This is a genomic window from Pasteuria penetrans, assembly GCF_900538055.1.
Lineage (GTDB): Bacteria > Bacillota > Bacilli > Thermoactinomycetales > Thermoactinomycetaceae > Pasteuria > Pasteuria penetrans.
In genome coordinates this window covers 1,672,466-1,730,136 of the sequence record NZ_UZAC03000001.1, presented here as the reverse complement: position 1 = coordinate 1,730,136, position 57,671 = coordinate 1,672,466, and the positions used below count along the sequence as shown (strand labels likewise).

General features: G+C 45.2%; 44 protein-coding genes, 2 tRNA genes, 3 rRNA genes and 3 pseudogenes (1 of these 52 cut by a window edge). 29 read left to right on the top strand and 23 right to left on the bottom strand.

What is annotated here, in order from left to right; translation table 11 throughout:
- From PPRES148_RS07040 to PPRES148_RS12575, 3 genes and pseudogenes are all read right to left on the bottom strand, one after another.
- Positions 1-318 carry the 5' portion of a histidine triad nucleotide-binding protein gene (locus PPRES148_RS07040; protein ID WP_149453832.1) on the bottom strand. Its footprint begins 27 nt before the window's first position, so 318 of the gene's 345 nt are visible here — the first part of the coding sequence; it begins with the start codon at positions 316-318; the stop codon falls past the left edge of the window.
- Between the two features lie 4 nt (positions 319-322).
- Positions 323-997: a deoxyribose-phosphate aldolase gene (deoC, locus tag PPRES148_RS12580; protein ID WP_246142963.1), complete on the bottom strand. Its 675-nt coding sequence runs from the start codon at positions 995-997 to the stop codon at positions 323-325.
- A 72-nt stretch (positions 998-1,069) separates the two neighbouring features.
- Positions 1,070-1,417, bottom strand: a pseudogene (locus PPRES148_RS12575) (NUDIX domain-containing protein); the annotation flags it as partial.
- Positions 1,418-1,862: 445 nt separating this feature from the next.
- On the opposite strand from PPRES148_RS12575, the gene PPRES148_RS07030 reads away from it, so the two are divergent.
- From PPRES148_RS07030 to PPRES148_RS13340, 3 genes and pseudogenes are all read left to right on the top strand, one after another.
- On the top strand, positions 1,863-2,225 hold the full coding sequence (locus tag PPRES148_RS07030; RefSeq protein ID WP_149453830.1) for a transposase: 363 nt from the start codon (positions 1,863-1,865) through the stop codon (positions 2,223-2,225).
- A gap of 871 nt (positions 2,226-3,096) precedes the next feature.
- The gene (locus PPRES148_RS07025) at positions 3,097-3,930 is read left to right on the top strand and encodes a hypothetical protein (protein WP_149453829.1); all 834 of its coding nucleotides are present in this window, start codon (positions 3,097-3,099) and stop codon (positions 3,928-3,930) included.
- A 30-nt stretch (positions 3,931-3,960) separates the two neighbouring features.
- A pseudogene (locus PPRES148_RS13340) lies at positions 3,961-4,131 on the top strand (IS256 family transposase); the annotation flags it as partial.
- Positions 4,132-4,242: 111 nt separating this feature from the next.
- Here PPRES148_RS13340 and PPRES148_RS12985 read toward each other — a convergent pair.
- The 3 genes and pseudogenes from PPRES148_RS12985 to PPRES148_RS12570 form a co-directional block, all read right to left on the bottom strand.
- Entirely contained in the window at positions 4,243-4,365 is a 123-nt protein-coding gene (locus PPRES148_RS12985) for a hypothetical protein (RefSeq protein WP_281289946.1), read from the bottom strand.
- A gap of 657 nt (positions 4,366-5,022) precedes the next feature.
- On the bottom strand, positions 5,023-6,360 hold the full coding sequence (locus PPRES148_RS07020; RefSeq protein WP_149453828.1) for an IS256 family transposase: 1,338 nt from the start codon (positions 6,358-6,360) through the stop codon (positions 5,023-5,025).
- A 1,593-nt stretch (positions 6,361-7,953) separates the two neighbouring features.
- Positions 7,954-8,847, bottom strand: a pseudogene (locus tag PPRES148_RS12570) (transposase).
- Between the two features lie 2,056 nt (positions 8,848-10,903).
- On the opposite strand from PPRES148_RS12570, the gene PPRES148_RS12980 reads away from it, so the two are divergent.
- A complete protein-coding gene (locus PPRES148_RS12980) occupies positions 10,904-11,032 on the top strand; it encodes a hypothetical protein (RefSeq protein ID WP_281289945.1) in 129 nt (42 codons plus the stop codon).
- 581 nt (positions 11,033-11,613) lie between these two features.
- On the opposite strand, the gene PPRES148_RS07000 is transcribed toward PPRES148_RS12980, so the two are convergent.
- The gene (locus tag PPRES148_RS07000) at positions 11,614-11,988 is read right to left on the bottom strand and encodes a hypothetical protein (protein WP_187820785.1); all 375 of its coding nucleotides are present in this window, start codon (positions 11,986-11,988) and stop codon (positions 11,614-11,616) included.
- 327 nt (positions 11,989-12,315) lie between these two features.
- Between PPRES148_RS07000 and PPRES148_RS11620 the strand changes: the two genes are divergently transcribed.
- Positions 12,316-12,465: a hypothetical protein gene (locus tag PPRES148_RS11620; RefSeq protein WP_187820252.1), complete on the top strand. Its 150-nt coding sequence runs from the start codon at positions 12,316-12,318 to the stop codon at positions 12,463-12,465.
- On the opposite strand, the gene PPRES148_RS06995 is transcribed toward PPRES148_RS11620, so the two are convergent.
- From PPRES148_RS06995 to PPRES148_RS06970, 6 genes are all read right to left on the bottom strand, one after another.
- Complete coding sequence (locus PPRES148_RS06995; RefSeq protein WP_149453187.1) at positions 12,462-14,537, bottom strand: IS256 family transposase; 2,076 nt, start codon at positions 14,535-14,537, stop codon at positions 12,462-12,464. The genes PPRES148_RS11620 and PPRES148_RS06995 overlap by 4 nt on opposite strands.
- Positions 14,538-15,389: 852 nt before the next feature.
- The gene (locus PPRES148_RS06990) at positions 15,390-15,911 is read right to left on the bottom strand and encodes a hypothetical protein (protein WP_149453188.1); all 522 of its coding nucleotides are present in this window, start codon (positions 15,909-15,911) and stop codon (positions 15,390-15,392) included.
- Positions 15,912-16,600: 689 nt separating this feature from the next.
- Complete coding sequence (locus PPRES148_RS06985; protein WP_149453189.1) at positions 16,601-17,620, bottom strand: single stranded DNA-binding domain-containing protein; 1,020 nt, start codon at positions 17,618-17,620, stop codon at positions 16,601-16,603.
- A gap of 515 nt (positions 17,621-18,135) precedes the next feature.
- Positions 18,136-18,489, bottom strand: a complete 354-nt coding sequence (locus PPRES148_RS13335; protein WP_149454211.1) for a transposase — start codon at positions 18,487-18,489, stop codon at positions 18,136-18,138.
- A gap of 285 nt (positions 18,490-18,774) precedes the next feature.
- On the bottom strand, positions 18,775-20,343 hold the full coding sequence (locus tag PPRES148_RS06975; RefSeq protein ID WP_149453190.1) for a transposase: 1,569 nt from the start codon (positions 20,341-20,343) through the stop codon (positions 18,775-18,777).
- A gap of 582 nt (positions 20,344-20,925) precedes the next feature.
- On the bottom strand, positions 20,926-21,282 hold the full coding sequence (locus PPRES148_RS06970; RefSeq protein WP_149453191.1) for a transposase: 357 nt from the start codon (positions 21,280-21,282) through the stop codon (positions 20,926-20,928).
- A 249-nt stretch (positions 21,283-21,531) separates the two neighbouring features.
- Here PPRES148_RS06970 and PPRES148_RS06965 point away from each other — a divergent pair, with 249 nt between their 5' ends.
- Entirely contained in the window at positions 21,532-21,729 is a 198-nt protein-coding gene (locus tag PPRES148_RS06965; protein ID WP_149452698.1) for a hypothetical protein, read from the top strand.
- Here PPRES148_RS06965 and PPRES148_RS06960 read toward each other — a convergent pair.
- Entirely contained in the window at positions 21,726-23,801 is a 2,076-nt protein-coding gene (locus PPRES148_RS06960) for an IS256 family transposase (RefSeq protein WP_149453823.1), read from the bottom strand. The two genes, PPRES148_RS06965 and PPRES148_RS06960, sit on opposite strands and share 4 nt — an antisense overlap.
- A gap of 1,313 nt (positions 23,802-25,114) precedes the next feature.
- Positions 25,115-26,470: a glycosyltransferase gene (locus PPRES148_RS06955; protein WP_187820784.1), complete on the bottom strand. Its 1,356-nt coding sequence runs from the start codon at positions 26,468-26,470 to the stop codon at positions 25,115-25,117.
- A gap of 175 nt (positions 26,471-26,645) precedes the next feature.
- Here PPRES148_RS06955 and PPRES148_RS06950 point away from each other — a divergent pair, with 175 nt between their 5' ends.
- From PPRES148_RS06950 to PPRES148_RS06940, 6 genes are all read left to right on the top strand, one after another.
- A complete protein-coding gene (locus PPRES148_RS06950; protein WP_149453821.1) occupies positions 26,646-27,434 on the top strand; it encodes a DUF4397 domain-containing protein in 789 nt (262 codons plus the stop codon).
- A 414-nt stretch (positions 27,435-27,848) separates the two neighbouring features.
- Entirely contained in the window at positions 27,849-29,225 is a 1,377-nt protein-coding gene (locus tag PPRES148_RS06945) for a helix-turn-helix domain-containing protein (RefSeq protein ID WP_149453820.1), read from the top strand.
- Between the two features lie 469 nt (positions 29,226-29,694).
- Positions 29,695-29,823, top strand: coding sequence for a hypothetical protein (locus PPRES148_RS12975; protein WP_281289944.1), 129 nt, complete (start codon positions 29,695-29,697; stop codon positions 29,821-29,823).
- Between the two features lie 505 nt (positions 29,824-30,328).
- Positions 30,329-30,463, top strand: coding sequence for a hypothetical protein (locus PPRES148_RS12970; RefSeq protein ID WP_281289943.1), 135 nt, complete (start codon positions 30,329-30,331; stop codon positions 30,461-30,463).
- A 152-nt stretch (positions 30,464-30,615) separates the two neighbouring features.
- A complete protein-coding gene (locus PPRES148_RS11610; RefSeq protein ID WP_187820783.1) occupies positions 30,616-30,792 on the top strand; it encodes a hypothetical protein in 177 nt (58 codons plus the stop codon).
- Between the two features lie 289 nt (positions 30,793-31,081).
- Positions 31,082-32,032 carry a 4-hydroxy-3-methylbut-2-enyl diphosphate reductase gene (locus tag PPRES148_RS06940; RefSeq protein WP_149453819.1) on the top strand — a complete coding sequence of 317 codons (951 nt, stop codon included), beginning with the start codon at positions 31,082-31,084 and terminating at the stop codon, positions 32,030-32,032.
- Between the two features lie 89 nt (positions 32,033-32,121).
- On the opposite strand, the gene PPRES148_RS06935 is transcribed toward PPRES148_RS06940, so the two are convergent.
- Entirely contained in the window at positions 32,122-32,325 is a 204-nt protein-coding gene (locus PPRES148_RS06935) for a hypothetical protein (RefSeq protein WP_149453818.1), read from the bottom strand.
- Between the two features lie 365 nt (positions 32,326-32,690).
- Between PPRES148_RS06935 and speD the strand changes: the two genes are divergently transcribed.
- From speD to PPRES148_RS06925, 3 genes are all read left to right on the top strand, one after another.
- Entirely contained in the window at positions 32,691-33,107 is a 417-nt protein-coding gene (gene speD, locus PPRES148_RS06930; protein ID WP_149453817.1) for an adenosylmethionine decarboxylase, read from the top strand.
- A 499-nt stretch (positions 33,108-33,606) separates the two neighbouring features.
- Complete coding sequence (locus PPRES148_RS11605; protein WP_187820782.1) at positions 33,607-33,777, top strand: hypothetical protein; 171 nt, start codon at positions 33,607-33,609, stop codon at positions 33,775-33,777.
- A gap of 173 nt (positions 33,778-33,950) precedes the next feature.
- Positions 33,951-34,024 (top strand) — tRNA-Ile (locus PPRES148_RS06925).
- Between the two features lie 1,228 nt (positions 34,025-35,252).
- Here the strand turns inward: PPRES148_RS06925 and PPRES148_RS06920 are convergent.
- The 5 genes from PPRES148_RS06920 to PPRES148_RS12965 all read right to left on the bottom strand — a co-directional run bounded on the left by PPRES148_RS06920 (position 35,253) and on the right by PPRES148_RS12965 (position 40,192).
- Positions 35,253-35,630, bottom strand: coding sequence for a transposase (locus PPRES148_RS06920; RefSeq protein ID WP_149453816.1), 378 nt, complete (start codon positions 35,628-35,630; stop codon positions 35,253-35,255).
- A 169-nt stretch (positions 35,631-35,799) separates the two neighbouring features.
- Positions 35,800-36,399: a transposase gene (locus tag PPRES148_RS06915; protein ID WP_149453815.1), complete on the bottom strand. Its 600-nt coding sequence runs from the start codon at positions 36,397-36,399 to the stop codon at positions 35,800-35,802.
- A 200-nt stretch (positions 36,400-36,599) separates the two neighbouring features.
- Complete coding sequence (locus PPRES148_RS06910; protein WP_149453814.1) at positions 36,600-37,379, bottom strand: hypothetical protein; 780 nt, start codon at positions 37,377-37,379, stop codon at positions 36,600-36,602.
- Between the two features lie 95 nt (positions 37,380-37,474).
- Complete coding sequence (locus PPRES148_RS06905) at positions 37,475-37,720, bottom strand: hypothetical protein (protein WP_149453813.1); 246 nt, start codon at positions 37,718-37,720, stop codon at positions 37,475-37,477.
- Positions 37,721-39,193: 1,473 nt separating this feature from the next.
- Entirely contained in the window at positions 39,194-40,192 is a 999-nt protein-coding gene (locus tag PPRES148_RS12965; protein WP_223127993.1) for a collagen-like triple helix repeat-containing protein, read from the bottom strand.
- A 1,049-nt stretch (positions 40,193-41,241) separates the two neighbouring features.
- On the opposite strand from PPRES148_RS12965, the gene spoIVB reads away from it, so the two are divergent.
- The 4 genes from spoIVB to PPRES148_RS12955 all read left to right on the top strand — a co-directional run bounded on the left by spoIVB (position 41,242) and on the right by PPRES148_RS12955 (position 44,963).
- A complete protein-coding gene (spoIVB, locus tag PPRES148_RS06895; RefSeq protein WP_149453812.1) occupies positions 41,242-42,642 on the top strand; it encodes a SpoIVB peptidase in 1,401 nt (466 codons plus the stop codon).
- Between the two features lie 722 nt (positions 42,643-43,364).
- Positions 43,365-43,580, top strand: a complete 216-nt coding sequence (locus PPRES148_RS06890) for a hypothetical protein (RefSeq protein ID WP_149453811.1) — start codon at positions 43,365-43,367, stop codon at positions 43,578-43,580.
- A gap of 172 nt (positions 43,581-43,752) precedes the next feature.
- On the top strand, positions 43,753-43,884 hold the full coding sequence (locus PPRES148_RS12960; RefSeq protein ID WP_281289942.1) for a hypothetical protein: 132 nt from the start codon (positions 43,753-43,755) through the stop codon (positions 43,882-43,884).
- Positions 43,885-44,834: 950 nt separating this feature from the next.
- Complete coding sequence (locus PPRES148_RS12955; protein ID WP_281289941.1) at positions 44,835-44,963, top strand: hypothetical protein; 129 nt, start codon at positions 44,835-44,837, stop codon at positions 44,961-44,963.
- Between the two features lie 1,181 nt (positions 44,964-46,144).
- On the opposite strand, the gene PPRES148_RS12950 is transcribed toward PPRES148_RS12955, so the two are convergent.
- Both PPRES148_RS12950 and PPRES148_RS12355 read right to left on the bottom strand, forming a co-directional pair.
- On the bottom strand, positions 46,145-46,696 hold the full coding sequence (locus tag PPRES148_RS12950) for a hypothetical protein (RefSeq protein WP_149453810.1): 552 nt from the start codon (positions 46,694-46,696) through the stop codon (positions 46,145-46,147).
- Between the two features lie 250 nt (positions 46,697-46,946).
- A complete protein-coding gene (locus tag PPRES148_RS12355) occupies positions 46,947-47,465 on the bottom strand; it encodes a hypothetical protein (protein WP_149453809.1) in 519 nt (172 codons plus the stop codon).
- Positions 47,466-48,654: 1,189 nt separating this feature from the next.
- Between PPRES148_RS12355 and PPRES148_RS11585 the strand changes: the two genes are divergently transcribed.
- The 10 genes from PPRES148_RS11585 (at position 48,655) to PPRES148_RS12945 (ending at position 57,312) form a co-directional block, all read left to right on the top strand.
- Positions 48,655-48,795: a hypothetical protein gene (locus PPRES148_RS11585; RefSeq protein ID WP_187820778.1), complete on the top strand. Its 141-nt coding sequence runs from the start codon at positions 48,655-48,657 to the stop codon at positions 48,793-48,795.
- A 5-nt stretch (positions 48,796-48,800) separates the two neighbouring features.
- On the top strand, positions 48,801-48,971 hold the full coding sequence (locus PPRES148_RS12350) for a hypothetical protein (RefSeq protein WP_223127992.1): 171 nt from the start codon (positions 48,801-48,803) through the stop codon (positions 48,969-48,971).
- 628 nt (positions 48,972-49,599) lie between these two features.
- A 16S ribosomal RNA gene (locus PPRES148_RS06875) occupies positions 49,600-51,126 on the top strand.
- 148 nt (positions 51,127-51,274) lie between these two features.
- Positions 51,275-51,350, top strand: a tRNA-Ala gene (locus PPRES148_RS06870).
- A 59-nt stretch (positions 51,351-51,409) separates the two neighbouring features.
- Positions 51,410-54,356: ribosomal RNA gene (locus PPRES148_RS06865) — 23S ribosomal RNA — on the top strand.
- A gap of 62 nt (positions 54,357-54,418) precedes the next feature.
- A 5S ribosomal RNA gene (gene rrf, locus PPRES148_RS06860) occupies positions 54,419-54,535 on the top strand.
- Together the 16S, 23S and 5S rRNA genes with 1 tRNA gene alongside form the textbook arrangement of a ribosomal RNA operon.
- Before the next feature lie 369 nt (positions 54,536-54,904).
- Entirely contained in the window at positions 54,905-55,165 is a 261-nt protein-coding gene (locus tag PPRES148_RS11580; RefSeq protein ID WP_223127991.1) for a hypothetical protein, read from the top strand.
- Entirely contained in the window at positions 55,149-55,745 is a 597-nt protein-coding gene (locus tag PPRES148_RS06850) for a hypothetical protein (RefSeq protein ID WP_149453807.1), read from the top strand. The genes PPRES148_RS11580 and PPRES148_RS06850 overlap by 17 nt, the downstream gene beginning before the upstream one ends.
- Positions 55,746-56,314: 569 nt before the next feature.
- Entirely contained in the window at positions 56,315-57,067 is a 753-nt protein-coding gene (locus tag PPRES148_RS06845) for a hypothetical protein (RefSeq protein WP_149453806.1), read from the top strand.
- A gap of 113 nt (positions 57,068-57,180) precedes the next feature.
- Positions 57,181-57,312, top strand: a complete 132-nt coding sequence (locus tag PPRES148_RS12945; RefSeq protein WP_281289940.1) for a hypothetical protein — start codon at positions 57,181-57,183, stop codon at positions 57,310-57,312.
- The last annotated feature ends 359 nt before the right edge of the window (positions 57,313-57,671 follow it).

Below are 57,671 nucleotides of genomic sequence, written 5' to 3'. Positions count from 1 at the left end.
GCCAGCCAGAACATGAAAATGGAGGTGTTGTACCGTCTGACCCCCGTCTTCCCCCACGTTGACTACAATACGAAACCCCCCCTCCTCTAAGCCCAGAGCCCGTACAGTAGCACGAACCCCCTGCAGTAGTTTACCCGCCAAGGACGATTCCGCTTCATCTAAGGACACAAAGGAGGACAAATGTTGCTTGGGAATCACCAATACATGGGTAGGAGCCACAGGCATGGTATCGTGGAAAGCTAAAACCTCCCCATCCTCATAAACCCTTCGGGATGAAAGTTCGTTCCTAACAATTTGGCAAAATAAACAGGACTGCACCAGATCAACCCACCCCTTCCCGCATAATATTCTCACCCACGCTCGTTCCCAACCGATCCGCACCTGCCATCAAAAGTTCATACGCAAACTTTGAATCGCGAATTCCACCGGAAGCCTTCACCGCCACCTTATCCCCCACGGCATCCACCATGGCCCGTATGGCCCCTACTGAAGCCCCACGGGGCCCGAAACCTGTTGCCGTCTTTACAAAATGGGCACCACCCTGCACGGCCAACTGGCACGCCCGGTTCAACTCGGTTGCGTCCAGATAACCCACTTCTAGAATCACTTTCACCAGGCAACCCTTAGCCACACCAACTACCGCGTGTATATCGTCCACGACTTGTTGGTATTCCCCGCTCTTAAAAGCGCCGAGGTTGAGAACCATATCCAACTCACTCGCACCATCGTGGACTGCCGTTCTCGCCTCCGCAACCTTGGCCGTTGTAGAGGTGGATCCCAAAGGGAAACCGATGACTGTACCTACTGCAACACCACTCCCCCGCAGAACCTCGGAGGCACAACGAACCCAGGTAGGCAATATACAGACGGATGCAAATTGGTGTCTACGCGCCGCATCGCACAATGCCACGATATCGGAGCGTGTAGCTGCTGGCGCGAGTAGGGTGTGATCCAAACGAGCCCCCAAAGACGGCTGTTGACCATGAAGAAGCGCCATGCGGGCAAGGGCCCGACTAAGAACCACGCCCTGGAGAATATACCCGCGCTGTCTTTGTTGCTGCAAGACCGTTTCGGCGGAATACCACTCGAGGGAGGCAATCTCCCTGGTTTGCGGTGTGGCTTCCCCCCCTATCCACTCCAAAAGAAAAAAGGACACTTCCTTCCCTACCATGCGATCATTCTTTTCGAGATAATCATAACGTATATCCAACAAGTGCCCTAGGGAACGGGTCTCCAAACCCGTCTCCTCCTTCACTTCCCGTAACGCTGTCTCCAACAGTGTCTCCTGCCCTTCCCGCTTCCCTTTGGGAAGCGAAAGGTACCCATAGGAATCAGTGACCAGCAAAACCTCTATCCTGCCTTCCTTATTCCGGCGGTATACTACTCCGCCTGCAGCAATCTCCTGCCGAGATACCATATAGCCAAGCCTCCTCGCCTCCGGAGTTTACCATAATCGAGATTATCCCAACAATGATCGATCCCGTACTAAAACAGGGGCCCCACTCTGAATTCCCACACCCATCATCCGTGCCCCGTCCGTTCCTTCTTGTTCCCCCTTCATAGGGGAAACCCCCTATCCCAAATTCCACATACCATGGTGTTGGTGCGTGAATTAAAAATCAGTTGATTTTGTTTTTTTCAATATTAATTATATTTCAAAATAAAATGTATTGATTCACAATAATTAATTATTTGTTTGTATATTTAAGAATATTATTATAAATATCGGTAGCCTAACCATAATCGGAGAACCGAGCTTCTATGGATAATATAATTTATTAGAAGTATATGTAGTTATTTTTATAAATCCGCAAAAGCCCACTTTCTATTTTTATTGGAACCCCAAGAAACAATTGTGAGCCTTGTTAACCGCACCAGCACCATGTATTGGCAAACCCAACAAAACGGGGGGAAGAACCATAAGATTGACCGACCGAACGTACTCAGCGGCGGAACAAAGGGATCAATGGAAGCAGTCCAAATACAGAGAAGCAGGGAATCGTCGTGCGGCCATTGAGGGCGTTTGCTCTGCACTAAAAAATGCCTATGGCGCCCGCCGACTTAAGGTGCGTGGTGAACAGAGAGCTAGGTTGACAATGTTCGCAAAATGTGTAGCATATAACACATCCCAAGTCTCCGAAATATATAGTAAAATTTATAAGAATAAGAAGGAGGTATGCAATATAGTGATTACTATACATCATAATTTCATATTCATAAAATAATCGTAAATATAAGCCGGTCTATTTATCGTGCTAAGATGTGCGGAATATGGAATTCATTTCCACAATCATGGGTTCAAAAACCGAGTTCCCATGGTCATAGTATAAATCCAACCATAAGCGTTATGTTTCATTGTATCCGGTCCAAAACATTCATACTATTCAATTTTTTATTTACATTACAAATTATCTATACATATTATATAAAATAAATTCATTAATTGTTATCAATCGATACATCTTATTTTTAAATGTAATTAATATCAGAAAAAACCAAATAAACTGATTTTTAATTCACGCACCAGCACCATGTATGAATAAAGCTTGCTGCTATCCCGATGACAGGGCTGCTTATCGGATATCCACCCTCTTCTGTCTCCGTTATCACCAAAAACGGCGAGAAAGAACGGACCAGAAGACAGCATGAACCATAGGGATTGGGAAGAAAGGGGACCGTGCAATTTCTTGTGGGGAATGCCCCATCTATGAATCTAGTCTCACCTTTTGGTAAAGCAATTGGATAACATAATAACATTCTTTTATGACACTGTTACTGTTTTTGTATCCTCGGGGGATGTTCCTTATTTCATATGAATTTTTATAAAATTTTTATTAGGACCCTGCCCGGAAGACGAACATGGTGTGTCACATAAGATCCATTCTGTTTATGGTACGTACAAAAACAACAAAAAATCCGTAATGTTGTCAACATTACGGATAGGACGGAACCTTGTTCCCTTACCATGGACAAAGCGATCCGATCAACAAGAGGAATGAAAGTTATCGTTATTATGTAAAAAGAGGATGACTCATGCCCCCTGCCTCTGGTAGAATATTGATCACCAACAGACAATAAACTAAGAGGAGGGAAAACATGAGCATCTATACCCATGATACAACACGATCAGGAAAAATCAATATCCAGAAAGAAGAACTATGGATAGCTAGAAGTTCGATGGAGATAGGCGACCTGTCCATTGACTTCCCGTATTATGGAAAAACACCGAAAAGTCCGTGTCCCTTCTGTCATAGCCATAATGTCTTGATAGATGAGAAATTGATTCTCACCGCTAGGACCATAAGGGCAATGGTGGACAGAAATCTGGTCCTAGCCAACAGGACCACAGCAATAGCGAACGAAAATATGGTCCTAGCCAACCGAACAACGGCAATAGTGAACGAAAATCCGATCCTGGCCAACAGGACAATGGCAGTGGCAAACGAGAAACTGGCCCTGGCCAACAAGACAATGGCAATAGCAAACGAGAAACTGGCCCTGCTGGCCAACAAGACAATGGCCATGGCAAACGAAAAACTGGCCCTGGCCAACAAGACAATGGCCATGGCAAACGAAAAACTGGCCCTAGCCAACAAGACAATGGCCATGGCGGTGGGGAATAAGAACACAAAATGGGCTGCGGGAGCCAGTGAGATTGGGAAATTCTGTGGTACGAATCCGGTGGCCCCTGCCTCCCAAGAATACGAAACCGTAACGGGGAGGGGTCTGAATACGAAAACGGAACCCAATCCACTGATCGATGGTTCTCCATCCATAACTTTGTGTGACAGAAAAGATAAGGATCCGGGGGATGCACGATCCGTATCCGAAGAGGATGGATATCATCAATTGCACGATCCAAAAGTTCGGGATCGACTCTTACGTGCCCAACGTTTCCTCGATGATCTCAAAGAGGGGATTACCTTGTAGGGTCCCAAGGAGTGGGAGGAATCTAGGCATCTGATCGAGAAACTGCTATCACTGTGTTGTCCATCGAACCACAAGGAACAAGCGAAGGATTCCCTTCCCCTAAATGACATGACTAGCCTTATGTTCCATCACGACGGTGGTAGTATTTTGGTGCGTGCACTGATTGGATTGTTGAAAAACGCATGGATCCCAGAGATAGACCGGTTCAACCCCCGGTTTTTGGTCCACCACGGTCCAATAGTTCAACATCTTCCCAGTGGGGGTGCGGAACAGGATCAATCCCCATTTTTTATATAGTAACTCCTATATTTATCATTCATAACTTGTTCGTTCCCTTAGGCTCGTGATCATCCCTTTCCCACTGCCTCCCAATTCATCAACCGATGTCACAATCTCCCGCGCTCGCGGGGTGTAAGCAGCTACAACAATACCCATGGGAAAACCCATTTGGGAATACCGGAGAACGGTTCAAGGGATTGTTTCGTCCCTGTGTCTTCTCTACCGTGCATCCCACCATCTCTACCATCCATTCTCAGACGCAGTCAACTGCCTCGCGTGGTTATCAACAAGTTGATACCACCCGAAGCCGTTAGTATGTGGGGGGATAATGAATAGAGGGGGGAAATAATGGCGAGAATGAGTTAAATAAATAATAATTTCATTTATAATGTCTTTATTATGTTAAACATATAGATTAATGATAAACAAAATATGTCTTTTTATTTTTATATTGAATAGAAAGTTTAATATTGTATTTAGATCACTTTTACAACTCTAGATCGTTCCCCAGATGGGACTTGTTTCATAATTTTTCTGTACTCGTGGGGTGTCAGATTTCGGTGATATCCCTTTTTCGGTTGTAATCTCCCCCTGGTTGACTTTCTTGGGTTCCCCATCCTTCGGAAATCATATCATCGTAATGAATTATAACCATTGACATACATAATAAAAGTTAAAATTACACAATAATTTAAAAATTATGATAAAACATAAAAAATTACTGTAAATGGCAACTATGTAAAAAAATGGAAGCCATACCCATACCCAGGGTAGTTTGGTTTTCCTGAAAATAAATGTAAGAATATTCTTTTTTTAGTGTGAAGATAGGGGATACATGGCAGGGATAGCGAATTCTCCCAGCCCCCATGCGGACACAGAGTGATTATCCATTCCACTAAGTTTCTTTGCCTGCTCTAAGTTGAAATTTTTATACACGGAATCAATCACCCTTTGGAATGAATCAAGGGTAGGATAACAGCTCACTCCATTCGTATAACGTCTGGCCTCTCTGTGATTTCTTTCTAAGGAACCCGTTGTACGATTCTGAACAGCATCCGCTAGGTCGTAATCGAGATACGTTGTCACATCATCAAAGGAAGCCCATAAACCTTCAACGAGCTTGGGCAACTTGGATTGATAGTCATCACTAAAGCGTATCAAGCCATGAAGGGCCTCTTTTTTGTCAAGAACATGAAAAATGTCTTGATAAATCCGGCTTCGGATGGGTTCCCACTTCACTCCTTTTTTTCTCGGTCTATCCTTTCTGAAGGCCTGGTAAAGATTCACCATTTTGTGGAATTGACACCCTTGAAAACCTGCTTCGGGATATACTTGGCTCAGCGCCTTTCTGATTCCCTTATGACCATCAGCAATAAAAAGGGTATCAGGACCCATCCGTAAACCACGGTCGTAAACATTTTGGAGGGCTTCATACCAAGTTTCAGCTGTTTCGGGGGGATTTACCAAACTTGATAAAACCTCATCTGTTTTTATCCCTGATGTATTTTTCCTACTTGCTTTTATGACATAGACAGCTACTTTCCCGAATCCACGAACGGGTTTGTAGTAAGCATCCACCTTTACGGTCCTAATTTCATGCGGGTTTCTTATGGGTTCCTCATTGAATCCTCTATTCTCTTCCTTTAGATGTCCCATAAGTAATCTTGACACAGTGGAGCGTGAGATTTTTGATCGCAGAATATCATTCGACAATTCGGATATTTTTTTTATGGACATACCGGCCTTACGTAAGGAGGAAAGAATATCTATACACGACTTCGTATATTTTTTGTAGGGTTTAGTAACCGCAGATCGGAAATGCCCTTTTCTTGGCTGGGGGTCATAGTAAACCACAATTCCTTTGCTGGTGCGTTTTTTACGTTTTTTATAACCATTTCGGTCTACTTTTGGGAAATCGGGACCCCTTTGGTGTTTCTCCCGTCCACCTAAAATTTGTTTTTTAAACTGATAATTGGCTATAAAAGTATAAGCCCTCCCCATGGAACCAGGAGCCCATTCAGAATCTTCCTCGATCTCTTCCACTACATGGGGGATGGATTCCTGAAGCGATAATCCTTTCTGTTCGTAATGTTGTATACGTTCTTCTATCCTTTTTTCCATTCTGTCTATATCCAAGTCAATTGGAATCATAAAACCAACCTTTCCTATATTAAGTTTTTCATTTCAGAAACCAAGCGGTTGTCCTCTATACATTTCCCCACTCTTGTCTTGTATTTCCCTTTTCTATCTCACCTAACCCTGTTGATCATCATGCATATCGTGGAGGATCCAGAAGGGATCATGGAACAGAGTTTTTGAGTAGAGGATCGACTGTTTCCCAAGAGCAATAGCGGGAATTGCGTATGTAAAAGTGAGAAGGACTATAGGGTCGCATAGGGCTACATAAGGGCAACGACAGTCATAGAAGAACCCCCCCTTCCCCACAAGGGAGAGGGATAAAGGAAGGCCATGCAGAGCAGCGCCATTCTGGAGCCCCCACGATGGGGAAGCCAGGCGCCATTACACAATGGGCCAGGCCAACACAAACAACAATGGTGAGTTGGGGGGAGGAGGGGTAGGGGCGCGAAAACCCCCTGGCCTAGGCCAGGGGGCAAGGGGAAAAGAACAAAAACACAAGGGAATCAAAACAAAAGATCAAGGGACTAAAGGCAAAAACAGAGACCAAAAACAGGGGGAGGGAGAGCTTTAGGTTCTACTGAGATTCCCGTTTCGTGTAGGAGGGACGTTTTGCTGACCTATGGATTCCTCCAGAGGGAACCCTCTGATTAAAATAAAATTATTCTGAAGATATATCTAACCACGATTCCGAGAAAAAGCACCCCTATAATGCCTTTTGTGCTATTTACAATATGATTTAACAATAAATTTCTATCTATTTATTAAAAACATAAAAACAATTGTTAATCGAAAAGACGCAAATAGGGAATTTTTAGGGACCACAGACTACCCGCTCTTGAATCTTACAGCGGAAAGTGGGATATGACCGATCCCTTCGGGGGAAGAATCTAGGGGATCCCGTCGGTGATGTACGGAATTCCTGAATGTAGGTTCGATTAGATTCCGGGGGCGTCACTGTGGGTACCCCTGTTGGTCCCCCGGTTTATCAAGGTCCCATGAGTATACAAGGATCTCCGAAAACAGGTGCCACTGCCTCCCTGGGTTTCGGATTCCCCGCGCAAGGGTCTGTACAATTTAGGCCCAGTCCTGATCCGGATACCGCATCTGTTAGCGATTTCCCGCTGGTCTCTCCCTAGGTTCCACAAGGTCTGATACACCACCGGGGTATGATATGGGTGCCAGTGGAACTTCCCAATCCCCTGGGTCTAATGGAAGAGACGGAATCCCTAACACTGCAATGTAAGTGTGCAAGTGTTACCGGGCCTTTGGGAACCCCCAACAAGGTTTTACAGGCCTCACAAGTACACATTATGGGGATCATCAACATCTGAATCTGACACGATAGGGGCAATCCTTGTATCATATTCATAATTATCAAATAAAAATAATAATATAAATGCATCTATGAATATATATTAAATCATACCCAATGAGGCCTGAAAGGTATAGAGAAAGATAGATACAAGGGTTCGGGTTGGATTCCCAATTAACATTTTTAAACAAATAAAACCATGCTCCTTACTGGAGCGGGTTTTTTGACGTATGGAGGTTCCGTACAGAAAGATCTGACCGTCCCCACATCATCAAAGGAAGCCCATAGACCCTTCAACGAGGCTTGGGCAAACTGGATTGATAGTCATCACTAAAGCGTATCAAGCCACGAAGGGCCTCCTTTTTGTCAAGAACGTGAAAAATGTCTTGATAAATCCGGCTTCGGATGGGTTCCCACTTTATTCCTTTTTTTCTCGATTGATCCTTTTTGAAGGTCTGGTAAAGATTCACCATTTTGTGGAACTGACACCCTTGAAAACCTGCTTCGGGATATACCTGGCTCAGTGCCTTTCTAATTCCCTTGTGACCATCAGCAATAAAAGGAGTATCGGGACCACCCATCCGTAGACCGCGATCGTAAACATTTTGGAGGGCTTCACGCCAAGTCTCAGCTGTTTCGGGGAAATGGACCAAACTGGATAAAACCTCATCCGTTTTGATCCCTGATGTGTTTTTCCTACTCGCCTTTATGACATAGACAGCTACTTTCCCGAATCCACGAACGGGTTTGTAGTAGGCATCCACTTTTACGGTCCTAATTTCATGCGGGTTTCTTATGGGTTCCTCATTGAATCCCCTATTCTATTCATTTAGATGTCCTATAAGTAATCTTGATACAATGGAGCATGAGATTTTTGATCGAAGAATATCATTTGAAAATTTGGATATTTTTTTTATGGACATACCAGCCTTACGTAAGGAGGAAAGGATATCTGCACACGACTTCGTGCATTTTTTGTAGGGTTTAGTAACCGCAGATCGGAAATGACCTTTTCTTGGCTGCGGGTCATAGTAAACCACAATTCCTTTGCTGGTGCGTTTTTTACGTTTTTTATAACCATTTCGAGCTACTTTCGGGAAATCAGGACCTCTTTGGTGTCTCTCTCGGCCACCCAAAACTTGTTTTTTAAACTGATCATTGGCTATAAAAGTATAAGCCACCCCCATGGAACCAGGACCCCATTCAGAATCTTCCTCGATCTCTTTCACTACATGGGGGATGGATTCCTGTAGCAACAAACCCTTTTGTTCGTAATGTTGTATACGTTCTTCAATATTTTTTTCCATTCTGTTTATATCCAAACCAATTGGAATCATAAGATCAACCTTCCTATCTTAAGGTTTTCATTTCAAAAAACTGAGCGTATGTTTCCTCTATCTATTTCCCCACTCTTGTCTTGTATTTCCCTTTTCTATCTCACCTAACCCCTAAGAATCGCCTTTTTTTCCCAATCCCTATAGGATTCATAATAAGAATGGATGAGAGGAGGCCGGAAGACGGGAACGAATTTTCTATCTATACAAATTAATAAAATAATTATGCCTAAAAAAATACAGGGAAAGGTCACCCAAAGGGATCAAACAGGTAGGACTAAAAATCCCCTCAGAAAATGCACACACCCGTTCGGATGCTGCCCTCCCCCAGAAAAGGGTACCTTTTAACCCCAAAGTACTTACACACGAAGTACTTACGCATACTAATTAATAATATAAACATTTTCCAAAACATGTCATTTAATTTACAAAAATACTCTAATAAGTCTGATATTTTTTTCGGAAAAGGCACCAGTTATTCTTTTTTATAATTATGTAGAATATACTTGTTAATGTTGTCGTTTAGTCATCATTTTTTTTGCTCTTGCTTTGAGTGTACTCACGACGTGCACTTTCCAAATGTTTGTCAATTTGAATATTTCTACAGATCTCTTTGCATGATGTGAAAAATTTTGGAAAGTTTTTACTAAACCAAGGGGAAAGTCTATGATGATATACACCTTTGCTCCTGTGTGATATGGAGGCTACCTTGTGATAAGCATGAGGATAACGATTACACAATCTGCCCTTCCACCGCTTACCCAGTTTTAAGAACCTGTCTAACCAGTACAACACCTTGAATAATGCAGTCTTTGCCCATATGTATCTTTTTGATAAATAAAAAAGCCCCACAATGAGAAACGGCGTCCCGGGGCCTGGTACAAAAGGCAACATAAAGAATAAGCCAATTGCAACATATAAGATACCCCGAAGAACGAAACCAGTTGACACCGTAAAAATCTTCTTTATCAGCACTGTTAGCATTGCTAATAGAATGATATATTCCCCCTCCAGCCATCTGAATAAGGCCGGGAATTTTCCCGAGAATGGGTGACAACTTATATGTAATAACCCTTATTTTTCTGTTACCAACTCCGATAGCAGGGTAACACTTTAAATCTCTCCGGATTCTGTCTTCGGAGTATCAGACGTAAATGAAGGAAAATTTTAACATCCACAACACGGATTCCTTACTTTAAAACAGGGTAGGATGTTGGAATCATCTGCATAATTTTCATAACCACATAGGTAAGAGCCTGCTTAATCCATCACCCATGACTGAGTGTGTCTAAAGGTGGGGGAAGGTGCTATTTGGGTTATGGTAAGAGATAATGGAAAAGCTATCGATCCTTTCTATATATTTTTCCTTATCCATACAAAAAACATTAAGGAGACTAGAGGACAGACGGCTTCCCAACATTAACTTATGAAACAGAGGAAATAGAAGAAAGATAAACTTCCCTGCAGAGTCGTATATTATTCACGGTAAGTCCAAATCATCCTTCCGATGTGGAATTATGTGTCAAGAAGTCGTTCAGGAGATGAAGGTTGCTCGGCCTTGATAGGTAGCAGGTTACAAACCGCCTAGTGCTGCTGGGGTAAAGAGCAAAGGTGGTGAGCCGTTCTGGGAAAAGGCAGGGCGAAAGAATCCTGTCAGGTATGAATCATGGAGATTAGTAAAGCAAACCATTGGAGAAAAGCATCTAAAGTCACAGTCGATGTCGAAACAAGGGACCTATCCTTGGAATGAAGTCATAGAGGGTGAACCATCTACTGTCCTGGCGGCATCCGGTGCACAGATGGAATGAACCTGATTTAGGCCCTTATAGGGAACCACGAAAGACTGTCGCACGGACACCTGGCTAAGGCCAGGTGTAAAAAAAGGGCTAAGGGTTACCGAGGAGCTTCCGTGAACAGAGTCGGATCAACTCATAGTAGTGAAGAAACCCTTGTCAATGAGGGCGGAGCGAAGGGGTTGAATGGTCCGCCTGGACCAGCCGACGTACAATTCCGAAGCAAGGAGATGATCGTGGGTTAGACCTGATGGGTCTAACTGGATGCACAATCTGCGATAAGGAGATGATCGCAAGTTGGACCGAGCAACATGGGATCGAAACCCGGATAGAACACAGCAGAGGAAGGTACGAAGAACGTGACACCAGACTGGTGTTCTAAGTGGGAAAAATCCTATGGGATCATAAGAGCTATATAATGCGAGAGTAGTACGTGTGGTTCTGTGAGAGGGTTGGCTGAGATGCCAGCCCTACTCGACATTTATGGGATGGTTTATTTATGATACGACGGTCCTTAATAATATTTTTTTAAGGGAACAAATTCCCAACTGGGAAGGGTAGACTCAGTAACCAATCAAACTTCTTGGGACCATAACAGTACTTTCTTAAGCATTATACGCTGGGGTAAAAGTCAAAAGCAAGGTGAGGCAGGAGACCGTGAAAATTTTTGTAGGGTGATACCCCAACAGCATTCATTGAAATCAAGAAATTCCAGAAACACGATATGGGGCAACGTTTGGGGGGCAATCTCGAGAGGACATCGGGGAATCTGGTACGGTGGTAAGCCGGATACCACCAGGACGTATCAAACCATTGTAGCCTTTTTCTATAACAAAAGCTGATTATGCCGTATCCATAATAGCCCATTGCAACATTCAATAGTTTGTTTTGCCAACGAGGCAAGGATGTTCCCCAATTCTTGGCAATCTCCTTTCCATCCCTTTATACATATCTCCATAAGACTCCGACAGTTTTTCTCGACACGCCCTATTCTAAACTCAAAACATTTTTCCTTATCAGAAATTTCTTCATCAAGGATTAGATCCCCTTCCTTGAATGGGAAAATAAGGGGGGATTTTTCCATCCTCAGTCCAGCTATGTGGGCTGCTCTCTCTTGTTCCTCTGTGCTGCGAAATCCACCTTTCCAATCAGCCCAGCGGCTTATGAGCCTATTCATACTCTCAATCCTATTAGTATTCAATAAAACCCTAATAATTTCTGGATTACTAAAAAACTTGACAACATTCGTATGTGATTCTATATTTACACATAAGTATTCTATAGCGTCTTTCATTTCGGGACCGTGCAATTTCTTGTGGGGAATGCCCTATCTATGAATCTAGTCTCACCTTTTCGTAAAGCAATTGAGTAACATAATAACATTTTGTTATGACACTGTTCCTGTTTTGGTATCCCAGGGGTATTTATCTTATATTTATAAGGTGTTTCCTTTAATCACTAATTTATTGTAAATTCAGAAAATAATGGGCTGGACAGGCCGTTGTGAGATTTAGGGGTATAATGGATATTGAGATGGGCGGCGGATACCCAGTCTGATGCTGGAAGGAAGGAATATGGTACCTCCGTTCCGTGGAAGAACTCGTCGGATGGAGGGAGTTTCCCGGGGAAAAACCGTCGTGGCGCCTTAGACGGATTTTCCCCAAAAGGTGCTAGCTAGAAATCAAGGGTATGGACATCGTCCATACAACCCCGCCCTTGTTCCGTGCATAAGAGGGGATGAAAGTCATAAGCCGTGGTGGGGAGAGGTTCTCCGTTCGAAATTTCGGACTCGTAGTCAGCAGGGATCGAAAGAAGATCCTCGACAGGCAATGGGTTGGGGTTTTCTTTTTGTTTCCCCACCCAATAGAAAGCGGTAAGCATCAATTCCTTCATCGCTACCTCAAGACTAACGAATCCACCTTTTTTGCTATTCGTTCTCTCACGAAACAGAGCATTCAGCGATTCCGTGTAGTTCGTGGATAGTATATAGGGCAGAAGTATGGGGTTTTGGGTTATGGATGCCGCTTGCAAACTCAAGGAGATTTTTTTAGGACTGAGCCTTTCCCATGCTTCGCATGTCGCCTTATTTCCAAACCGATACTTCCCTGCACACTCGGACCACCGTTCTAGTGCCTGTCCCATATCCCCAGACCGTAAGACGTAAGAAGCGTCCTTAGCCATTTCCTTCTTCATACTTTTAGGAGCTGCATTCATGATGTTACGAATCGCGTGAACGTAACATCGTTGGTGAACCGTATGGTGAGGAAAATGCTTGCGTACAACTAAGGGAAAAGCCCTATGCCCATCTGTGGTAACGATACGTATATCGTTGACATTCAGGCCCCGTTCCTTTAGTTTCCCTATATGCTGATCATAGGATTCCACATTCTCATCAGGCGAGGGGGTGATCCCTATTATATCCCGCCTCCCCTCCGCCGTGATACCCGTGCTGACTGCGATCGCCTTCGAAACATAACGACCCTCCTCCCGAATGGGAACAAAGAGGGTATCCATACCTATGGCTGTATATACTGTCGTGCTCAGATCCCTTTCGAAATATTGTATAGCATCGTTGTAATAAGGTTGCAACCACTGCGAAAGCGTTTCCGGGGGCGTCCGAAGGTTGAATCCTTCCTCCAATAGTTTACTAATTTTTCGCAAGGAGAGGCCCGGAAGATAAAGACGATAAACGAAATCTTTGAGGGTATTCTTTGCACTCTGATAACGTGGTAACGAGTACGGTGAAAATCCCCATCTTGTCCTAGGAACCTCTAGATCTAGTTCCCCAAACAGTGTGCTATATCCGCGATGATAGACCCCATTCCCCTCATCCTGGGGATATTTCAGACAATGGAGGGTTCGATCTACACGCATGCGTAAGTTACATAGGTCCTCGACAACGGGTTTCCAATTCTTTGGGTCGGTTAGAGGGTCTATCTCTGGGATCCATGCGTTTTTTAACAATCCAATCAGCGCCCGCATCAAAATACTACCACCGTCGTGATGGAACATAAGGCTAGTAACGCCATTCAGGGGAAAGGAATCCTTCGTTTTTTCCTTGTGATTCGATGGGCAACACAATAATAGCAGTTTCTCAATCAGATGCCTAGATTCCTCCCACTCCTTGGGACCCCATGAGGTAATTCCCTCCTTGAGATCATCGAAAAAACGTTGAGCACGTAAGAATCGATCCCGAGTTTTTGGATCGTGCAATTGATGATATCCATCCCCTTCGGATCGTGCATTCCCCGGACCTTTATCTTTTCCGTCACGCAAAGTTATGGATGGAGAATCCTCGATCAGTGGGTTGTGTTCCGTTTCTTGGGGGGCAGGGGAAGGATTCGTACTATGTAATTTCCCAATCTCACCGGCTACCGCAGACCATTTTGTGTCCTTATTCCCTGCTGCCATTGCCGTTGCCTTGTTGGCTAGGGCCAGCTTCTCGTTTGCCATTGCCATTGTCTCGTTGGCTAGGGCCAGCTTCTCGTTTGCCATTGCCATTGTCTCGTTGGCTAGGGCCAGCTTTTCGTTTGCCATTGCCACTATGGTCCTATCGGTTAGAATCAGTTTCTCATCTATTAAGACATTATGGCTATGACAGAAGGGACACGTACTTTTCAGTGTTTTTCCACAATACGGGGAGTCAATGGACCGGTCGCCTATCTTCATCGAATTTCTAGCTATCCATGACTCTTCTTTTTGGATATTGATTTTTCCTGATAATGTTGTATTATGGGTGTGGATGCTCATGTTTTCCCTCCTCTGAGTTTATTGTTTGTTGATGATCAATATTCTATCAGAGATAGGGGGCATGAGTCATCCCCTTTTTACATAATAACGCTTCATTCTTTTTCACTGCAGATCGTGCGATCGTGCCCTATTTGTTGATCAGATCGCTTTGTCCATGGTAATGGTAATGGAACCTTGTTCCATCTTATCCGTAATGTTGACAACATTACGGATTTTTTGTTGTTTTTGTACGTACCATAAACAGGATGGATCTTACTACAACACAATGTTCGTCTTCCGCGCAAGGACCTAGTAAAAATTTTATAAAAATTCATATGAAATAAGATAAATACCCATGGGATACCAAAACAGGAACAGTGTCATAACAAAATGTTATTATGTTACTCAATTGCTTTACGAAAAGGTGAGACTAGATTCATAGATAGGGCATTCCCCACAAGAAATTGCACGGTCCCGGCCTGAAAGGTATAGAGAAAGATAGATACAAGGGTTCGGGTTGGATTCCCAATTAACATTTTTAAACAAATAAAACCCTTCTCCTTACTGGAGCGGGTTTTTTGACGTACGGAGGTTCCGTACAGAAAGATCTGACCGTCCCCGATCTTCTCATAGTACTTATGGTCACACCAGCAACCACAATAATGTCTAAACCATTCATCAATTACGACTTATTTTGACATTGAGGGCAAAATGATTGAGGCGATCAGATTTACATAAATAGGAATATAAGAATACATAAATTTTTTTATGAAATACATAAATAACCATCAAATCCCAATTTTAGGTTATTCTGGCTATCCCATTCACCGGGAAAATCATCATAACTGGATCTATCCTCAGGCCCATAGACCCCTAATAATTAATTATAGAAATAATAAATGTAATTATTATAATACAAAAAAATGATATTATAAAAAACTTATATTTGTGAAACCAAGCTTCTGATTTTTTTCGCAAATCAGTAACAAGGTACATTCTTCCGAAATCGTCATAAAATATAGAGGTAATGGATAATTCGCTGCTCCCTTCCCTATTAGCAAAGGATTTCAGGAGAAAGGGTCGCTTACCAAGCAAAAAATGGGCAAAAGTAGGGAATATCCTAAATGAATATACCGCCGCGATTATTACCAAAAATCCATTATAAGATATATAATACCAATGAATATATAAGTATATAGGTATTACATATAGAGATAAGAAGGCTATACTCATCCCAGTAAAGGAACGAATATCCACCTCCTCCTTAATTTCCCCGGCGCACCAATGACGTTCGCGAAGAATCTGCCAATGCAAACTTCCCCACCAACCCACAATTCCTAGGGTTAATGCGGTGAAGGATTTTTGCTCCCATGCGGAAAAAGCCATAGTAATCAAAAACCAAACAAATCCCACCCATGAAACAACATGCCATTGTAGCCTAGTTACACCCCTTTCCTGCGCTATCTCTAAGCATTTTAACCGGTGGGTACGTATCAAATCAATTCTCTTATACACATACAACAAATAACTCCGAACGACACCCCATAACGGTAATACATGTGTTGTAATCATAAAAATGAATAATAGGAAGCTCCAATCCAAAGCACCAAAGTGTGGGGAAAAGGAAGATAAAAGGGATCCAAATTGCACACCATAGAGGCTAATGTGTAGAAGCATTAGCATATGGAACAAAAAAGCCAAAAATCCGAATCGTAATACAACATTCCACGCGTGTGAGGAACTTTTTCCCCTAGAAGGGGGGTTAGAGAAACCCTGTTGCACGCAGCCTTCACACCCCTTTTGGATAAAATTCACTTATTTTTCTCATCCATATGTTTTAGGGGATCCGTTGTGTTAATCGTTTTTGCATAGTTTTTCTGAGATCCCCATTACCCAAATGGAGCGGAACTATTGTCTATCCACAAGGAATTTTCATCAGATAGGACTTCTCCCCGTCCAAAAACCTGTGCAATTTGTATTTGTGCAACGCACCCATGGGGAATTCCCACCATACAACACTATAAGGGTAGACTAATGCAGAACCACCGACACATATCCGCTGGTTAAATTGATGTCCCCCTTAATTACCTAGAAAAACCGAATGCCTCACACCCATGCTCACATAAATGTGCCGGTACCAAGTAACATATCACCGCGTGTATTACAACGCATGCGGCAGAACAAACAGCTGCCGGTACCACGAAGGCAAACGTGTTCCAACAAAACCTTACACAACGGGGCACAACCTTGAGAATCCATTTGTAACCTGCTGCACCACATGCCCAACCTAATAACCATCCACATATACCGCTACAGGAATAGGGATTCCTCTTCACACGGGTTCTATCTGCCCCTCCCTCCTGAAAATCAGCCATATTGCCGCCATAACCCCCAGAAACTATAGACTGATCCTGTTCAGCAGACTCAAAACTCCCATCTTCTCTAAATAAGTAGAGCTTTTTCCTACCATTTTCCTGTGAAATTTCAGCCAAAACAGTAAATGGTTGTTCCTCCTCAGAATCCACTGATGGGTCTGAATTTGAATCAATTTCCCGGCGATGACGACTTTCCCCATAAACTCCCCCAACAGACGGCAGCTTAACAATGTCCCCTACTTTGACCCCCTCCTTATGTAGGTCGTAAGATAAAACTTGTATAGATAAACCGCCCCACGCCTTTTCTATCGATTCTTTCACATTATCCGGGGCATCTTCCTTAACTTTCATCTGTACACCATGGGCCACTTTTTCACTTACCCGCAAATCTTCATCTACAAGACTCGCCAATTCCATCATTTGGGCATGCAGATTACCAACAATCATACTGGTTGACGAATCAATTTTGTTCATTTCCAACCACGAGACCACCTCCTCAGTTGCTTTCTCAGCCTCTAAACAAGGTGACTCCACCGAAGTTTTATCATCATCAGCAGCGGGGCGCCCTGGTATTTTCTGCGCGTTTCTATCATTACCAGCCTTAACTCCATCTGACCCAAGAACCCCACCTTCGGTCCCGTAAACAGAATTGGAGAGTGTAAACATCAAAACGCAAACGGAACATAAAGGGCTAACAATATACCTCCAGGATTTAAAAATCCAGTACAATAGCCATCGCACCTCCCCTTTTCTTGTTATTCGCCTATAAGGGTTACCAGACTTACCTAAAACTTCCCCGGCTATGGGCCCCCCTAGCTGAAAATATAGCATACTGAATATAATTTTCGCAATAATTGGCCGATTTCAGGCGCGCCGAAGGCAGCATCCGAACGGGTGTGTGTGTCAGGAAGTCGATCAAGAGATGAAGGTTGCTCGGCCCTTCGTAACCGGCTGATAGGTAGCGGGTTACAAACCGCGGCTCTTGGCCAAACTTCGGACCCGGAATATCCTTGGGCGGTTTTTTTCTACTCTGAATTTTAAGGATGAATTAGGTGGGGCCCATTCTTCTCCATAATTAGTTTGTTTATTCAGTTTATTGTACACGAGCCCATGCCGAAGAGCATCTGTCTCTATTAATTTATAAAATAAATAGAAACAAAAGTATGTGCTTTTTTCTATTATGTATACAAAATTATTTAATGAATTTTTATTTTATTTTATGCTTATTAAACACTATATTAATCTTATGAAACATTCCGGCAATTTACCCCCTGATCGTTTTCCAGGTGGCTATTGCGACATACGATAGCAAGGTTCTCATAGTTCCTCCAAATCCTAACCCCAAAACGTTGGCGAAAGTCAAGCTTGGTGGCACAGTTCTTTCCCTCTATAAGGGCATTGGTAACCTTGTCTCCTCGATGGTAATTTGCAATGGACTGTTTCCCCCTCTGTAGGCTCTCTGCACCTTTTCTAATGTTCTTGTGGTCGTGCTGTAATCCTACCCCGATGAGAGCGTGCAGATTATTGTAAGCCTTGGTGCTACCGCGAAAAAAGGTATCAAACTTATTAAAATATTTTTGTAGATTAAATGATGTTATCTGGAAATGTTTATATTGTTAATGGATATAAAAACAGTCTGTTTGGGTATTTCCAGCGTAAGTTCTTTGGGGTGGAAAGGTACCCCTTTCTGGGGGATTGCACCTGAAAATTTCGTGCGATCGGTTATTTTTTTTGAACCACCGAAATCACCGTGGAATCATAGGAACCGGTTCCTATCTCGCCCCTTTTGCGCACACTAAAGAAACCGACATAAAGTCGAATTTTATTTTTTATTTAAATATTATTATATATTAAACCCTATGTAGTTATGGGTGATCTTATCCTTATCTTCCTGATCTTCTTTTGAAGATAACGAACGGCCTGGGATAAATTATAAGCAGATCCTTCTCTTTGTACCCCGGTTGCTCCATTTTGTCTCGTTGTTCCGCCGTTGAATAGGACTGATCTGTGGTGCGCAGAACCCTTTCCCCCCTCTTCAGAGGTTTGGCTGCACATTGCTCGGCAAATTTACATCCCCCGCAGGTCCCCTCATGGAAGCGGGCCACTATCTTACCCTTGCCCTTCTCTCCGGGTTGGTACGTGGATGAGTCGGGGGTCTTGCCACCAGGACACCGATGGATCTTTCCATCCTTTCCCCTCTTGAACCCGCTTACCCTTTTTTTACTGGGATTTTCCTTTCTTCCCAACATATCGGTTGGGTGTATATCGATAGTACGTTCTTTAGCCGCCTCCCTTACCTCATGGCAGTTGTACCCTCCGTCGAAATACAAGGTCTTGTTGTCCTCTGGTGCATGGTTGGATATATAGTCAACTCCAAAATCCTTATCGGAATGAAGTGCCCCTTGGGTATTCACATGGGTGAGTATACTCAATCTCTTCACCTCATCACGAGCCTCGACAAGGTTACAAACATACCCTCTACACAATTGCTTACCCTTGATACGACACTGGGCGTCTGGATCAAAGGGGCTTTGCAGACTGCCTGATGGCGAGGTGGAACGCACCATGAGTCTCTTTTGCCCTTCCTGTTCAACTCCCTCTGTCTGCTCTCCTATCACCCTTTGCAACAGTATATGGACTGGGGCGGATTGAAACTCCTTGTACTGGTTCCCAAAGTGTTTGAGGGCTAGGCAAATCTCTAGCAGTGTTGCCCTCCGTTTCATCTTGTCCGTTGGGTGATCCGCTGGTAGAAGGAGGAGGGACCTATAAGAATGGGCCTGGGCTTCGTTCACATCGGCCATCCCGCAATCTGGTTGCAAGAAGATCTCCCATTCGGAAGGAAGAGGTAGGGCAAGTTTGGCCATCGTACGAACCGAAATCCTAATCACCAAGAAAATCAACATATTGCGGCTCAGTTTCCTGATACAGCTATCGATAAGGGTTGAATCCATCCGATAAATACTGGGATCCATGCCCACGATCCCCATCAAAAATTGGGTGAAGTCGGAGTAGAACTGTTCCTTCACATTATAGCCTTCGGTTTCCTCATAGACATTGAGGCGATTTCGACTCTCATATAGTGTTCTTTCACCCATAAGTGGTCTACCTTCTTTACCACCCAATGCCTCAAAAAGAGGGCCTTCGCGTGGAATTTGAATGATCAGCATACGGTCGCTACACCGTAAAAACTCCTTGATTATGTCGAAAATCAATGGTGTGAGTATATGTATGCATGGCCTCCCAATGGTATTGTGGTAACCACTGTATCTCTTCCTATATAAGGATGCATATTCGGTGAAGAACAGGCCAAGGAGGATGAAAACAAATTCTATATCAGAAGGTTGATTCGTATCCACCATGGATAATAGACGATTCTGCAAGTAAGTTTCCCTTTGTTCTATTTCCTCTGTTTCGTAGTCATTGGGTATTGTGTTACAACGTTGGGAAGCCATCTGTCCTCTAGTCTCCTTGTATTTTTTTATTTTGATAAGGAAGATTATACAACAAGGATAGATGGCTTTTCCATATCTCTTACCATGTTTTTTAACTAACAAGATTTAATTACCATGGTTTGATACATAATAATCTAAATAAACTGTTTATTATGAAATATCGTGCTGATCTATTCCCCGGCGATACATTGAATGAAGGAGCAAGTACTATCAAACAAACTTACTATATTTATTAAATTTTATTATAAGTCGGGGAGGGAACCAAATTTTGGAAACCAATGCTCTGGGCGGTACTTGTCGGATCGTTCCTTTCTGCGGTAGCACCCAAACTAAAAAAAGAATATTCTTACATTTATTTTCAGGAAAACCAAACTACCCTGAGTATGGGTATGACTTCCATTTTTTTACATAGTTGCCATTTACAGTAATTTTTTATGTTTTATCATAATTTTTAAATTATTGTGTAATTTTAACTTTTATTATGTATGTCAATGGTTATAATTCATTACGATGATATGATTTCCGAAGGATGGGGAACCCAAGAAAGTCAACCAGGGGGAGATTACAACCGAAAAAGGGATATCACCCAATCCGATTCTGGGGGCAGAGATTCTGCTTTTTTACAAGGTCCTCCAGAATATTGATTCTGAGCTGATCCTCCTCCTTTTGTTTCTTCAACTGTTTCCTTAGCTGGTAGATCTGTTCCCTTAATTCGAGAACGGTTTTATGAGAAACATCCTGTTCACTCAGGGACACCTTCTTTGCATCATTCTCAGTTCTTTCCCAGAGATCCCCCTTCACCCCGTACTGCTTCACCCAACTCCTGACCGTTCTGGGGATGAGTCCGTGTTTATGGGCAATCTCGGACACGTTACCGTTATGTAAAGCTTCTCTAACTATTTTATTCTTTAATTCCATGTTATAGCTATTTTTCTTCATTTTCCCCCCATCCTTTCCGGGACCGTGCAGTTTCTTGTGGGGAATGCCCTATCTATGAATCTAGTCTCACCTTTTCGTAAAGCAATTGAGTAACATAATAACATTTTGTTATGACACTGTTCCTGTTTTGGTATCCCAGGGGTATTTATCTTATATTTATAAGGTGTTTCCTTTAATCACTAATTTATTGTAAATTCAGAAAATAATGGGCTGGACAGACCGTTGCGAGATTTAGGGGTATAATGGATATTGAGATGGGCGGCGGATACCCAGTCTGATGCTGGAAGAATTGTACCACATAGGTTACCCCCAGAACTAGGCGGTGGGATTCTTGAGAAGGAATATGGTACCTCCGTTCCGTGGAAGAACTCGTCGGATGGAGGGAGTTTCCCGGGGAAAAACCGTCGTGGCGCCTTAGACGGATTTTCCCCGAAAGGTGCTAGCTAGAAATCAAGGGTATGGACATCGTCCATACAACCCTGCCCTTGTTCCGTGTATAAGAGGGGATGAAAGTCATAAGCCGTGGTGGGGAGAGGTTCTCCGTTCGAAATTTCGGACTCGTAGTCAGCAGGGATCGAAAGAAGATCCTCGACAGGCAATGGGTTGGGGTTTTCTTTTTGTTTCCCCACCCAATAGAAAGCGGTAAGCATCAATTCCTTCATCGCTACCTCAAGACCAACGAATCCACCTTTTTTGCTATTCGTTCTCTCACGAAACAAAGCATTCAGCGATTCCGTGTAGTTCGTGGACAGTATATAGGGCAGAAGTATGGGGTTTTGGGTTATGGATGCCGCTTGTAAGCTCAGGGAGATTTTTTTAGGACTGAGCCTTTCCCATGCTTCGCACGTCGCCTTATTTCCAAACCGATACTTCCCTGCACACTCAGACCACCGTTCTAGTGCCTGTCTCATATCCCCAGACCGTAAGACGTAAGAAGCGTCCTTAGCCATTTCCTTCTTCATACTTTTAGGAGCTGCATTCATGATGTTACGAATCGCGTGAACGTAACATCGTTGGTGAACCGTATGGTGAGGAAAATGCTTGCGTACAACTAAGGGAAAAGCCCTATGCCCATCTGTGGTAACGATACGTATATCGTTGACATTCAGGCCCCGTTCCTTTAGTTTCCCTATATGCTGATCATAGGATTCAACATTCTCATCAGGCGAGGGGGTGATCCCTATTATATCCCGCCTCCCCTCCGCCGTGATACCCGTGCTGACTGCGATCGCCTTCGAAACATAACGACCCTCCTCCCGAATGGGAACAAAGAGGGTATCCATACCTATGGCTGTATATACTGTCGTGCTCAGATCCCTTTCGAAATATTGTATAGCATCGTTGTAATAAGGTTGCAACCACTGCGAAAGCGTTTCCGGGGGCGTCCGAAGGTTGAATCCTTCCTCCAATAGTTTACTAATTTTTCGCAAGGAGAGGCCCGGAAGATAAAGACGATAAACGAAATCTTTGAGGGTATTCTTTGCACTCTGATAACGTGGTAACGAGTACGGTGAAAATTCCCATCTTGTCCTAGGAACCTCTAGATCTAGTTCCCCAAACAGTGTGCTATATCCGCGATGATAGACCCCATTCCCCTCATCCTGGGGATATTTCAGACAATGGAGGGTTCGATCTACACGCATGCGTAAGTTACATAGGTCCTCGACAACGGGTTTCCAATTCTTTGGGTCGGTTAGAGGGTCTATCTCTGGGATCCATGCGTTTTTTAACAATCCAATCAGCGCCCGCACCAAAATACTACCACCGTCGTGATGGAACATGAGGCTAGTAATATCGTCCAGGGGAAGGGAATCCTTCGTCTTTTCCTTGTGGTTCGATGGACAACACAATAATAGCAGTTTCTCAATCAGATGCCTAGATTCCTCCCACTCCTTGGGACCCCATGAGGTAATTCCCTCCTTGAGATCATCGAAAAAACGTTGAGCACGTAAGAATCGATCCCGAGTTTTTGGATCGTGCAATTGATGATATCCATCCCCTTCGGATCGTGCATTCCCCGGACCTTTATCTTTTCCGTCACGCAAAGTTATGGATGGAGAATCCTCGATCAGTGGGTTGTGTTCCGTTTCTTGGGGGGCAGGGGAAGGATTCGTACTATGTAATTTCCCAATCTCACCGGCTACCGCAGACCATTTTGTGTCCTTATTCCCTGCTTCCATTGCCGTTGCCTTGTTGGCTAGGGCCAGCTTCTCGTTTGCCATTGCCATTGTCTCGTTGGCTAGGGCCAGCTTCTCGTTTGCCATTGCCATTGTCTCGTTGGCTAGGGCCAGCTTCTCGTTTGCTATTGCCATTATGGTCCTATCGGTTAGAATCAGTTTCTCATCTATTAAGACATTATGGCTATGACAGAAGGGACACGTACTTTTCAGTGTTTTTCCACAATACGGGGAGTCAATGGATCGGTCGCCTATCTTCATCGAATTTCTAGCTATCCATGACTCTTCTTTTTGGATATTGATTTTTCCTGATAATGTTGTATTATGGGTGTGGATGCTCATGTTTTCCCTCCTCTGAGTTTATTGTTTGTTGATGATCAATATTCTATCAGAGGTAGGGGGCATGAGTCATCCCCTTTTTACATAATAACGCTTCATTCTTTTTCACTGCAGATCGTGCGATCGTGCCCTATTTGTTGATCAGATCGCTTTGTCCATGGTAATGGTAATGGAACCTTGTTCCATCTTATCCGTAATGTTGTCAACATTACGGATTTTTTGTTGTTTTTGTACGTACCATAAACAGGATGGATCTTACTACAACACAATGTTCGTCTTCCGCGCAAGGACCTAGTAAAAATTTTATAAAAATTCATATGAAATAAGATAAATACTCCTGGGATACCAAAACAGGAACAGTGTCATAACAAAATGTTATTATGTCACTCAATTGCTTTACGAAAAGGTGAGACTAGATTCATAGATAGGGCATTCCCCACAAGAAACTGCACGGTCCCATCCTTCACAATATGCATGATGATCAATGGGGTTGGGTGAGATAGAAAAGTGAAATACAAGATAAGAGTGGGGAAATGTAGGTTGTATTCCAAATTTGGTGTCGGGGCCCCGTGGGGACCCTTCTTTGTCCTCCCTGCGTCGTCTGATGACCCATCTCTGAATCTATTTTTTATTAATTTTTTTAATATAATATATAATAAAATATAAATTGATCCCACTTTACCCTATAGATCCATTTTCTCTATTTATATAATAATATTTTATTAATAAATATATAAACCATGACCTCTTAGACGATGTAGGAAATGGGTACTAGGGAAGTTTTACTATATAATTTAAAAATATTTATAAATTTTTTATTATGATTACCATTTACAGTATTTTTTTACTTTTATTATAATTTTTTATAATTTTTAAATTATATGTAATTTTAACTTTTGTTATGTATGTCAATGGTTATAATTCACCACGATTATACCGATTTCCGGAGGATGGGGAACCCAAGAAAATCAACCAGGGGGGGATTACAACCGAAAGAGCGATATCACTGTAAATGTTCGCCTGGAGGGATGAAAAGTAGTGCTAAAAACCCCCTTAGGGGAATGTATACACCCTTTTCGTATGCCGGCCTGATTCATCATAAACAAATAGAGCCCCCCTTTAGGTCTTCCTGACCTTGTAAACCGTTAAGGTATGGGGACTCTTGGGTTCATCTTGGAATGTAGTGGATAGTGTTTACATTTAGGCAGACGTTGAATACAGGATCCCATTACAAAATATTCTCTCTATTGAACAATGGTCCAATCCCCAGACGGGTTATGGGTTTTGGAACTTGGGTTGCCATTGATATTCCCCTTCTATTTCCCCCTTTTTTCGTGTGATATTTTTTTTTCTTGTTTCCCCCGAGGGATGTTATGAATTGTGCTTAGGACAGGTAGGGCATCCAGTAGTTCTATTATTTCCTTTTCTGTTGTGTGGGATTGAATAATTTTCCTCCATATTTCTTTTGCATGTGCGTCCCATAGGAGATTTTCTTTCTTCAAGAAATTCGGCAATTTTTTCAAACTATCTCTTTTATAAAAAATATTGATGATTCCCCGTATAGCCTGTGGTAGTTTTCCTTGCGTTCGCTGGAGGGCTTCCCCATGATAGGACAAAGCCTCCTCGTATTCGCCCAATTTCTCATACAATTCACCGATCGCTAGGCAGGTGAGATAGGATCCAATCCCCTGAATGGTTACGTACCGGCTTGGAGGGGGGGGGCCGATTTGGAGTGCTTTTTTGAATGTGGCGAGGGCAGTCCTTATTTCCCCCTTCTTTATGAGATAGTTGGCCTTGATATGATATATATCGGTGAAATCTGGGAACAACCGGAGGGTTTCTTCCGTTTGTTCTATGAGTTCGTTCTCTTTTCCTAGTGCCTCCAAGCAAACCAACTCATACTTCCGAAGGTGAGTGTAGCAGAGAGATTCGTTTGGGTGTTGGAGTTCCATGGATTTTTGGAAGGTTACTAGGGCTTCCGCAAATTCACGGTTTCGGAAAAATTCTACCCCTAGGTTATACCAGTGAAAAGCATTATGGGGTTCTTCCTGTAAGGATATCTGGATTAGTTTCTTATTCCGCTCAATTTTTGCTTTATCGTTGATTCGGGAGTATAAGTATCCCCGGTGATGGATCTTGACGTCTATTTCTCCTATTACTACCTCAGGATTTCCTGTTGTGATGCTGGGTAGAATTTGTTCGTGTACACGTCCGACGAAGCGATATTGAGGTCGATTTTTTACCATTCGTAGCGAGGAATTGATCAGTATATGTTCTGTTTCTTTCTCCTCTTCATCAACCGAATTCAGATAATTGAGAATTTTAAGATATATACCTTCTAGGTTTTTGTGTGTTTGCAAACCCCTATCCATTTTTTTCCGCAATTCCGTGTGGGCTGCTTTGTCCAGTATCTCATCGGCATCTAGCCACATAATCCAGTCACTGGTGGCATTTTCTTTCGCAAGATTTCTGGCTCGCGAGAAATCGTTACGCCAGGGATCGTGGAAGACATTGGCACCGTAGGAACGCGAAATTGCTATCGTATCGTCCGTGGAACCTGTGTCGATTACAACGATTTCATCGACAACAGATTGGGCACTTTCCAAACATTCGGCTATGATGGATGCTTCATCCTTGACAATCATGCAGAGGGCGAGTGTCGTCCTGTGCACCGTGATCCCCCTTTTCATGATGAAAATAATCTCTATTAGGGTATGATGATAGCATTCAATTAGTTCCTTTATAGGGTCTCATGGGCAAAATCAATCGTGGGGCGCATAGCTATAACTGTTAGGAGGCTTTCGACACCCACGGGAAATTCCCCAATCCCCCAGGGTGTTGCAGTTAATGCCTGGAAAGGAGCCAACGGAGATGTGGAGGCATGATTATGAGAAGGCCCTCCGATATAAGTTACTGGCCGATTATCATCAACATAAACAGCAGATCGAGGTAGCCGATTCCCACCATCAACGGTATCTGAAACACATGGAGAGAATGGTCAATTGGTCTCAATATGCGAAAAATTCAGTCCACAGGCAATCCCTTGGAAGGGTTCGGTTTCTACATGCGGCAACCCGTTGGGCACATAGGGGATTTGATTTGGTGGTTGATGATAAAGGGTCGTTTTCCTCGGTGCCTTTTGGGAAGCCCATACGCCTTGCTACGTTGTCTGTACGACCCCAACCGCATAATTTTATCTTATTTTTTGCAAAGGATAGAAAAAGGCCCCTATTACAAGCAAATTGGGTTGTACTGGAAAACAGCAAGCAGGTTGTTGTGGTTCGGGATCCGTTGCTTCATCAACATAGTAAGCCAGTTTGGCAGTGGATGAAAGAGGGGGCAGAGCCAATAATTGGACACTTGAAACTTCGATTTGCCCATTTCTCTCCCAATGCACCTGTTTTGCGAATCATTATCCAAACCGAACAACGTTGGGCTATCAATGTGAATCCCGGTCAGGTTACACCCTATGCACTCCTACCCGCTGGGCCGGCCCAACTTACTATGGAGGAACCCTCTACAGGGAAGGTATTGTACAGTCTGCCCCGCGTTCATCTGCGGTCCGATAAGGTAGTCACGAGTTTTATCCTGGGGAGAGTAAGTGGCTATCCAGCGTTGCGCGCCGTGTTTGCTTGAGGATTTTATTGAATAGCGCAAAATCACCCCTGGGATGGGGTGATTTTTTTATAAAATAAATAAAAAAAATAATATTATAAAGATCTTTTCAAATGAAAAAAATAATTATATAATTGATTACGTAGACTACAATTTGGCGGATGGGTTTGCCATCCTTTTTTCACCGTTGTGATATGTCATTATTTTAAATTAGAACATTATAACTTTGTCGGGGGTCGTAAGGAAAGTTCAACGTGTGCATTTCCTATGATATACCAATTATCTCACTCCGAGGATAAGGAGTAAAAAGGGGGGTAGGAGGTAAAAGGAAATGATGCGCCGGAATTTATTATGAAACCTCCCAAGTATAAATGAAAAAATTTAAAATAAAAAAATTATAACTATATAATTAAATATAGAAGGGGATGTAGCAAAATGAATGTTCTTGAAATCAATGAAATTGGGAAATTCATTAGGAAAAAGCGGAAGGAAAGAAGCTTACGATTGGAGGATTTGTCCGACGAACAAATTTCAACAGCCACGATCAGTAATATTGAACGCGGTATTCCGCATGTGAATCAGGAAAAAGTCACATATTTAATGAAGAAGATGGGCATTAAGATGAGTGATATCCCACAATTACTGGAGCAGGACACGGAAAACATGGAGAGTGTTCAGTTGCGGATCATTGCGATGGAAACAATGATTTCCACGGGTAATATCAGTCAAGCTCAGGCGGCTCTATCGAGATACTATGATGGCGGTTTTCTCCCTTGTGAAGCTGTTGTACACTTGTTGAGGGGTTGTTGTTATGTTTTTATGAAGGAATTTAGGAAGGCAGAGCGGGAGTTTGGTGAATCCATCCGATTGTCTTCCCAAGACCCCTTATCAGGTAAGATCAACTTAGAGGCAATGTGTTACAACTATTTAGCACGTTGCCATGAGCAGCAGGAGGATTGGAATGCTGCCCTCTCCTATGTAGAGCGGGGGTTGCAGGTTTTCAAAAAGGGGGACAATCAGTACGATCAAATTATCCACGAATTGAAATTGGGCAAGGTTCTTTATTTGAAACAATTGGGTCGCATGGATGAGTCGTTTCGTGTTTTGGATGAACTATGGTGTAACATGAGTTCCATTCAAAATCAAGAATTGGTATTGCATATGCATGCCATGCGTTCGGAGCTTTTCAGTACTTTGAAACTATTCAATGATGCTATCCGTTGCGCGCGTGAAGGCATACAGTTGGCCATTCGTGGGGGTCATTCGGAGGAAACTTTCCGTCTTTGGACAATCCTCGGCAAGACTTATTTAGGGATGAATCGTTTGGGGGATGCAGAGACATGTTTTGAATTCGCCCGTGACTTCTCTGATCGTATTTTGGAGAGCGAACAGGTGGTGAGGATTCATATCGATTTGGGGGATCTTTATATTTTGCAGGGTAAGTGGGATTCCGCCCGCTCATCTCTTAAAATTTCCTTAGAGCTATCGAGGAAATTTGGTGATTCCAGATCAGCCCACCATGCGTTGTTATCCATGGGTCGATTGATGGAACAGATGAAGCGTACGTCTGATGCTATTCAATATTTCCGCGATTCTGTGGAGGTGGCCAGAAAGGCAGAACTCTACGATTGTCTTGCCAAGAGTTACTACGAACTCACGAACTGTTTTGAGAAATTGGAACTGAGTGAGGATTATCGGCAAGCCGTGGAACAGATGTACCTGGCCCAGAAGAGGTATAAAGAGGGGGCTTCTGGTGCATCGTTGGAGCACCAGAAGCGGGAAAAAAAGTTGGGGGATAGCTCCTGGTTGTAGGGGATTTTTTTCTAATCTTCGATGGGAGAATCATCCTAGTAGGGGAGCGCCAGATGCCGGGATTGTGGATAGTCCATGGACTATGTGGGTACGTGTGTATCTGGCGTTTTTCCCGATTGTTCTCCCACTCATCAATTTTATACATGAATGTACTGTCACCATGGTAGGTATACAATGATGGGTGCTGGTGCGAAAACAGAACCACCCCCCGATCTATATTTACTTATACGGTTTTATTTTAAAAATTTTGTTTATATCTATTAGAGCGTGAAAAATGATGTGGTTAGTAATGGTGACGGTTGTTGTTATCATGATCTGCATGGACACCATGATGGGGATTAGCTACTTTCTCTTCCTTCCTCGGCGTATGAATAGGAACTAAGGAATGGGATCATGTTGGATGATGATGATTCGGGGTATTCCTTAGAGGGGCGGCACCCACATCTTTTTTTGTGTGGGTAGGAGGGCCATGGACAGCAATCGCATTGGTGACGTGGCACACATTTCATACAGTGCCGGGCAAATTGTGCCAACGCGTGTCTTTCATGTTTTTGTTGGTATTTTAGTGTGTGTTTTTCTCTTTTTTGATGGCATTTAAGCATATGTTTCTCATGTTTTTGGTGGCATTTCAACGCATTTTTTTCATGTTTTTGATGATGACATAGCTGGTGGTAGGCAAACCGAATAGAGTGGGGATTACAGGATAGGCAGGGTAGAAAATTGAGATGACAGTGATGTTTTTGATTCGTATTATTGTAGCGGGTAGATAGCATGGAATCTGATCTCCTAATTTTTTAGTACGGAAAGGACCGAGGGGGATACGGTGTTAGTAGTTTCGTTTTTTTTTTTTCATATTTTACTATTTTCATTTTGTATAGGGATTTTTTCTAAGGGGCGGGCGCTGGAATTTCGCAGTTGTGTGGTATATGGGACTATATGGGTACGCATGTCCGGCGCCCTCCGTTCTTTGTTCGCCTATCATTACATACGTATGATGTATAATGGCCCAATTTGCATGAACCCAACCTGCAAAGCAATGAGCTAGCTACTCTCTATTCCACTGGTAGCATGTTGGTAAGAGCTCGAGGATGGAATACGGTGGGATGATGATCCGTACCCTACGTGTCCCCCTTTGGGGTTGCGGTATCGTTTATCACACTGGCATGGTGGTGGGTAGCTATAGGGTTGGGGTTCGTACGGTGGGCAGCATTGGGTGCGTTTCATGCAATAACGAATAAAACACTTCAGCATGCGTTTTTCATGTTTGTGTTGTTGGCATAGTTGATGATAGGCGTGTTGGAGTAGGCAGGGATCACATGTCAAGCAGGGTAGTAAACTAGGCCGATGGTGTTTGTGGTGGCATTTATGATGATGGTGGGAGATAGAAGGCATGGAACCGTGGATGCTGCAGAGTGGCATGCATGGTGGTGGGCACGGCGGCGGACATGGTGGTGGGCACGGCGGCGGACATGGTGGTGGGCATGGCGGTGGACATGGTGGTGGGCAGCAGCATGGTGGTGGGCATGGCGGCGGACATGGCGGTGGACATGGTGGTGGGCAACAGTAGGGAGGGTGGTAGGGTTGTAGAGGCGCAGGTTCGGGTCGTTGGGGTAGCATAGCAGGGGGTTTGTATCCGCCGCCTTCTTCGCCTGCTGTATTGATTTCGGGATGTTTTTCCATTTTTGCTTCACTTCCTTTGCATTGGATCACGGGGTATACTATGGTTGTTTGCCCTATTCGGTGCATTCATTTTGCCTTCATCCGAATGGGAACAGTCCCGTGGAAATGAACGGAAGGAAGTTGAAGTCGTATCGTAATAGGCAGAGGTAGTTGAAGGGGAGAGGGGTGCGAATAGTATGGAGATGGTACCCATTGTACCGCGTGGTTACTGCTATGGTGTTGTAGATGCCCTGGTTCTCGTTCAAAGAGTGGCTCAGGATCCCACTGTGCCGCGGCCCATTTATGTTCTGGGGATGATTGTGCACAATCGACATGTAGTGGAGTCCCTGGCGAGTTTGGGTGTGCAGACCCTGGATGGTCCCAATCGATCAGAACTTTTAGATTCCATTGGGGTGGGTACGGTGATTTTTACCGCTCATGGTGTTGCACCGGACGTACGGCATCGTGCAATTGCCAAGGGTCTACATGTTGTGGATGCGACTTGTCCCGATGTAACGCGTACCCATGATTTGATTCGTGAAAAGGTTGCGAATGGATATACAGTTCTCTATATAGGTAGGGGGGGGCATCCTGAGCCTGAGGGTGCCATGGGGGTAGTCCCCCCTGAGCGGGTATATCTGGTGGAGAGGGAGGAGGATGTTGAGGGGCTTGTTTTACCCGAAGGGCCCATCCTGGTAACGAATCAGACGACAATGAGTCAATGGGATACACAGAAACTAGTCGATAGTATCCTGGAGCGATATCCAGAAGCCGAAGTTCATAATGAAATCTGCTTGGCCACCCAACAGAGGCAGGAGGCGGTGGCCCAACAGGCTGTGGGTTTGGATTTGGTACTTGTAGTGGGGGATGAGCGTAGTAATAATGCGAACCGTTTGGTACAGGTGGCTAGGGAGTGTGCTGGGGTAGATGCTTATCGTGTGGCGGATCTTCATGAGATTGATATAAAGTGGTTGCTTCCTTGCCAGCGTGTGGGTGTTACAGCGGGGGCGTCTACACCGACCTCCTTAACCCGTGAGGTGATGGCTTTTGTAAGCCAATTTTCGGCTCAGGACCCAACTACCTGGGAGGCGAAGATTGCGGAAGGGGATCGTCGTCTCCTGCCGCGTATTCGCCCCCTGACATCTTAATCCTGGGGTGGGTCCACAGAGTGGGAACGGGGTTCTGTCGGGGTGTAGATGGGGATAAATATAGCTTAACTTTCTGTAATTTCTGCCATCTATTGGGGCTGGGGTGGCTTTTGTGCTTGTTGTAATGCGTTAGTAGGATAATAACGGGCGATGAAGTCGTAGCACCGATTGATGCTGCCGCGGTATTCCACACGGTGATCCCTTCTGAACGGGTTGTACCAGGCAAAATAATTGTCTTCGTGGAGGATAGAGGGAGGAATTCCCTTAGCATCCTGTACCACATAGTAGGTCATGTCTGCCCACCTCCCTCTGCCAGTATGTGCGGAGGGTCCCTGTGTTAAACAGGTGGTTCTTTTTTTGTGTTGTGTGTGAGCTGGGTGGAAGGGCTCCCCATGGTGGGTTTTGCTATACGTGGGTAAAGCTTTATCGGGGGCTCTGGCAAGCCTCACTTTTTTTAGGAAATAGGGATGTGCTGATTTTTGGTTGCGGTAGGTAGGAAAGTTGTGCTAAGTTAGACACTGTGACATTGAGCTCAGTAGGATCCAGGATTCACTCAAAGGGTTGGGACCTCACTGGACTAACCTTCCCCCGTGGTGAATGGGAAGATCCTAGCGGAATTTGGCTCACACCAACTTTTTGCTAGGAAGGGGGCCGAAAGATGGGATATTCTACTTTCGGGACACACGTGGCCCTGGATGCCTGGGGTGCGGATTGCGATCTATTGAATGATGTTGAGCGGTTGGAGGTTCATCTGCGGGAGGCCGCTTCGGCCTGTGGTGCGACCGTTTTGTCGGCGCAGGCGAAACGATTTCAGCCACAGGGTGCTACGGTTTTGCTGATGTTATCGGAGAGTCATCTTTCGATTCATACCTATCCAGAGAGTGGTTTTGCTGCGTTGGATTGTTATACGTGTGGCCATGCGGTTGATCCTATGGCAGCAGTTGGTCATATGCTTGGGGTTTTACGTCCTCGGCAGTTTTTTACGAAGATCCTGCGAAGGGGCGTTGGTGCCATTGAGGTGTTGACCTCCAAGGACGTGGGTGTTGATCAGAACCAGGCGAGGTTGACAGTTTGATACGGGTGTTTTTTGCGTTTGCTCCACCACGTTGGCCTTAACTTCGTGGGAGGGAGTGATGGGAATGAATGGGAATCATAACAATGATAGGGTTTTTTATGGGGAATATCGGATGGGGCGGCTTTTGTGGGTGGTTGCATGCTCCTGTTTGGGTAGTACAGTGCGTTCTTTGTGGGGTTGTTGGATTGACAAAGTTTAATTTCTTTGTTAGCCTGTTCTCTGCGAGGTTTTTTTGTTTCCCCTGGGATTTGAATCTGAAGGGGCGAGTTCCTTCTGTGGGGCTTCTTAGGCGATCGTGGTGTCGGGTTGTGGGTGCACGGTTGTAGTAGGCCCTACTCCTTATTTCGTTTTGTGTCGTATCCTGCGGTGGAGTCCCTGTGAGGATCTTTATTAGGATAGGATTGCAGTGTCCCCTCCTCTATCGGGCGTCGGGGGTTTGGTTCTGATCCGGAGCGAAGATTGAGTGGTATGCCTGCTGTATACAGGTGGGGGTCGGTGTTTGGGTGTGCGCCCCACGTTGTGTGGGTGTCTTCCTGGTTGGGGGGGTATTTTGTTTTCCTGTTCGAATGGGATGCGGGGTCGGGTGGTACTGTTGTTGAGTGGGTATGTGTGCTTTGGTAGAGGATCGTCCATTTTGATGGGGGGTTCTGGCCAGCTGTGTGATGAGTAGGTTATAGATTGGTTTTGGATGGGATCATGGGCGTGTAAGTGTGTAGATCGTCCCATATTCTGCGTTTCTTGAGAGTTTGTAAGGTGTGTAGATGAGAAGGTTGTTACTTTTGTTGGTGTATTTGGGGTCGATTTCCCCATGTGTGTTGGATCCTTGGTTGCGGAGGAATTCGTGGGCCTATAGCTCAGTTGGTTAGAGCGCACGCCTGATAAGCGTGAGGTCGGCTGTTCGAGTCAGCCTAGGCCCATATGTCGTATACTTTTTCCCCTTATCTTTTGTGTTTTTTGGTGTAATGGAATGGATAATCGAGCGTGATGTAGTATCTGAGAGGGTTAGCGATGGAGTGAAGCATTTTTTAATTAATTTTATATAATTTTTTATATATAATATTATTTTTACTTATGTTGCTTGTTTCTGTGTACATGCGATATGCGTTTGCGTGTCGAGAATGTTGCTTTTTTCAGTCTTGTGGTTGGCGTAATTGAATTTATGGTTCTTATCCGTATAGAATTATCATAGTAATTATTCCCAGCTATGGAAGAATAGAAAGGGAAATCCCCTTTTGGATGTTTTTGAGTTGGTTACTAGTTGTATTGGTATGAAATATGTATACTGTAATGGGCTTCGTATGGTTAGCTTGTATGCGTGATTTTATAAGGAAAATGTTCATAATCAACGTTTCTATCTGAAATAGTAGTTTCCTGTTTTCTATTACTTTACACTTATTTTATATGTTTTTATAAAATGAATGTAGTATATTACGGTAGAATGGGCGGAAAAAAAGAAAACCCATACTGATCGTGCAATTTCTCGTGGGAGCACCTTTCTTATGGACCTAAGGTTACGCCTTTTGGTAGAGTGGTAACATAATAATATTTCGTTCCTTGGTTGGTTTTGTCTCTTTCGCCCAACTCTAAGGAAACGGATATCGCGTTTCCCTGCATAGGATCCATCCTATGCACTTAAAATGCGGAGCGTGGTAAAAAATACGTAATTTTAAAAATATTACGTATATTATTTAGATTCTTTGATTTCGATGACCATGGGCAAAGCTATCTGGATGAAATAATAATGGATCTTGGCCAAACTGGGTCTCCGCTGTTCATAGCGGGTGAATGAACAGCGGTTTTGGGGTGTGAAATTATTGCATGAATCAGGCAAGCAGTATTATGGAGTAGCATATGAGGAACGGATGGGCAAACAGATCGTTTGAGGTCGCTGGACTGCCCTATAACCAGTTGATAGGCTTCTCCCTTTTCATCATGGACAGCTGCGGCTAAGTACACGCCAAATCTGAGGGGTATGGTATCCCGGGAAAAGTCACAGAGGGAGAGAACGACAACGGACCTGTCCTATACGTTCGGGCGGTATGCACAGTGGCAAAGGGGGATGGGCCCAATTGGGACGCCCACACTGTACAACATAGTACCTTAGTTTGGAATGTCGAAACGGGCAGGGATATCCTCCTCTTCCAACTACCCATGTATTTCTATATGTAAAAAATTATTATGAGGCCCAGGATCTAACACGGGAACTTTGTACGCGGTTTGGGTGTGAGGACGGTTGGATAATACAATCACTATATTTTTGTAATTTTTATCATTCTTAATCCCAAAATACCGGCGCATGATGGACTTGATGAAATAATTTCTACCCTCTGCAACGCTATTGGTCATTCTATAGAGGTGGTAATTGGCGATATAATCCTCGCCGGATTCTAAACTTTTTGCCGCGTTTTGAATGCCCATGCACCGGGATTGTAGTCCTGCTTCCATCAGGGCACGCAGAGTGTCTCGAGCCTCCTGGATCGTATGGAACTCATTGTCATACCAACAATGCCCCAGTGCAGTCACAAACTAGTAAGCTTTCTTCAAATGAGACCAAGAGGAAGTATACTCAAAAACCCTTTTTATGAAGGCTCTCACCTGTGAATCCATGGTTTCCCAATAACGGTTCCTCAAGGCCCCGGGGATTGCCTGCTTTATTTTTAAAAAAAATTCTTTTCTTATTTTTAGTCATGTTTTAACATTCTGATATGAGGTGTTCATACATATAGAGAATATATGATATGCATTCATCAACATCATCCCTAGATAGCATAGATTTTTCATACTGTTCCCGAAAACGGGAGCGGGTTTTCTCTATTTTCTCGTATTGGAGTTTGAGGTCAGGAAAGTATTGGAGTAGTTCCTGCAGTGCCAGTTCATCCTGGGGTGTAAGTTGCTTATAAAGGCTTTTTTGAAGCAAATCCAGAAGCATTTGATCAACAGAATCAACGAATTTTTTATTCTTGAAAAAGCCCGTTACCATTGGATGTAGGGCATAATTCCTTATGTTCATAATAATATGGAATCTGTCATGGATGATCACCGCATCACAATGGTTTTTTTCTATGAAATTACGATAGGACCTAGCGCGATCAATAATAACGGCAGCTGGTTTCAGCCCAAGCAATTCCGGGTGGAACTCCTTGATATTCTTTTCGAGTTCCTCTTGACTTCTCCTCTTGATCACGGCCAATACAGTCTTATGAATCGGATCATGAAATAGGGTTGCGTACTCATTCCCTTTACGTACGGCGGTATCATCGATGCAAAACGATACCATATGTACACAGGGCACAGAGCCGTTTCAGTTCCTGAGGGGGATAACATCACACCTCTTCTTTCTCCATCGTACATAATGATATTTTTCTGACTTCGATCCATCAGCGGGAGTTCGTCCGAACTATCAATTTTATCAAGATCTGTTGATTTTACTATATTTTTGTTCCCTGTCTCGATGATCAAATGCAAAAGTTTCTGTATTTATTCTGGACTGACTTACCGGTTTTGATATCTTTTCAGGGTCTCCTCTTCCAGCTTCTGTCCTTGTCCTTGTTCAGGAAGGGATCCCTCAAACAACATCCCATAAGCTGTCTTTTCTGGAATCCCATGATACTTCGCAGAAGCTTTTGCTGTTGAAACGCTTGCCATATCAGCAACTGATTTTTTACATGCCTTTGTGTAAGTATTCTTAGGTTCAATTATGGAATACACATGGGTAACATCTTTCCCGCACAACGGGCACTCCCATCTCTGTGTACGCATAATCGATAAACAAAGCCAGTCATTGATGATTCCGTGTTTTATAATTCTTGGTTTATCCTGAAAACCAGCTTTGTTTACCCGGTATCCCGTTTCCACCAAACAACACCCGCAGGCAGTACACCTTGTTTCAGGTGAAGGTTGCTTTGCGCGGGATTCAAGTATGGTCAGCGACACCCTCTTCCCAACAGGTCCGTGCTTTTCCGGGAGATGTGCTGCCACCAAGCCTACTACCTCTATCTCGGGTATTCCATGGGCGGAGAGGGAAATACCGGGTTTTGTTATATTGTGATTGAACTCCCTTATTGCTACCGCATCCTTCAAATTTTTCACATGATCCGGATCTAAGAGAATAGAGACAGTAGTCTTTTCCGTTTCTTCAACAGATTGATCTTTAGGCATAGTCATATCATCCAGTACATCCTGATAACCTCCCGTTTTCAACCAGGCATAGGCGCTTGTCAAGGGTAGCTTGTACCGATTGGGGATCCTTTTGTATTTTTGGGACAACGACACGGACTGCTTCTGTACAGGGTATTCCCCATAGCTGCATGATGGACAAGCTTTGTTTCAGATAGTCGATAAAGCCCTCCTCTGTCTTAGGAAGATATTCAAACTGTTGTGGAATCCACATTCGGTCCATCAACCACAGGTAGTAGTTCCCAACGACACATCCTTGTGAAGGTTCTGCCTCCTCTAGAGCCTTTTTGAGTGTTCTGGCTATCCCACTCAAAAATATCTATATCACTGAAGCCAAGGTTCCGTAATTTCCCAATCACCGCTTCAAGCAGCATCGTTGTGGTTATAAAATCTTTGGCCCAATGGGTGGTTTGTAATTGATATTTGTTAGAAGCCAAAAACTGAATGCTCCCTAGGACGGACTCGAGATCCAAATCCCGGGTTGGGTTTATGTTCAGAAGAACCTCGGAAAGGTCCCGGACCCTACTCTGGAAAATGCGTCCACAGTGTTTGGGTACGTCCGATAAACCGACTTCAACACAAGATATTACGCTGTCTATACTGCCAAGGGGATTTTTGTGGTAGAGTGAAGATAGGTCATTAGTTCTAATACCTGCTTTTCCATAGGAATCTGGACGTTCTCTATGGAGCATTATAGCAGAAGAGGGGCTAATGACCTAATTTTTTTGTTGTTTTCTTAATAACTATCAAATTAGGGGACTATGATCCTTAATTTTACAGTTATTCAGATAGGTGCCCTCTAGCAAGCATCTTATTCGTTTTCTAATACGTCACCGCCCACCCGATTCCTATAAAAAAATTCATGCTAAAGAGTCGTCGTTCATCTACCCGCTATGAACAGCGGAGACCCTCTTGTGTCCTTCGCAAATAGGAGCTGGTAGAACGATACAGGTATCGCTGGGGTACGAGTTTATATCTTCCTCTCCCTCTACCTATAAAATAATAAAATTTTTTATTTTTATGAGGTAGCATATCATAAAGATGAGCGAAAAAGGACAGGAATTTATCACCATTTTTGACAAATCAGGATCAGGGTTGAGTATTTAGTAAATACGTTAAGAAAAGGGAGGATAGGGGCTCGGGCCCAAATGTATTTTTATTATTTTAATATAATAAAAATATCGTAAATACGAATCTGTGAAGAGGGTCCCGGGGATGATTAGGAAATCCTTCCCGAAAACCTTGTTCATAAATTCACTACTCACAATGGGATACTGCCATCACCTTTATGATCCTGGCTAGGTCTTCAGCTGGAATTTATGGGGGGGTGTCTGGTTTTGTACGGGAGTTCCCCCAGGGGTTTCGTGGAAATTTTTTTAGGATTTCATAATGTTAGAAATGAGGTTTTTGGATTTATATTCATAAAATTAATTATTTTAGTAAATATAAAAACGAAAATCTTTACCTATTAAAATCTATCTGGGTGGTATGGTGCATGATGCATTGGGATAGCTGGTTAGGCCTACCATTATTCCTACCATGATTTGGATTGAAGTAGTTTGAATATTTCAGCTGGGTTCGTTTGTGTTTATCGATGTACCCTCATTACCCTTACATGATTCACCACCCATTTCCTGGATTTCTGAATTGATGGTTGGATTGAAATCTAGAAATACTGAATTTGTTTGGACCATAGTCATTCAGGAACCTAAATGGTAAACGACGCCAGTCCTACCCGACGCGGGTGGACCGGTTGTGATGTCGGGGTTTACTTGAAATTTACTTTTGAGAAAATATTTTGGTAAAGAAAATAAATTTGAATGTAATGTTCGTGTGAGAAAAGTTTTTAGATCATGGGAGCGTGGTGTTTTTACGTTGATGTTGGTTTCATTGAGCCAAATGGTAAGTCGTTAAGCGAGTTTTACAATGGTGGTGATGATTAATATAATGCCAACGGGACTAATACCATAGTTAATGGCGCAAAGTTTACTTGTTTCGGAATCCGAATTCACTATGAAGGAATTTGAAATTGCTGCCATATCTGTTGTTGCAGAATAGAAAATACTCTGTGGTAGAAGGTTTCCATTCAATTGGAAGGCAAACGACATGAGTTGGTTTTCGGGGGAGGTTGCGCTAATGTACACGTTCACTAGGTATTGTTGACAAGGGGCTAGTAGGATGCACGGGGGACATAGACAAATGGCATTGCAATTGACAATGTCCGTTGTATTTATAGGGATGATAGTATTTACAGGTACAATGACGCAGGGGTTTTCAAATAGGGACCGAAAGGTTCCGTTGTTGGCCGTTTGTAAGGGTCCGGCGGGCCCTGTAGCTCCTTGTGGTCCCATGGGTCCAGTGGGGCCTCTGGCGCCCGTGGGTCCCGAAATCCCTGTTCCTGGGGGTCCCGTTGGTCCTGTGGATCCCGTGCTCCCCTTAGTTCCCGCAGGACCTGCGGGTCCCGTTGGTCCTGTAGATCCTGGTGTACCTGGCGTACCGGGTGCACCTGGTGCGCCAGGTGCACCCGGGGGACCTGTTGGCCCCGGAGGACCTGGTGTACCTGGGGGACCACATGGCGGCCCCGGGGGTCCGGTAGGACCTGGCGGTCCCTGCAAAACCTGTGCATTGAGGGCGGTACTCAACTTGGAATCTAGGATCAGTTCCTGACGTAGCAGACTTTCCATTGTATCGAGGATGCTGTGGTTGACACTAAGGATATCAGAAATTGTGGCAGCTGGGCATTTGCCGGTTTGTCCTTTGAGTGTACCTAATAGAAATTGGAGTTTTTCACCTTCGGCATTGATAATATGAGATAGACCCAATTCTTCCATGGCTATAGATGCAACGATAAGATTGATGACGTCATTACGTGTCAACGGGGTAATGGAAGGTAGGGAAGGTAAACTCATGAGAAGCACTCCTTAATGGAATAATCCTAAAATTCATACTCTGAGACAGGTGCGTTGCGTTCGTTGTCTTTGCATAGTCTTTCAGGTGTATTCCCTATCCCTAGTTTGGGTGGGATTTTTGCCTATGCTCATGGTTTTGTAGGATAGGTATGATCAGCAAATCCCTTTACAGAAAACTATGCAGTCTATAGTTGTGCAACGAACCCGATACATTTCGTTACGCTGATGATAATGTGACCGGTAAACTGGTTTTCTGTTGGTTGATGTGATTATAGAGAGTTGGTCTTTTCTTCTTTTTCGGGGATATTTTTCGGGATCCCACGATCAGTAATTCATTTTAGGTGCCCACGGCTTTTCACGTTGCAATGGCCCTGTTTTCCTGTTTCGCGACAGGAAAATCGTGGGCTTTTTTTGTTCATTAAGAATGCCCTGATGGGTGATTACACCGGTATCTTATGTCCCTATTGGGTTATAAATTGTGTGTATGCCTATGGAAAGAAAAATAGGCTCTTGTTTACTGATCTTGCGAATTTGTGTAGGTTACTGGTGATCGGAAGCTGAATGGGGGATGGCGTGGAATGAATCCATTTTTTTAAATTTAAATCATTTATCATTTAATTTTTTGTTTTTTAATAAAAATTACCAACATCTTTTGTGCATAATAATATACTGTCTAGATTAATATTACACTTTTTATGTAGATCCAATGACACATCATGGTTTCTTATCGCAGGGACCCTTGTGTTTGATTGTAGTTATTCGTGGGATGATTCCTTTTGGGAACGGTGAATGGTATAGGGAACTCCCCAATACAGTGTTGCCCCCATTCCTAACAGTATTCCAATGTTTTATTTCCTCCAGAATGAAAAATATTTTGATACATTACTCCATATTTTCCGGAATTATTTTCAAGGTCCTTTAGGCAGGATTTATGGGACATAGCGTGTCCTCTGCCCGGGCAGGGTAAAGCTGAGGGTGGAGCGGCACCCCAATGGATTTATAGTTATCTTCGGTTCACAGTGTGGTCGGACACGGGAGTGTGGTGCAGGTTGACACGGCAACGAATTGGACGGTGGATTGGACTTCTTCTCGTGATCTGCCTGCTTGGCATTGGCACCAGTGGAACATTCCAAGATTTCATCGGCCTACCAGCCGAATTACGGCTTTTTTTAGGACAATCCCGACAGCTACATTTTCATATTCCGGTTTCAGCCGTTGCTAGTATTACGGATCCCAGTGTTGTACAGATCAACGGATCGCACGATCAACAGGTATCCCTGGACTTATCCCAACCCGTTCGTTTGGCTCCGCGGTCTACGGGGAATACGGACCTTATCCTCAAATTGTTTGGACAGGTGCCCATCAAAAGGCTGAGTGTAAGGGTACTGCCAGCCGTTAAGGTAATTCCGGGCGGGCAATCCATCGGTGTTAAGGTATTATCAAAGGGCGTATTGGTTGTGGGTCATCATTTAGTGGCTACCAATGAAGGCTTTCCCCATTCACCGGCAGAACGAGCAGGTATCCACGTTGGTGATTATATAACTCGTGTCGCTGGGCACCAAGTGAAGAGGGTTCAGGATATTGTGGAGGCTGCGGGTAAGGCTGGCGAACAGGGTGTCCCCCTTGTGATAACTGCAGTCCATGATGGTGAGGAAAGGGAGGTTCGCGTCCAAACTGCTTTTGACCGTTATGAAAAAACGCACTGCCTAGGGCTTTATATTCGTGATTCAGCAGCGGGTGTTGGTACCCTTACCTTCTATGATCCCCAGCGAAAAGTGTATGGCGCGTTGGGGCATCGTATTGCTGATGTTGATACGGGTCAGCCCATTCGTCTTAGCGAGGGACGTATATTGGGCTCTGACGTAACCTCTATTCAACGGGGTCAGGCTGGGGAGCCTGGTCAAAAACGGGCTATTTTTCTCCAAGAGGATCAAATTATTGGTAATGTTAGGAAGAATACTTCCTTTGGGATCTTCGGGGACATGAGGTCTGCTCCACCCGGTACCTCCGAATGGAATTATCCCATGCCTGTTGCCCTTCCTGAACAGGTGGAGGAAGGATCTGCGAAGATTTTAACGGTTGTTGAGGGACAAAAAGTAGAGGCCTTTTCTATTAATATTGAGCATGTAGCTTCCCAGCATTCCCCGGCCATGAAGGGTATGGTAATCAAGGTTACAGATCCACGCTTGCTCGAGAAAACAGGTGGAATTGTTCAGGGGATGAGTGGTAGCCCCATCATTCAGAAGGGTCGGCTTGTGGGGGCGGTAACCCATGTTTTTGTGCAGGATCCTGTTTCAGGTTACGGAACTTTTTTGGAGTGGATGTTGCAGGAGGCGGGTTTGGTAGCCAATGGAGAAACAAAGGAACAACCGGCAGTGGGTCCCCTTACGGTACCTGCCATCGGTTGTTCGTTATTCTCCCGTAGTGATGTGGAGACCCCCTGTACGTGATTTTAGATTCCTGGGGGAATGGGTGCCCGGTTTTGTATTTTCCATTGATGTCGAGTGAGTTCGGTTCTCCCAGTCAATCCTTCCACAGAATCACACGCAATACTCTTGCATTATGCTGCTTTTGTGGTCCCATCCTACCCCAGAGCGTTCAATTGATGCCTATGGGTGGAACATTCCCTTTTTTCGGACCCTCCTCCAAGGCCAAAACATTGTGATCAGGGTCGCGTGGAGCTTTTTTTAGATGTGGGGGTAAAAGGATCCGTAGTAATCAATCCAATCCCCCAATCTTAGATTGGATCGTTCCCCTCGTGTTTTTGTGTGGGTTTTCTATATGGCTTCAAACGTCCCCTTTTTTCTGCTGGACAATTTTTTTCCTTTCTCTTTGGCCAATGGTTGGATTGTAAAACTAGGAACCTTTCCCTTTCATACGGGTTATGAATTGGCGTGGGCTAAATGTAAACCTCAAGGAATCAGAGTGGATTCCCTTTACAGTGGAGTGATGGGTGCCTCTTTTTGTGCGTTCCCCCGATCCAAGACTCTAGGGGGGAGTTATTCCAGTAGGTTGATTTGATGGGGTTTTTTGATAGGTAATGGAAAAAATAACCTGATCATAGAATTTTTATGGGGGTACCATTCTATTATCAGGTTATTTCCTTTTTTTACGGAAAATAATATAATATTTTATTATTTTCCTAATTTTTTATTATATTTCCACAATGGAGATGCTTTGCAATGAGGCGGATCCTCCTACTGCAAAGGAGAGAATGCCAGGGTTCGGAGATGATGGTACAGAGAAGGCTACAGCGTTGACCAGATTTCCCACATTTGTAGACGTTACACTGTTCAATACAGTTCTATTGGGCGATACACCTGTACTATCATCGGAGCTGAACTCAATGGAACAATCTGATAAGAGGAATCTGTTGCGATATCGATAGTAGACGAGGGAATTGAGAGTGAGAGGGAAGATCCTCTGATGGCATCAATGGAACACAATTGCGGGGCCTGGTTCTTCAGGCAAGGGGCCCAAACTGGCTTATAGAAAGCCGCTTCTTGTAAAGTCCCCCTTTGTTTCCGTCGTTTCAATGGGTCCTGCGGGGTTGGTTGGTTTTGTTGGATAAGGGGGCCAAGGTGGGCAGTGACAACGTGGGCATTCGGGAACAGCAGCTCAAAACACGCGCAGCACAAACGGGACGGCAACAGTTGCTGATGGAAGAAAAGGAGCACCGTCGATTATGGTGACGATGACCATGGTGACGATGACCGCAAGGAGAGCAAGACATTTATAACACCCCTTTGTTGTTTTTTGTGAGCCCCTGTTCTTATGGTGGGGATCTGGAATCATAAATTGTTGGGTGAATGAGTGGCCTATGGGGAATATCGGTGGTTGTTCTGGGGTAAAATCCCCTTTTTCTTTTCCGTGTGATTCAATCGGGTTTCGGGTATGAATTACTGTTGTAGGAAAGGAAGTTAATTCAGGATTCAGAACTTTTGGCGTAGAAAGGACAATGGCGTCGATGGTGGGGGAGGTACGGTAATAGAGGATCCCCCTGGTCCGATTGGTTCTGTTGGGCTGAGGGGCTGGGGCGGGTAGCAACCATAGCACTTCTTAACGGGTATCCGGGAACAGCAGCTTAAAACGCGGGTGGTACAAACGGGACGGCAACAGTTGCTGATGGAAGAAAAGGAGCACCGTCGACTATGGTGATGATGACCATGGTGACGATGACCGCAAGAAGAGCAAGACATTTTTGGACACTCCTCTGTTGTTTTTTGTGGGCCCCTATTTTTTACGGTGGGGATCCGTGTGTCGTGTTCTATGAGGGATGGGTGAGGATCCCCCGGAATCGGCAGGTGGTATGCAGATTTCAAACCGCCCAGATCTGCTGTTGTAAAGAGCAATGGTGGTGAGCGTACCGGGAAAAGGCAGGAGAAAGATTCCTGAAAGGTGTGAATCAGGGAGATTAGTAAAATGAACCATTTTAGGAAAGCATCGAAAGACACAGTCGATGTCGAAACAAGGGTATCGGATCTTATCTTTGGAACGAAGCCATGGGGGGTGAACTACCTATTGTCTTGGCGGTATCTGGTGCACAGATGGAATGAACCTGATGTAGGACGAGAAACTGTTGCAGGGATACCTGGCCTCAACCAGGGTTAAAGGGCTAATAAGGGGTATATCGGGGCTTCCCGTGAACAGAGTCGGATCAACTCGTAGTAGTGAAGAAGCTCTTGTAATAGGGGTGGAGCGAAGGGGAGTTGAATGGTCTGCCTGGACCAGCCAACATACAATCCGAAGCAAGGAGATGATCGTGAGTTAGACCTGATGGGTCCAACTGGATGTACAGTCTGAGATAAGGAGATGATCGCAAGTTGGACCAGGCAACATTGATTGGATCGAAACCTGGATAGAACACAGCAGAGGAAGGTACGGAGAACGTAACATCAGACTGGGGTTCTAAATGGACAAAATTCTATGGGACCCTTTCCCCCTCCCCGTCATTCAATTTGATGATGGGAAAGGTATGAGGGATGTCATAGAGAGTTCCCTATTAGGTATGGATAAGCGTAATCAGGGGGCTTGATGGTGCGGCCCTTAGCAGAGAATCCGAGACTAAGCCCATGAAAGATCTTACCTGCAAGGTACTACTGTTATATATTATATATATTAAAAATAATTAGTAATTTAATATCGATTTTCTATTATATTTTGTTTTTAGTATGATTGAATGTATTTAAATATTATTTTTAATATTTTTTTATGTACGTTAGAAAGATTATTTTCCATTTTGAATTCTGGATCACGGTTTTCTCGATTTTTGGTTCGCCAGGTCATTGTTTTGTTGGTTAAGGTTAACACCTCCCATCTGTCAAGACATTATGTCTATGGTAGAAAGAACATGGACCTTTCGGTGCTCTTTTCGCAACGAGAGAAGTCAACGGACGGGTTGTTCACTCTATCTCCACTGAATCCCTCTCTATCCATGATTTTTCCTTCTGGATACTAATCCTTTTTAGGATCATATGGTATTGTGGATACGGTTGCTCTTATGCTTTTCTTCCTTGGTTTTGTTTTTTCGTGACGATCAATACTTCTCCCGAGGTAGGGGAATGGGCTGTCTATTTTTTACCTTTTTTACATTCATAGTAATTCTTCGTTCAGAGCGAATGTCTATAGAACTGTGATGCGGGGTTTATTCATATGGAATACCTATAAAAAAACATGAACGAACATGTTAATATATAATTTATATATTATAATTTAATAATAATTAATGTATGTAATTTTATATGTATTTTGTAAAAATATTAGTTGTATTCAGGATAAGAACTATATTTTTGCTCCATCGATTTGAGGGGAATTCCCTTTTGGGAATTCCCCTCGTATATGTCTGAATGGAATTCTTAATGAAGGAATGGTTCAACCATGTTTGTTCCTCTGGTTTGGGGGGATTTGCGGGGGTGTCCTCCCATACCATGGTGTGGTGATCCTGATTATGGTTCAACTAATGGCAAATAGGACAAGTCGGATTCCATTAATTATTGCTGGGGTATTCGCTGTATTGACGATTTGCAATTTACCAATACCAGATGGGGGGGTAGAGAAGATTGCTGGTGCTGTTACTGTATCTGCTCCAGATATGGAAGCCCCAGGGATTTCATTACCGTTTAGGTAGTAGGAAAAGTTTGCACCCTCTAGGGGAAAACCGGATACAAATACGGCGTGGTAAATTCGGTCGGGGGCCAAGGGTATGTCATCAGTGGGCGTTGTGATCTTGGTAAAAATCCCGTTGGATAGGGTGATATTGGTAAAAGTGACGGGTTCGCCGCCTCCTATGGTCACGCTTAGGTTGAGGTTTTCTATACTGATGTTGTTGTTGGTATAGCCGGGTATGCCTGGACGCCCCGCAGGTCCTGCCGGTCCATCGGATCCTGGAGGTCCCATGGGACCTGGATCGCCATCGGGTCCCATGGGACCTTGTTGTGGTAAGACGGTAGATCCCAATGGCTTTGTTGTGTCCATACTGTGGGCGTTTTTAGGTGGAGGTAGCATTTCTATCATCCTTTTGTTTTAGGTAGTGTCGGTAGTTGCATATTTTTGACATTGGGTGCCCTCATTGGATATGGATCATTTAGAAATGAACTCATTTATGGTTGGATCCCATATTGCTCTAACATAGGGCAATAACAGGTGGGTTCCTTTTACAAATGAAGGATGTTTTTAGAGAATTTGGTATAGTGTGGGTGGTAGACTCGTAAGGGGGATTTTGGATTCAGCTCCATTTATTCTATGCCAAGTATTTCTATCCAAGCCTAAAAATCATTAGGCGAATACCATTGAGAATGGTTTCGTTTTCCATGGTGTTGACTACTTGTAGTTTGCTCATATACCCCGGGGGGGTAGAAAAGAGGGCGGGAACAGTTACCGCATTGGACGCGTAGATAGCTGCGCCATCGATTTCCTTATCATTCAGAAAGAGGGAAAAAGAGGCACCTGTAGGTGGGAAGCCTGCAAGGAAGGAGACATAGTATGTTCCTTCAGGTTCTAATTGCACATCGGAGGAGGGGGGGGTGATTTTGATGGAGTTTCCATTGGATATGGTGACGTTGTTGAACACAACGGGCTGGTTTTCTTTAATGGTGGTTCCCACGGAGAGATTCTCTGTACTGAGGTTGTTGTTACTAGGGGCCGGTCCTCCCGATCGTCCTGCGGGCCCGGCAGGTCCCTGTTTACCAGAGGGTCCAGGGGGTCCAAGGGGTCCCTGGGGTCCTTTTTCCCCGGGAGGGCCTATGAGAACTGTATTTTCAGACGAGTTTGACATAATATCAGTATCCCCTTATCGTTTAATTTTTCTGGCTGGAAGTTACTGAGATGGGGCTTGTTGTACAAATTCGGGGTTCATAATGTGTGGGATTATGGCGCTACCCAGTGGGAAATTCCTGTGGGGTAGTCAGGAATCTTTAAATTTTAAACTCAGAAATGGAGTGAATCTGGGGGTAGTATGAACCGAAAAAACTATGCACTTATGAACACAACGAACCGATGTAGGTATAGGAGTGCGGTGAAAGGGAAAATGTCTCAAGGAAGGCCCCCCCTTCTTTTCTCTAACTGCTTACTATGAACGTATTTAGATCATCGGTAGTAGCTAGGATGAATTGGACTAGGGGTTGGTTCCGGGGGGCCCTCCTTCTTCTTCCTTGTATCTAGCTTGGTACATGCACCCGAAACAGGAGGACAGTCTATGAAGGGGACTACCTACTGTGTTCCGTTCGGGGATGGATGATCTTTGGGTAATAATGAAACTTCGTGGGGATAGGGGGATTGAATTGCTTAGCCTGGTCCAACCAACGGACAATCGGAAAAGCGAGGGATGATCGTGACTGAATCGAGCGTCAATCTGGATCGAAACCCGGCAAGGGAGGCGATGGGATCGGATGGAACGGGACATTCATTGTTGGGTCTGGGTCCATAATGGAAGGAAATCTGTCTTCTGACCCGGTGTTCTATGGGTGGGGTGGGGATCCTGAAGTCAGGTGGGGAGGAAAGATTTCCTCCTGTCCAGTTCCGTTCTCGATCTTTACACTGTTCATGGGAATTGTTCTGGAATGTAGTGGATCGGGATTTGGAAATGTTACTGGAACTATGTTTGGGGGACTATTATCGACGTCTAGGGGGGTTTATTGAGTTCCTTCCTGGCCAAATGGACGGTATAGTCCCTCATTTTTACCTTCACCCCACTATGGGGATGGCGACTAGTAGATAGGGTTTGGGGGACCAGACATGAAAATAAATATAGTGACCTCATAAATTCCTTAGGAAAAGCTTTGCGCGGGTGCGATGACGATGTTTTGTCCTGGCAGATTAGCACCGGAGGTGACACAAACGCTAGGATGGGCAGTGAGGGTTGCATAACACGGGGATAGTATGTGTAGTAGCTCTGCAGGGGGTTCGTCCAGGGGACCCATCCGTTCGCCCGTCTTGTGGTATCCTTATCTAAAGGATGGGATGGTGTGTGTGCCAAGCCAGGTGTCGGGAGGGATGGGGAAGGGACCTCGGGGTCCGATCGATGGATGATGGGTTCTGAACTGTCCCCTAGCGCGTCCGATGTCAACAGAATGAGGCGTGAGTGGGTTTGGTTAGTGGGGGATTAGCGTGAATGAACTGGATGATGATGCATCGAAGATGCATCGAAAAGCTGAGTTTAGGTCAAGACCAGAAGGGTATGGCCATCGATTCTAAATCTATCCTAGGGTTAAGGGGGACCGATTCACTGTTCTGGCAGCGTGCTACGTATAGCAGAATAGGCTCAACACAGGCTTTTCTGTGAAACCTGGGGGGCCCTGTCGCATGGGGTTCCTAGCTATCACCGGATATGAGGGGGCCAGGGGTAATGGTCTGGTGGGTTCTCGTGCACAGACCCGGACAGTCCATAGTAGTCCCACATAAGTAGTAGGGAGGCTTCTGTAATGGAAGAAGTGGGGTAAGGGAACCGATTCACTGCAACAATCCCCATAATCGAAGTGTGGTCTGAAGATTGGGATGATGGGATGGAAAGAGTTGGATAGCGTGTGAGTGTTTTGGTTCCGGTTCTGTAAGGGGCGGCTCGGTTGAAATACCGGGTCTGCTTGGCGGATTGGATTATGGTCCCGGCATGGGGGAGGTCATAGTTGGGAGTAGGTTATGCGGGCAGGCCGTGGGAAGTGATTCTCGGCATCTGCAAAAACCCGGACGAAAATTTGTTGCATGTTGTTGTTGACATATGGGATCCGGATGGAATACAATAAAGGGGTAGGGTTGCTGTTGACCTTAGCGGGTTTGATAGCGCATTGCCTTTGTGAGTGGGTGTGTTCCTTGACAACCGAAGAGTGATAGCATTGAGTGCCTAGAGTGTAGTGCGCACCGTTCGTTATGGATGGATTGCGCAAAGAAGGGCGTATGCGTCCTTTTGTTTTATTTTTACGAAGAGTTTGATCCTGGCTCAGGACGAACGCTGGCGGCGTGCCTACTACATGCAAGTCGAGCGCGCCCCTTCGGGGGCGAGCGGCGGACGGGTGAGTAACACGTGGATAACCTGTCCAGAAGCCGGGGATTACCCCTGGAAACGGGGGTCAATACCGGATACGCCTTCCGGATCGCATGGTACGGAAGGGAAAGGTACCTTCGGGTGCCGCTTTTGGGTGGATCCGCGGCGCATTAGCTAGTTGGTGAGGTAAGGGCTCACCAAGGCGACGATGCGTAGCCGGCTTGGGAGAGCGGACGGCCACACTGGGACTGAGACACGGCCCAGACTCCTACGGGAGGCAGCAGTAGGGAATTTTCCGCAATGGGCGAAAGCCTGACGGAGCGACGCCGCGTGGGTGAAGACGGCCTTCGGGTTGTAAAGCCCTGTTCATCGGGAAGAAGAAATGACGGTACCGGTGAAGAAAGCCCCGGCTAACTACGTGCCAGCAGCCGCGGTAATACGTAGGGGGCGAGCGTTGTCCGGGATGATTGGGCGTAAAGGGCGTGTAGGCGGATGTATAGGTCGGGCGTGAAAGGCACGGGCTCAACCCGTGTAAGCGTTCGAAACGGTGCATCTTGAGTGCGGTAGAGGGAAGCGGAATTTCTGGTGTAGCGGTGGAATGCGTAGATATCAGAAGGAACACCGGTGGCGAAGGCGGCTTCCTGGACTGTTACTGACGCTGAGGCGCGAAGGCGTGGGGAGCAAACAGGATTAGATACCCTGGTAGTCCACGCGGTAAACGATGAGTGCTAGGTGTAGGGATGCTCAGCATCTTTGTGCCGAAGGAAACCCATTAAGCACTCCGCCTGGGGAGTACGGTCGCAAGGCTGAAACTCAAAGGAATTGACGGGGGCCCGCACAAGCGGTGGAGCATGTGGTTTAATTCGATGCAACGCGAAGAACCTTACCAAGGCTTGACATCCCGATGAAAGGCCTCGAAAGAGTGCCGTGCCCCCTTCGGGGGGAGCATTGGTGACAGGTGGTGCATGGTTGTCGTCAGCTCGTGTCGTGAGATGTTGGGTTCAGTCCCGCAACGAGCGCAACCCTTATCTCCGGTTGCCAGCACGTAAGGGTGGGCACTTTGGAGAGACAGCCGGCGAAAGCCGGAGGAAGGCGGGGATGACGTCAAATCATCATGCCCCTTATGTCTTGGGCTACACACGTGCTACAATGGCCGTTACAGAGGGAGGCGAAGTCGCGAGACGGAGCGAATCCCAGAAAAGCGGTCTCAGTTCGGATCGCAGGCTGCAACTCGCCTGCGTGAAGTAGGAATCGCTAGTAATCGCGGATCAGCATGCCGCGGTGAATACGTTCCCGGGCCTTGTACACACCGCCCGTCACACCACGGGAGTGGGTCACACCCGAAGTCGGTGAGGGAACCTGGTTCGCCAGGACCCAGCCGCCGAAGGTGGGGCTCGCGACTGGGGTGAAGTCGTAACAAGGTATCCCTACCGGAAGGTGGGGATGGATCACCTCCTTTCTGGAGTTTTATCAGGCACTCTGCGCACAGATGTGATTCACTCTTCGGTTGTGAAGGAATACCCTAGCGGGGGGTGGGGAGTATTTTCCTGTTCCCCCTTTGGTAGACTTCAATGTGGTATTTTTAGTGTCGTATTTATGTAGTATATGGGGCCATAGCTCAGCTGGGAGAGCGCCTGCCTTGCACGCAGGAGGTCAGCGGTTCGATCCCGCTTGGCTCCACCATGCGTACCTTGCCAACTACATTATGGATGAAAGAGCGTAGAGCTGTTCTCGTTTGGTTGGGTCAAACGAAGAAGGGCACACGGTGGAGGCCTAGGAGCCAAGTGCCGATGAAGGACGGGGCAAGCGCCGATATGCCACGGGGAGCTGCAGGCAAGCTGGGATCCGTGGATTTCCGAATGGGGAAACCCGCCTGTGTGGAGCACAGGTATCCGCAGGCTGAAGTGAGTAGGCCCGCGGAGGGTAATCAGGGGAAGTGAAACATCTCAGTACCCTGAAGAAGAGAAAACAAAAAGTGATTTCCTGAGTAGAGGCGATCGAAAGGGAAGTAGCCCAAACCGGCGGCTTTGCCGTTCGGGGTTGTAGGACGTATCCATGAGGCGTTTGGAATTCTGTAGGCGAAGTGATCTGGGATGGTCTGCCAGAGACGGTGAGAGCCCGGTAGCCGAAACGGAATAGGAAATGCTGGGGTACGGTCCTGAGTACGGCGGGACACGAGGAACCCCGTCGGAATCTGGGAGGACCACCTTCCAAGGCTAAATACACTTGGCTACCGATAGTGAAGAGTACCGTGAGGGAAAGGTGAAAAGCACCCCGGAACGGGGAGTGAAAGAGTACCTGAAACCGTGTGCTTGACAGTCGGTCGGAGCTTGGGGTTGTAATGCCCGCGAGTGACGGCGTGCTTTTTGAAGAAAGAGCCGGCGAGTGTAAGTGATGTGCGAGGTTAAGGTCTTATGGGGACCGGAGCCGAAGCGAAAGCGAGTCTACCAGGGCGCGAGTACGTCGTTTACGACCCGAAGCCGGGTGAGCTACCCATGTCCAGGATGAAGTGGCGGTAAGACGCCATGGAGGTCCGAACCCAAGGGTGTTGCAAAACCCTGGGATGAGGTGTGGGTAGGGGTGAAAAGCCTATCGAACCCGGTGATAGCTGGTTCTCCCCGAAATGGCTTTAGGGTCAGCCTGTAACGATAGCTGGCTAGGAGGTAGGGCTCTGGATGTGCAAGGGGCCCTCGCGGGTTACCGAGTGCAACTAAACTGCGAATGCCTAGGCAGAAAGTTATGGAGTGAGACCATGTGCTCTAAGGTTCATGGTCGAGAGGGAAACAGCCCGGACCATCAGCTAAGGTCCCAAAGTGATCGCTAAGTGGGAAAGGAAGTAGGTCCGCAAAGACAGCCAGGATGTTGGCTTAGAAGCAGCCACCATGGAAGGAGTGCGTAATAGCTCACTGGTCGAGTGGGCCTGCGCCGAAAATGTAGCGGGGCTAAGCGATCCACCGAAGCTATGGATAGTGCCATGGGTACTATGGTAGGGGAGCGTCCTGTGTGCAGAGAATCGGAACCGGAAGGTTTCGTGGAGTGCACAGGAGTGAGAATGCTGGCATGAGTAGCAAAAGAGGGGTTCAAAATCCCTTCCACCGAAAGCCTAAGGGTTCCTGGGGAAGGTTTAGCCACCCAGGGTTAGTCGGGGCCTAAGCCGAGGCGTAAAGCGTAGGCGATGGATAACAGGTGTATAATATTCCTGTACCGGCCACACGCGTTTGTACGAAGAGGGGACGCAGGTGGGATTGTGTCGCATTCTGTTGGAGATAGAGTGTGGAATCGGCGAGCTAGTGCGGGTAGGGAAATCCGCTCGCACGTTGGATGTGAGCCGTGATCCCAACTAGGGGGAGGTTCCCTAGGAGGGCGCATTGTCGTACTGCCAAGAAAAGCCTCTAGGAGTGTGTGGGCGCCCGTACCGTAAACCGACACAGGTGGGCGAGGAGAGAATCCACAGGTGAACGAGATAACGCTCGTTAAGGAACTCGGCAACTTAGCCCCGTAACTTCGGGAGAAGGGGTGCTCCCGTCCCCCTCACAGGGGAGGGGAGCCGCAGTGAAGAGGCCCAGGCGACTGTTTACCAAAAACACAGGTCTCTGCAAAGCCGAAAGGCGAAGTATAGGGGCTGACGCCTGCCCGGTGCTGGAAGGTTAAGGGGAAAGGTTGGCGCCTTGAACCGAAGCCCCAGTAAACGGCGGCCGTAACCGTAACGGTCCTAAGGTAGCGAAATTCCTTGTCGGGTAAATTCCGACCCGCACGAATGGCGTAACGATCTGGGCGGTGTCTCAACGAGCGACTCGGTGAAATTGCAATGTCTGTGAAGATGCAGACGACCCGCGGCTAGACGGAAAGACCCCGTGGATCTTTACTGCAGCTTGGTATCGAGCCGGTGGCGTACATGTACAGGATAGGTGGGAGTCTGTGAAGTCTGGGCGCCAGCCTGGATGGAGACAACGGTGGGATACCACCCTTGTGCGTCGCTGGTTCTCACTGATGTTCCGTGACGGGACACAGGAATGTGCCTGGTGGGCAGTTTGACTGGGGCGGTCGCCTCCCAAAAGGTAACGGAGGCGTTCGAAGGTTCCCTCGGCGCGGTTGGAAATCGTGCGTGAGAGTGCAAAGGCAGAAGGGAGCCTGACTGCGAGACGTACATGTCGAGCAGGGACGAAAGTCGGACTTAGTGATCCGGTGGTACCGCGTGGGCGGGCCATCGCGCAACGGATAAAAGTTACCCCGGGGATAACAGGCTAATTCCCCCCGAGAGTCCACATCGGCGGGGGAGTTTGGCACCTCGATGTCGGCTCATCGCATCCTGGGGCTGAAGGAGGTCCCAAGGGTTGGGCTGTTCGCCCATTAAAGCGATACGCGAGCTGGGTTCAGAACGTCGTGAGACAGTTCGGTCCCTATCTGCCGCGGGCGTAGGAGGCTTGAAGGGGTCTGTCCCTAGTACGAGAGGACCGGGATGGGTATGCCGCTGGTGTATCTGTTGCTCCGCCAGGGGCACAGCAGAATAGCTAAGCATAAAGGGAGAAGCGCTGAAGGCATCTAAGCGCGAAGCCCGCCCTAAGATGAGGCCTCCCGCCGCAGAAAAGCGGGTAAGACACCTTGTAGAATACGAGGTCGATCGGTCCGGTGTGGAAGCATCGCGAGGTGTGGAGCAGACGGATACGAATCAGTCGAGGGTTTGACCTAGTAATAGAAAATAGTCTTTGCGCTTTGTATAAAATCCATAATGTAGGATGGCAGGGTACGAGCTTGGTGACGATGGCGGAGGGGAACCACCTGTTTCCATTCCGAACACAGTCGTTAAGCCCTCCAGCGCCGATGGTACTTGGGGTGCAGACCCCTGGGAGAGTAGGACGTTGCCAAGCAGTGTTTTTACATAAGGGGGGCAATCGCGCCCCTGTCCATTGGTTTGACAGTAAGGTGAAATGGGGCGAATTACAGCCCCTTTTTTGCTTTTCTGTCCCCGGTGTTGCAAACTTATATAGGGTGTACAAGCCAATTTTATCCTGTTTCTTGTTTGATCCTGGTTGTGTTTGCCGTTTCCAAGTATAGAGGTTAGGTCAGAGATCCTTTTGTGTTTTTATGGTTTTAACTTACTCTTATTTTTCAGTATATTTAAATTTTTCTAGATATAATTGGCGGTTGAAATTTTTCCTTGGCATGCGATGTAGGATCGTATGTATGTTTAGGATATAGGATCCTAACTTATAATGATGTTTGGGGGTTGAGTTTTCATGAAGAAAGGAACTTCTTTGCTTAAAGTTTCTTTGTTGGTTGTTGCTATTTCTCCGTGCTTCGGGAACTTTGGTAGGGCTGCTGAGTTGGATTACAGCTATACTCGGGTACTCTGGGCAGGGCCAGTTCATGAGCTATCTTTTGGTATAGGGGTAAGGGAAGTAATTCGTATGCCAGGTCGTAATATTGGAGTACAGGGGCGAATCTTTCACGGTTACCGTGAGGGATGCGATTGCGGACCATATGAGGAATCCCCTTGAAAATGATGCGGTATTAAAGAGAAAGTTGGATTATATGGGGGTGGAAGTAGGGGCCTGGCCTTCCGGTCCATATAGCCCAAGCCTGTATGAACTGGTTCCGACGGAAGATGCTACAGAGGAAATAAGGGAAATTTTAGGGGATTCTTTTTTGTCTAACCATTTTATGAAGCATGCTATTGTGGATAAGCAGAGCGAGGAGGAGATAGGTTTTCTACTCTCTTCCGTGGATGGTTCATCCCCCTCAAAGGCTGTTTTTGTTAAAGATGAGGATGATGGAAGCAATCTTTACGTGTTGTCCCCTTCCGATAACCGTGTTTATCGGGGAAAGGAACTTTTGCGTTCTAAGAGGGAAGTCAACGCCTGTGGCGCCGGTTTTGCGATCGTGTCCGGTGTGGGAGCTGAATTCTTATGTAGCTTGAATCCCGTGACTAGGACAGTTAATACGGTGGTAAAGAAATTGGCAAAATCTAATAAGATGTTAAGAAAATATACTTGTGGTGGTGCAGCAGGTGCGGCTGCTTATTTTATTGGTGAATGGTCGTGTGACAAAGTAAACGCATGGTTACGCCGCTTTTCTTAATAAGTATGGGGTACCAATGGTGTTTTGGTGCGAATGATGATAAGTGGGCGCAGGGTTGAAAGTCCCCAGGATTTCTGAGGGCGTGGGATCAAAGGTTCTCAACAGAGCTTCTAAATCTCCGGAAACCTATCCGATCAAATTTTTAAATTGAATATACCCATTTACTAATAAAAGTTTTTATTTTGTTCATTTATTAGTAAATAGAAAACATAAGAACTAGAGTAAGCACGTTTGGGTGACCGATCAGTATTATCTACAACTTTTGATCCTACGTCGTTATAATAGAATCCGAAATAGCTTGGAAATTGACGAGGGGAGTAAAGAATAAGAAATAATTTTATATATATAAATTAATATAACAAAAATTAATTCAAAAAAATAGCTATAGAAGTGGGACTTGATATCCTCCTTGAGAGGGGGTTTATTTAAGGTTTATGGAAAATCAGATGAAAAGATCTGGGGTCAGAAGCCCAAAATGGGTAGTTATTTGTTCATTTATAGTTATGGGATTATTATTTCAAATATTCATGATGTTTCCCATTCATTTATATAGTTGGTTTTCTGGTGGAATGACATTACATGTGTTGCTTTTATCCATTTCTTGGTTTTATCTTTCTATAAAATCAACAATTATGCCCCTTCAAAAAGGGCAAAAATATCGATGGCATGATCTTTATAATCAACTCCTACGGATGCAGATCTATAGGCAAGAATGCCGTCGTTTGTATCAAATGCAGGGATTTTCAAAATGGCGATGGTATTCTCTTCTTTGTGCAGGTCCTTTATGGATGCTCTTGTTTGTATTGATATTTATGCGTATGAACATACAAGAAAGATCCTTTTGGGTATTGGTAGTGGGAATAGTGGGTTGGGGTGTGTTTCTCCGATTGCAAATAAGGCGGGAATGTTGGTGGTGTCTTCAAGCGGGTTCTATTGACTTGGGTTTTATCAATGCGAGGATATTGCAGTCTTTGATATTATATACCATCGCTTTGTATGTTTTTCATACTTATGGGAATGGTATGCCTGGAGGAGCGCAGGCGGTATCTATGATTTTCCTTGTCTATTTTTATACATCTATTTCTGTTTTTTCTAAATGGTTGCATCTTTGTTTGGGACAACGTAGAACACCACAAAAAATGACTTTCTGGGGTTTGTTATGGGAGGAAAATTCATACGGTAGTTTTGGTGATCCGCCTCCCGGTTCTTCTCCTTCCTCCTCCGTTTCTTCAAAAGGTGGATTTGATTTATTTGATTTTTTATCTATATTCATAGTAACTATTTTATATGCATCTTTAGTATATTATTATTATTACAAGTAAGTATTGCCTATATTATAGTTTTATTATTACCATGTATTTTTATCTAATTGAATTGAGTGATGATTCGATGATTTGTATCCCTAAAGTATCATTAAGTTGGCCCAGCATTTCAGTTGAGCCTACCGCCGAACGTAACACTCTTGGTTGCGTCTGATCGCATACGTGTGTCAAGAAGTCGTTCAAGAGATGAAGGTTGCTCGGCCCTTCGTAACCGGCTGATAGGTAGCAGGTTACAAACTGCCTAGTGCTGCTGGGGTAAAGTGCCCTGGTTGTGAGCGATCTAGGAAAAGGCAGGGCATGACCCTATCAGGTGGGAATCGGGGAGATCAGCGAAAGCGAACCGTTCGAAGACGCATCGAAAAGGCTAGTTCATGTCAAAACCGATGTGGGGTCCTAACGTCGGGATGAACCGTGGGGGATGACCTATCTACTGCCCTGGTGGCATGCGGTGTATAGGCGGGATGTGTGTCAAGAAGTCGTTCAAGAGATGAAGGATGCTCGGCCCTTCGTAACCGGCTGATAGGTAGCAGGTTACAAACCGCCTAGTGCTGCTGGTGTGGAAACACCCCGGTGGTGAGCGATCTGGGAAAAGGCAGGGCATGAC

Coding starts and splice junctions, on each gene's coding strand:
- deoC (WP_246142963.1), bottom strand. CDS start 997: ATGGCGCTTCTTCATGGTCAACAGCCGTCTTTGGGGGCTCGTTTGGAT.
- PPRES148_RS07025 (WP_149453829.1), top strand. CDS start 3,097: ATGAGCATCTATACCCATGATACAACACGATCAGGAAAAATCAATATC.
- PPRES148_RS12985 (WP_281289946.1), bottom strand. CDS start 4,365: ATGGGTATTGTTGTAGCTGCTTACACCCCGCGAGCGCGGGAGATTGTG.
- PPRES148_RS07020 (WP_149453828.1), bottom strand. CDS start 6,360: ATGATTCCAATTGACTTGGATATAGACAGAATGGAAAAAAGGATAGAA.
- PPRES148_RS06995 (WP_149453187.1), bottom strand. CDS start 14,537: ATGAGCATCCACACCCATAATACAACATTATCAGGAAAAATCAATATC.
- PPRES148_RS06975 (WP_149453190.1), bottom strand. CDS start 20,343: ATGGCTTCCCAACGTTGTAACACAATACCCAATGACTACGAAACAGAG.
- PPRES148_RS06970 (WP_149453191.1), bottom strand. CDS start 21,282: ATGAAGAAAAATAGCTATAACATGGAATTAAAGAATAAAATAGTTAGA.
- PPRES148_RS06960 (WP_149453823.1), bottom strand. CDS start 23,801: ATGAGCATCCACACCCATAATACAACATTATCAGGAAAAATCAATATC.
- PPRES148_RS06950 (WP_149453821.1), top strand. CDS start 26,646: ATGCCTGGAAAGGAGCCAACGGAGATGTGGAGGCATGATTATGAGAAG.
- PPRES148_RS06945 (WP_149453820.1), top strand. CDS start 27,849: ATGAATGTTCTTGAAATCAATGAAATTGGGAAATTCATTAGGAAAAAG.
- PPRES148_RS12975 (WP_281289944.1), top strand. CDS start 29,695: ATGGACAGCAATCGCATTGGTGACGTGGCACACATTTCATACAGTGCC.
- PPRES148_RS12970 (WP_281289943.1), top strand. CDS start 30,329: ATGATGATCCGTACCCTACGTGTCCCCCTTTGGGGTTGCGGTATCGTT.
- PPRES148_RS11610 (WP_187820783.1), top strand. CDS start 30,616: ATGGAACCGTGGATGCTGCAGAGTGGCATGCATGGTGGTGGGCACGGC.
- PPRES148_RS06940 (WP_149453819.1), top strand. CDS start 31,082: ATGGAGATGGTACCCATTGTACCGCGTGGTTACTGCTATGGTGTTGTA.
- PPRES148_RS06935 (WP_149453818.1), bottom strand. CDS start 32,325: ATGACCTACTATGTGGTACAGGATGCTAAGGGAATTCCTCCCTCTATC.
- speD (WP_149453817.1), top strand. CDS start 32,691: ATGGGATATTCTACTTTCGGGACACACGTGGCCCTGGATGCCTGGGGT.
- PPRES148_RS12965 (WP_223127993.1), bottom strand. CDS start 40,192: ATGAGTTTACCTTCCCTACCTTCCATTACCCCGTTGACACGTAATGAC.
- PPRES148_RS06890 (WP_149453811.1), top strand. CDS start 43,365: ATGCTTTGCAATGAGGCGGATCCTCCTACTGCAAAGGAGAGAATGCCA.
- PPRES148_RS12950 (WP_149453810.1), bottom strand. CDS start 46,696: ATGCTACCTCCACCTAAAAACGCCCACAGTATGGACACAACAAAGCCA.
- PPRES148_RS12355 (WP_149453809.1), bottom strand. CDS start 47,465: ATGTCAAACTCGTCTGAAAATACAGTTCTCATAGGCCCTCCCGGGGAA.
- PPRES148_RS12350 (WP_223127992.1), top strand. CDS start 48,801: ATGAACTGGATGATGATGCATCGAAGATGCATCGAAAAGCTGAGTTTA.
- PPRES148_RS11580 (WP_223127991.1), top strand. CDS start 54,905: ATGAAGAAAGGAACTTCTTTGCTTAAAGTTTCTTTGTTGGTTGTTGCT.
- PPRES148_RS06850 (WP_149453807.1), top strand. CDS start 55,149: ATGAGGAATCCCCTTGAAAATGATGCGGTATTAAAGAGAAAGTTGGAT.
- PPRES148_RS06845 (WP_149453806.1), top strand. CDS start 56,315: ATGACATTACATGTGTTGCTTTTATCCATTTCTTGGTTTTATCTTTCT.